Genomic DNA, 57,671 nt, shown 5'->3' with positions numbered 1-57,671 from the left:
CATAGACGGCGATGCATCTCGCGCTTAGTTTTTACTCTGGGCTGCGTGACCTGATCAATAATTTGCGGTCCAATAATATTCGGTTTTTCACCTAATAATGCGCCTACCCACTTAACCATATCAGCACCATTAGCATTAACACCGGCCGCCGGTGAATAACGGTAATAATCATCACTGACCGCTACACTGCGCCACTTATTTTTGGCAATTGCGACGTGTGGCTTAGCCCAAGAGGAAGAGGCCTCCAGCCCTTTTCGTCCTACACTTGAGCCTTTCATATTAAGCGGTAGCAACACTTCATCTTCTAATTGTTGTCGGTAAGTCGTATTGTTTTCTTCAAAATATTCTTCTATCACACCAAACAGTGTATTTTGGTAGGTGTAACATTCACCGGGTGTACACAAAGGCTTTAGCGCAGTTAACATGTTTAGCACACGTTTTACCGGATAATTAGCTTCAATTAGGTTGTCATAGGCATTCGGTGAAAAGCCACTAGATTGACCAATCACATGGGCTAACTGCAGATTTTTAGTGTTCTCAAACGTAAACTCATTGGTCATATTTGTCACTGGGGTTTGCCAACTAAGCTTGTTTTCTTCGACCATCTTCGCCATTAAGATAGAAGTAAACGTTTTAGATACTGAGGCTAAACGAAACACGGTATCAGGCGTGATAGCCGAGCCGTTACTCGCTGTTTTGCCCGACACCACCATTTTTGCTGGTTTACCCTCTTCAATCAAAGCAAACAAATATCCAGGTACTCGTTGCTTTGCTGTCTTGCCCTTCACGCGTTTTGCAAAGTCATCAAGCCACTCTTCGCCCCACGCTTGTGAAGAAATAAGGCTAGAAAAAACCATACTCAGCAATAAAAAATATTTAAACACGTGAAATGGTTAGCTCCAAAATGGCGATAAAAAACATAGTAACTTCCTTTTACTGACTAAAGGTAAAATGGCCGCGTATTATCAGCTGTATTAGCCTAAGAATTCAACAAGCAATTGCGCCCCCCTATGTGAGCGACTATTTTGCTTTGAGTTCCGCTTTGAACGCATAATAATGGCTCAGCGGATTATTATTAGTCCATGACTTAACACATTCGGTTCACTCATGCTTACGACACAACATTTTCAACAAGCTAGATTATCCCGAGATCCGCGGTTCGATGGGCGTTTTTTTATTGCGGTCAAATCAACCGGAATATTTTGTCGTCCCATTTGCCCGGCCAAACTTCCGTTAGAAGAAAATGTCGAGTACTTCACATTAGCACAACAGGCAATGCTTGCTGGGTATCGTCCCTGCTTACGTTGTCGGCCTGATAGTGCACCTCATTCACATGCATGGAATGGTGTCGATACCACAGTAACCCGCGCCATGGGATTGCTCAGCGAAAACCTGCATCTCAATATGAGCCAAATTGCTGCAAAACTCGGAATAAGCGATCGCTACATGCGCCAATTATTTATACGCCATATCGGGCTCAGCCCGAAGCAATATCAGCTATATGAACAAATATTGTTTGCCAAGCAGCTACTCCAGCACACACAACTTCCGGTTGATCATGTTGCCGACGCTGCGGGGTTCAGTGACACCAGACGTTTACAATACAACATGCAACGTGTAATGCGTCGCACACCGAGGGAATTGCGTATAAAACCTGCTGATTTATTGCAACCCATTGTTATTCCACTTGCTTATCGGCCACCTTACAATTGGCCCCAATTGCGCGATTTTCTGGCTCGTCGGGCAATAAAAGATTGCGAATGGGTGGATGACACCAGCTATTCTCGCAGTGTAGTACTCAATGGCAGTCATGGATATTTTCACGCACAACATCAAGCTCATAAGCATCGCTTTATCGTGACCTTGCGTCTAGATAATTTGTACCAACTCAAGCCTGCGTTGCATAATATACGGCGAATTTTGGATTTAGATGCCGATAGCGTGACCATAGATAAGCAGCTTATGCAAAGTGGCTTGCGTAAAGAGCATACCACTCCCGGGATACGGATCCCTGGTATTTGGGATACCTTTGAAGCAGGCTGCCGAGCTATTTTAGGGCAACAAATCTCCGTTACAGCGGCCATTAACCTGGCAGCAAAACTGGTGTCAGAGCTCGGTCAACCTATTCCTAATACCCGGGATAAAAGCCCGCTAATCAGTCGTTATTTTCCTACTGCCGAAGCCGTCGCTAATTGCGATCTTAGCTTTTTGGGTATGCCAAATAGCCGCCGAGAAACCCTTCGTCGATTTGCCGCATTTTATCAGCAACAACCTGATGCGCCTCCTGATGATTGGCTATCACTAAAAGGTATTGGTCCGTGGACAGTAGCTTATGCTAATTTGCGAGGACAATCTCAGGCCGACATTTGGTTAAACAGCGATTTAGTGATTAAAAAACAATTGCTATTACATAGTATTGAAGCCGATAAAGCCTGTCCTTGGCGCAGCTATTTAACGTTTACCTTATGGAGTCTTGCCTGATGACAACCCCCGCAGATTGTAATCAATCATATGACTATTTATCGACCGCTACGGGGCTATTAAAAATAACGGCAAATGATTTAGGCATCAGCGCAATTACTTACGTTGAGCAACAAGATCAACCGCCAAGTAGTCACCCTTTATTGCGCAAGGCCAAGCAACAACTCATCGAATACTTTAACAACGAACGCGAAGTATTCGACTTACCCCTAGCCGCCAAAGGAACGGTATTTCAGCGTAAAGTTTGGCAGTTGCTACGCGATATTCCCTATGGGCAAACCTGCAGTTATGGCGATATTGCTAAGCGCTTAGACAACCCTAAAGCAGTCCGAGCAGTTGGCAGTGCTAATGGTAGAAATCCCATATCAATTATCGTTCCTTGTCATAGAGTAATCGGCGCTAACGGCACCCTTACCGGATACGCCGGCGGTTTGAAACGCAAAGCCTATTTACTGCAATTGGAAAACTCACTATTTAGTGCTCATCAAGCAAAATAAGAGAAATAAGGAACATTTATGCAAGCGCGTCATTTTGTTGAGCTCATTTTTCTTGCGGGTATCTGGGGTGCGGCTTTTATTTTCACTCGAACTGCAACGCCTGAGTTTGGGCCAATTAGCCTAATCACTATGCGTGCAGGCGTGGCCTGTCTTATCTTGCTACCCTTTATCTGCAATCGCGTTGCTTTAACCCAAATAAGCAAACATTGGCGAGGGATCCTTGTCGTCGGGCTAACCAACACTGCTATCCCCTTTTGTCTTTTCAGTTATAGCCTATTGCACATTGGTGCAGGGTACGCTTCTGTTATGAATGCCACTGCCCCTATGTTCGGTGCACTTATCGGCCTATTATGGTTAAAGCAGCGCATATCCGGATTTGCCGTTCTGGGCTTAGTTATTGGCTTTTTGGGGGTTGCCATACTTAGTGCGGCTCAAGCGGCTGCATTCAACGCGCTCGCCGTATTGCCCACACTTGCCACGCTTGGTGCCACGGCCTTGTATGGCTACGCAGGCTGCTTTACCAAGCAGTATTTAAGTGATGTAAGCCCGATGGCATTGGCCGCTGGTAGTTTATTTGCTGCGACTTTATGTTTACTGCCTTTGAATATTTGGTTTATGCCCACTTCTGTACCCTCGTCCAGCAGCTGGATCGATGCCATTGCCTTGGGGAGTTTATGTACTGCCTTAGCCTATTTATTATATTTTCGTTTAATCGCCAATGTAGGGCCAAGCAATGCTTTAATGGTTGCATACTTGATCCCAGCATTTGGCATTATGTGGGGAATTGTTTTATTAGATGAAACGTTCACGACGTTAATGTGGGCTGGAGTGGTTTTGGTTATAACTGGCGTGGTGTTAGCCACTGGAATCGTCGAAAGGCGCAGGTTAAAAATTAAACCTGCCCTTTAAGTGCTTATAGGGCTTGATTTAATGCTCGGCGATAAGCTGTAAACGCACCACATTTCGTCCTTCACGCTTAGCGGCAAAAAGCGCGTCATCCGCAGCCGCAATCACTTCATTAATGGTCCGCGGAATAGCAGTAAACGAAACACCAAAGCTCGCAGTCATTTGAATGGACATACTGCCTGTGGTAATCGTCATATTGGCTAGGCGATTACGCACCGTTTCTGCCACATCAACCGCTTCATGAGGTCCAGTGTTCGGTAATAATAATAAAAATTCCTCGCCGCCCCAACGCCCAAGTATATCTTGCTTTCTTAACTCTAATTGCAACATTGAAGCAATCTGGCGTAAAACGATATCACCCGCTTTGCGCCCATGTGTTTCATTGATTGATTTAAAATTGTCTAGGTTAATTAACACCAAGCTCACAGATGATTTTTCATACATAAAACCATCAAACATAAGCGACATACTTGCGCGGTTAGGCAGTTCTGTTAACACGTCAATCTGACGCGTTTTTTGCATGTCTTTTTTGAAGTAATACAATAAATTGTAAATAATCAAAAACAAGCCAAAAATAAGCACTAACAAGGTGACAATGCTAAAAATAAAGCCACGGCTAATCTCAGTTTGACGAGATTCAAGGGGCGTCATCAAATATAACGTCCAGTCAAACGGTTGAATGTTCAATTCTGCGATCAAAAAATCATAACCGTTGATTTTCACCAATAGGTTATTTAACGAGCCCTGCTGCTCTTCCTCTGACAAGTCTTTGAACCATGGTAAATTGGTTAAATTAGTAAACTCTGAATTCGCGGCGACCAATTTGGGATCCGATGACAAGGTAATATTTCTGTCTTGATCGGCAAAAATAAAGTCGTAACCATAGGTTTCTTTATAACGCGCAAAAATATCTAAAAAACTACGCAGGCTTTTGCCCACACCGAAAAAACCAAGAAAATGTTGGTTCTCGTCAAACACTTTTAAATCAATATAGAAGTGGGTGTCTTCCCATTTACCGATATCGGCGATTTCATTCTGTGCTGAATCTTTGTATTTGAAATACCAACTAACGTTACCTTCTAATAGCTCTGTCGTGGTGCCATCAGAATAATACTGCCGTCGACTCTTTTCGCTAGCAATAAAAAAATTCATACCAAATTCACGCTGCAATCGTTTAAGACTGTCGAAAACGGCCTGTTCATCAATAGACGGCGCTCCCATTAAATCTTGTAATTCTTTTGCTTTTACCAGCGTTTCAGAAATGTGTAGTGGTTTCATCAATTGCTGAACAATAAGCTCTAATGCAGGAGAGTGAGACTGTTGCTGAGCACGACTTTGCTCTGCAACGATTTTAGATACGCTAAAGTGTACCAAAGTGACTATGGATACCGCGACAACGACGAAGAGCAGTAAGATACTGCGATGTAAGGTCCGAAAAATATTCACAAACTACCCTGTATAAAATAAACTGAAAAAAGGCTTAACTGCTTATTAGTGCACCCAGTTATTCATTAACCCTAGTATCACTAATTTATTGCTCACGTTAAACCAAAGACCTTTTTTTAACTAAATTATTTCATGAAAAACAATATATATACTAAGTTTTACATATTGTTCGCCACATAATCTGCTGATAAAACGGTTAGGTCGGTAAATTTACCTTAATAACTCTATTATAAGCAAGCGACCAAGATTAAGACATTGTACTTTGGTTGCAAAATTATTGTTTGATTGCATCCAATAATAAATTATTTTACGTCGTTTACATGATAAAAGATCGAGCACTGGTAGTTTTTCCCCGCATCAGTAAAATACCCCCCACTTCATTAGATTCAGGATACTTCATGTCATTTTCAGTGGTAATACTCGCAGCAGGCAAAGGGACGCGTATGAAGTCTTCAATGCCTAAAGTTTTACATCCAATTGGTGCCAAGCCAATGGTTCAACGAATTATTGATACAGTAAATCAGTTGGGTGCTAATTCTATCAACTTGGTCTATGGCCATCAGGCTGAGCAATTACAATCTGCCCTTGGGCACAACGCGCTAAACTGGTGTTTACAAGCAGAGCAACTAGGGACCGGCCACGCGGTGCAACAAGCAGTACCCTATATCAATGATAACGAAGATGTACTTATCTTGGTCGGAGACGCGCCGCTTATAAAGGCAAATACTCTGCATAATTTATTACAAACGAAAGCCCAGGCCGATGTCGCACTGCTGACGGTTAACGTTTCTGACCCGACTGGTATGGGCCGTATTATTCGTCAAGGCGAACAAGTGACGGCGATCGTTGAACATAAAGACGCCAGTGATGCTCAGCGTCAGATCAATGAGATTAATACCGGTATGATGGTATTAAATGGTAAAGATTTAAAACGCTGGTTATCTAATTTAAACAGCAACAATGCGCAAGGTGAATTTTATTTAACCGACGTGATTGAAATGGCTGCCAATGAAGGCAAAATCATTAAAGCAGCGCAACCTACTAGTGAAGTTGAAGTTGAAGGCATTAATAATCGTAAGCAACTTGCAGCCATTGAACGCGCCTTTCAATTTGAACAAGCCGAAGAACTCATGATGCAAGGTGTCAGTTTACTCGACCCCCGTCGTTTTGATTTACGTGGTGATATTATTGTCGGACAAGACATTGTCATTGACGTCAATGTGGTAATCGAAGGCACGGTGAAAATTGGTTCTAATGTCACAATAGGTCCTAACTGTATTCTAAAAGACTGTGAAATTGCCGATGGTGCAACAATCGAAGCTAACAGCATGTTAGACCAAGCAGTGGTGGGTGAAAATTGCTCTGTAGGGCCTTATGCTCGTCTGCGTCCGGGTACAATTATGCATGAGAATGCTCGCGTCGGTAATTTCGTTGAAATGAAAAAAACCACATTGGGTAAAGGCTCTAAAGCTAATCACTTGTCATACTTAGGCGATGCTACAGTAGGGATTGGTGCCAACATCGGGGCAGGCACAATTACCTGTAACTACGATGGTGTAAATAAATCGAAAACAATTATCGGTGATGGTGCGTTTATTGGCTCGAATAGCGCGTTAGTAGCGCCAGTTCAGATTGGTAATCAGGCAACCGTTGGTGCAGGTTCAGTGATAACCAAAACAGTGGCCGATGAAGAATTAGCGATCGCCCGAGCGAAGCAACGTAATATTAGCGGGTGGCAACGTCCAACCAAGCCTTAATGGTTATTGACGCTTAATCCACTGCTGATAGCAACAAAAACCAAACGACAAACAAGGCTCTGCTTGTATCAATAGAGCCTTCTTCATTTCCGGTTTAGCAAACACTATTTCTTTCGCATAATAAAGGCTGGCGTAACACGTTGGTAAGGCATTTATTCCACTAACCGCTCACCTAAACACGCTGTAATGTAACCTCGTAACATCCAATACCATACACATACGGTATCTTTAGCTACTAACGAAGTATTTGTTTTAATAGAGACAAAATAATCCCTTTATCTTTCGTTTTGAAAGATATATATTTCGAATTATGCAAAAACGAAATACTCAACAGCGCCGCCGCGCAATTATCGACCGCCTACATGAGCACCGTGAAGTCATGGTCGACGAGCTGGCAAAGCTACTTGCGACGTCTGAAGTTACGATCCGTAAAGATCTGACCGAGCTCGAAAATAATGGTTTGCTACTGCGTAAATTTGGTGGTGCGGTGCCCTTACCTCAAGGCTCGTCTGAACTTTCCAGCGAAAAGCTTTCAGCACGTAAAATTGCTATAGCGAAAGTCGCGGCAACCCTTATCAAAGATCATAACCGTATTATTATTGATAGTGGTAGCACAACAGCTGCGCTAATCCCTGAACTTGCCAGTAAAATTGGTTTAGTCGTTATGACAAACTCGTTACATGTGGCGAACTCGTTGTTAGAAAGCGAGAATGAACCGAAAGTGTTAATGACCGGTGGCACTTGGGATCCACAGTCACATGCGTTTCAAGGAAAAATGGCAGAGCAAGTATTACGCGCCTACAATTTTGATCAAACATTTATAGGCGCCGCGGGGTTGGACCTGCAAAAAGGCACAACCACCTTTAATGAACTGACTCAATTGAGTCAAGTGATGGCTGAAGTATCTAATGATGTAATTGTGTTGGCTGAATCAGAAAAGTTACAACGTAAAATACCCAATGTTGAATTGCCATGGCTGGCAATATCAATACTGGTTACTGATGATTTGATCGCTGACAGCGATAAAAAACATATTGAAAAACAGGGCGTGAAGGTGATTTGCGCACAAACTAAAAGAATTGGAGCATAACCTATGTGTGGGATAGTCGGCGCGATTGCAGAACGTAACGTAGTAGAAATATTGCTAGAGGGCCTAAAACGTTTGGAATACCGTGGATACGACTCTGCTGGTGTTGCCTTGCTCGATTCCGAAGGCAATCTAACCCGTACTCGACGCACAGGTAAAGTTAAAGAATTAGCTGATGCTTTGCACAATAATCCCGTCAAAGGCAGCGTGGGTATTGCCCACACACGCTGGGCAACACACGGTGGGGTAACCGAAGCTAATGCCCATCCACATTTTTCCAGCGAGCGTGTCGCCGTTGTGCATAATGGCATTATTGAAAACTACCAACATTTACGTGCTGAACTATCAGCTAAAGGCTATGGTTTCACATCTGACACGGACACTGAATCCATCGCTCATCAAGTTCATTATGAATTAGATCAAGGCGCAGATTTATTACAAGCGGTGCAAACCGCGGTGAGTAAATTCAAAGGCGCATACGGCACAGTAATTATTGATAAGCATGAACCTGATCGCATGATCGTTGCACGCTCTGGTAGTCCGCTGGTTATCGGTTTTGGTATCGGGGAAAACTTTATTGCTTCAGACCAAATGGCACTCTTACCCGTCACGCGTCGTTTTATGTATCTTGAAGAAGGCGATGTAGCAGAAGTGACACGCACCAGCGTGACCGTATATGACCAAAGTGGCCAAATCGCCGAACGCGATATCGTCGAATCTGATATCGAGCACGATGCTGGCGACAAAGCCGGTTATCGCCACTACATGCTCAAAGAAATTCATGAGCAACCGACAGTAGTACGTAACTGCTTACAAGGCCGTTTAGGTGAACACGACATCAGCCCGAATATTTTTGGCCAAGGAGCTGATGAAGTTCTAGCGAATATTAAGCACGTGCAAATCGTCGCGTGTGGCACCAGCTATCACTCAGGCATGACGGCCAAATATTGGTTAGAGCAATATGCCAACGTATCATGTAACGTTGAAATTGCGTCTGAATTCCGTTATCGCAAATCTTTTGTTCACCCAAATAGCTTGTTGGTTACCATATCTCAATCGGGTGAGACAGCCGATACTTTGGCCGCTTTGCGCTTAGCAAAAAGCTTAGGTTATACCTCGAGCTTAGCGATTTGTAATGTACCTGGCTCATCATTGGTACGCGAATCCGACCTTGCTTTTATGACATTGGCAGGCGCCGAGATTGGCGTTGCATCAACGAAAGCGTTCACCACTCAGCTCACCGGCTTCTTAATGCTGACATTAGCCTTAGGTAAGCATAACGGTATGAGCGACGTGGACCACAAAGCGATTGTTGATGGGTTACACAGCCTACCAAGCAAATTAGAGGAAACCTTAAGTCTGACACAAGGCATTAAAGACCTAGCTGAAGAGTTCGCAGACAAGCAACACAGTTTGTTCTTAGGCCGTGGCGACCAATACCCTATCGCAATGGAAGGTGCCTTAAAACTTAAAGAGATTTCCTATATTCACGCCGAAGCGTATGCGTCAGGTGAGCTGAAACATGGTCCGTTAGCGCTGATTGATGATGAAATGCCCGTCATCGTGGTTGCCCCGAATAACGAGTTACTCGAAAAGCTAAAATCTAACGTGGAAGAAGTGCGTGCCCGCGGCGGCATCATGTATGTGTTTGCCGATAAAGAAGCCCACTTCAAAAGCGATAAAACCATGCGTGTAATCAACGTACCCCATTGCGCCGCGGCGATAGCGCCGATTATTTACACCCTGCCATTACAGCTACTGTCATACTACGTAGCCATCATCAAAGGCACAGATGTAGATCAACCTCGGAATTTAGCCAAGTCGGTCACTGTCGAGTAAGACATTGATTTTAAATAATTTTTTTGCGTTCTAATTAAAGTTTGAAACTGGGTTAGGCTAAAATTGCTTGCCCAGTGAATAGCGATCCAACCGACGAAGCTCCCCTTAGTAATTGGTACGCTCATCCATTGGGGGTAGCTTTATGTGAATTACTCAGGACTTAATCTTATCGACGGTTCTGTGCCAGAATTGGACTCTCATTATTCAGTCAATACAAGCACAAATATACCAAAACGTTCATACTGGTGTAGCTAAAAGACTTTCACAACGATTGTGTGAAATTAGTGCAAAAAACCAAACTCATTGGTTTTAAATTGACCCTGACCCCAGTTTTACAGATCCAACTTTATTTATCTCGGACATCTGTGTGCACTTTAATTAATGTTTAAAACCGGATCGAATGAGCTGGTTTTAAAGTAACATATGAATATTCATATGTATTTAACTGTGATTTTAGGCCGATAGGATATAATCACTCCACCTTTTTCAACGTAAATGCGCCGCGAATATCCCCTACATTAAAACCCAATGCTTCATCGTAAGGATACAAACTATTGATTTTTTCCTTTAACGTGGGTGACACACTGTTACCGTGACAATTTAAACACAGCCCGCCAGTAGGTATCGCTTTCATATAGCGAAAAACAGTTTGCCCGTTATCTTGCACCGTGGAAAAGGTATCGATATTGCCTACTGCTTCGCCCGCTTCTTTTCGTTGCTCGAAGCGTTGTAGATTGGCTAACTCCCAATTATCAGGGCTATTATGGGCATTTCTGACTTTCAATGATGTACGCTGCACATCCCAACCTGACTGCTTTGAAAGATTAGATGAAATAGCTGGAGCCTCTAGATGACAGACACCCAGCGCATTTATCAGTCCCCCTTTTTCAATCGCTGCTGACAACGTACTTTTAAGCGTTTCACTGAATTCTTTAATCAGTAAACGCGCTTCTTTCATTTCGCTTTCATTGGCCTGAGTTGCTGCACTGATAAAAAGTGGAAAGGCGAGAATACCGAGAAAGCCGATTAATTTAGTCATGTTATTTCCTCTTATTATGAGCAAGTTTAACTCTGCAATTTAGGGTAAACGTACGTTAAGCATATCATTCTGTACACAACCGTAAGCTTAGATTAAAATCCTTAAACGAGTTTGATTTAAAACAACTTTCGAGAGCGATAGCAAGCAAAGAAAAGAAAGTCAGTTTACTATTTCCACATTAGTCCATCGACGAAAAGACAATGCAATGCGTGTTCATTGATACTACACCTTTAAGTGAAAGCGGTCGGATAGGCTGTATAATACTTAAGGAGCTATTGAGAATAATGCTTTGGTCTATGACTGACTTGCTGTCAGTTCTTTTGTCATACACTAAGACTCTTTAGTCAATTATCAGCTATGGAAAGTCCGGTCCATTTCAAAGCGTCTTAACGAGGTGAAACAACCATGTTTAGAAAAAGCGTTTTGGGCTAACGCCTATACGCGCTTTAAACACTCTGGAGAAACTAGCTGTTTCAGCATACCCCACTTGTCTAGCTATCTCTTCGACCGAAAGACCGCTTTTTAGTAACAATTGAGCTCTTTCCATCTTTGAAGAGAGTAATAACTCCCGAAAGCTCGTTCCTTCTTTTGACAAATTTCTTCTGAGTTGGCGACTGCTAATATTTAAACTGTGAGCTACTTGCTCAAAATTTATCGACAAACCGTATTCTTCTATTAAATCGATGACACGCCCAAGAAAGGTTTGTGAACGCTCGTGTTTTGCCAGAACTTCGTCACAATACCGTTCGCTGGCCAAGCGAATTTTTCTATTGGGTTGTGGTAACGCCCGCTGTTGTATCTCAGTGTCGAAAGAAATTTGATTATAGGGTGCATCAAAGCAAATATTGGCCCCAAAATATGCATCATAGGCCTTAGTGGGTCTGGTTGACCTCATCGAGATTGATCTGACAGACACTGGCGCTTGTAAAAGGCTGGAAAATAATGACATACAAGCAGCTAATCCCCTCTCCTGGCAAAATCGCTGACAGTCTTCTGGAACATAACTGTCATTGACTCTAATACAAAAATCCTGCTCGGTCGATGCCAATTCGTAGCGACTGAATGACAGGCCAAACCAGCGATAACGTTCAGTAAGCTGTAGCGCTTGTTCCAAAGTTTCACAGGCTGCCATTGCTTGACCAAGCACACCCATAGCCGAGGTATTATAGTGGCGGGCAACTATAAGACCGAGTTCTTCATCCGTACCGCGAAATCTTTGGATGTTACGGATTAGTGTCAATTCTTGCCACGACTGTATGCTGGCTAATGGCTCGTCTAGAGAAGAGGGGTCGATGGCGGTCCCGACTAGGCAGTCCGACAAGTTCATTCCAAATTCCAAGCCTGTTTTTATCAAAATCGATACACCAGTGGTGTCTCTTAATCCTTGCCAATCAATCACACTAGCCAGCCCTATAACGGTAAACGGTGAAATGGAAGCCGTTAAACTAGCGATCTTGTCCGAAACTGTCAAATTTCGGCCATTTCCACACTGGCGTCTGTGTATTTTTTGTTCAAGACTAAGCATCTATAACAACCTTTCTGGAGCTTATTCCTTATGATTATCGCACCCAATGCAGCAACCAACAGACCATCGGCTCAATATAAACACATTGATGTTCGCCCCTTGACGGGGGCTTTGGGTGCAGAAATTTTTAACGTAAACGTTACGCAGTTAAGTACGTCCGAAATAGCGGAAATAAAACAGGCACTATCTGATCACTTAGTCGTATTTTTCAGGGATCAGGAATTGAGTATTGAAGATCAAGAAACCTTCACCTTACATTTTGGCGATTACGGAATAGACCCATTTGTGCCGGGTTTAGAAGACCACCCGCATGTATTGCGGCTTGTTAAGGAGGCAGATGAATCTACCGGTTACGTTTTTGGTGGGGCTTGGCATAGTGACTGGTCGTTTCAAGAAGCCCCTCCTTCGTACACAATTTTATATGGTTACGATATTCCGCCTTATGGTGGAGATACGATGTTTGCTAACCTCTACCAAGCGTATGAAATGTTATCACCAGAGATGCGGCGCGTATGCGAGTTACTGCAAGTGACTCATAGCGCTCGCCAAGGTTATGCTCCGAGTATGGCGGGTGTTCACGACTTGTACGAAAATATGGAAGTCATTGCCAGTGAAGAAGCATTGAACATTAATGTTCATCCCATGGTGTGCCGTCATCCTGTGACAGGTCGTAAACTGTTGTTCTTAACCGGCGTATACAGTATTGGTATTGAAGGAATGCATCAAGATGAGGCCGACACCTTACTCAATTTTCTAAAACAACAGATAGAACACCCAGTTAATACCTGCCGCTTTAGGTGGCAAAAAGGGTCTATTGCTATGTGGGATAACCGCTGTGCACTGCACCTTCCCATGGGTGACTACCACGGTATGCGCCGGGAAATGTATCGGACGACCGTAGCCGGCAGCGTCCCCAAAAAGTAAAAATGGTAAACTGGGTAAACTGGGGTCAGGGTCAACTTAAAACTTTAAACTGGGGGCAGGGTCAACTTTTAATTTTTTTAAGCCTGTGAACAGGCTTAAAAAATGATATGCGCAGCTAGCGCAATAATAGGAAGAGTGACAAGGGTGCGAAGGATAAAAATAACGAATAGTTCAGCAAAATTAACAGGGATTTTGCTGCCTATGAGTAATGCGCCTACTTCACTCATATAAATCAGCTGACAAACAGACAATGTCGCGATAACAAATCTGGTGAGATCAGACTCAATTGAACTTGCTAAAATTGATGGAATAAACATGTCGGCAAATCCTACCACAATGGTTTTTGACGCCTCGCTTGCTTCTGGGATATGTAATAGTTCGAGTAACGGTATAAATGGCATGCCTAAGTAATTAAAAAGAGACGTGTGCTCCGCCAGTATCAGCGCAATAGTACCAATAGCCATCACCACTGGGATCACGCCGAATATCATATCGACAACATTTTTCAGCCCTTCCACCAATACCTGTTTTACCCCGCCAGACTGAGCTGCTCGGGTGAGTGCCTGCTCAATTCCCCATGAAAAAACATGGTGTTCTTTAGGCACGCTTTCATCATCAGCATGCCTTGGTGATTGGTCGATATAATGGTCTTTCTTCCAACATAGTGGGGGCAGTTTTGGCACAATAATAGCGGCAACAACGCCAGCAAAAATGACCGTTAGGTAAAAAGGGATAAATAAGTGTTCTAATTTGACCTGAGTAATCACCACTAAACTAAATGTAATGGAAACCGCCGAAAAAGTGGTACCGATGACCGCGGCTTCTCGCTCAGTATAAAATCGTGACTCATATTGTTTTGTGGTCATTAAAATGCCTACACTTCCGTCCCCTAACCATGACGCCAAACAGTCAATTGCACTTCGTCCTGGTAAGTTAAATATCGGGCGCATAATTTTGGTCATTAATGTGCCGCAAAATTCGAGAAGCCCAAAATTAAGCAGTAGTGGCAGTAACATTCCCGCGAATAAAAACACTGAAAACAACACAGGTATTAAATCATTTAGTACTAAGCCACCTGTATCGCTTGACGTGATAATCGTTGGTCCCACTTGAAGGTAGGTTAAGACGATAAACACAGCACCAAGCACCCGCATAAGTAACCAAAAAGACGTGACCGTCAGCAATGCATTTAAAAATGCGCTTTGTTGTATGAATTTAGGTTTAGTTAACGACACCATACTTGAAGCGATGGCCATGAAAACCACAATGATTGTCATAATAAGTTGAATGCTCCAACCCATTTCGGCTTGCAATACTTTTGCAGCAACAGCAATGGGTATGGTAATGGCACCTTCAATACTAATGGGCGTCATAAACAGTAATAAGCCAATAAGGGAAGGAAGGATAAAGGTGAGCAGTGTTTTCAGATTATGTTGCTTGTTCAATTTTTTTACTTCAAGGCTTCTAAGGTGGGAATCACCTTTTTGGTCGATGGGATTCATCCTGTTCTTTGGCGACAAATTTGTCTTAACAGTATTGCTTGGAAAGCAAGATTAACTGCTAATTTCAACTATGTAAAATGTTTACGTGTGCAGTCTTAAAGACCTTGGGAGTAAAGCATATTTTCTGACCAGATAAAGGTCTTTAGCTAGGTGTTAGTGAATAAGGGATATCACTTTCGTTTACGTTTTAACTCAACCCTATGAATGACTGAGCAATTTTTATTAATGCTTTTTCTTTTTTAGGACTAAATAAAATATTGTATTTATTGCTTTGAAAAACTTAAAAAGCCCACCACTAAGTAAAGAAAAAGTCAGCGAACCATCACACTTTTGAGCGCCGAGGGCAAGATGGATTTTAGTTAACCACACACTTTGCGCATATAGACCTTTCAAAGAGAGTTTAACGCCTTTTATTTACACAAAAAGTTGCTATTTAGACTTAACAAACAGGCTGTAACTTACTGTAAAACCTTGCAATAAGTGTTAGGTGAAAAATCGATAACAAAAGCTGTTGTCACTTGGCCTATCACCTTGTTAGCATAGCGCCGATCTATCCCTAATTTGTGTCTTTAGCGACTATATATATCGCTATCATAAGGAGTGAACTTGAATAAAAGTATGCTAACCAATGCTGTTGCCTTGATATTACTGATACTCGGCCTAGTGTTAGAAAATTCGATTGTTACCACTGTGGGCATATTCGCCTTGTCCGGTGCGATCACAAACTGGCTCGCCATATACATGTTATTTGAAAGAGTTCCGCTACTTTATGGCTCAGGTGTAATTCCATTGCGCTTTGAGGATTTTAAAGCCGGAATACGTGATTTGATGATGACGCAATTTTTCACTGAGCAAAATATTGCCCGTTTCCTGAGCAGCGACAACCAACAACTTAAACTGGACTTAACGCCGGTGCTTGACAAGGTCGACTTAGAGCCAACCTTTGACTCTTTGGTAGAGGTTATTAACGCGTCTTCTTTTGGCAGTATGTTGGGTATGTTTGGCGGGGCTGAAGCGCTTACTCCACTGAAACAACCTTTCGTGGCAAAAATGAAAGAGTCATTAATTGGTATTAGCCAAGATGAGCATTTTTTAAACCTGTTAAGTAATCAACTTGAACAGCCCGATGTGATGAATGACGTACAACAAAAAATAGAGTCTATTGTCGAGCAACGCTTAAACGAACTGACCCCAAAAATGGTCAAAGACATCATTCAAGCCATGATCAAAAAGCACTTAGGTTGGTTGGTCGTATGGGGCGGTGTGTTCGGTGGTCTCATCGGATTAATCACTATTTTACTGGTCGCTTAACACTCATTGTCTGCGTTTTTTGCCACAATTTTGCCACAAATAGCGTTAACCAATTTGTGGCTTTTCTTAGTTATATCTTAGTGCTAGCCGATGATTCGTTAGCGCTGGGGTATTTAATTTCCCACTTAGATTTTATGCATCCTCTCTTTACTGCAGCATTGATATAAGACGGTGATAATAGGCATATGAGTAAGCAGTTCTATATCATTCTCGTCTTAGGCAAAAAATAGTTAAATTAATCCCCACCGAAACTTGTAAATAATTCTCATTTAGATTAAATTGATCCTGCCTGTTTGATACTGAGTTTCACTGGTCCTGGCTTGGTGTCGCATCCATGGCAGATATTTCAAAAGAAATATCTGCCTTTTTCCTTATTTCTACCAAAATCCCCCGAAGTTAGAATAATTTACGCCACAATTATTGATATTTAGTCATCCGAGGAGTACGGTTCAATATCGGTATTTCGAGGCAAATGAACTGCCCGAAGCTGAATTATTTTACGCTGAAGTGGATGACATGGAATGAAGTATCTTGCTAGTGGTAGAATGGCCAATGCTGTTTTTATATTGACCTTTTTAGTTGGAAGTATCATTGCACTCCAACTTTTTAATACAGGTGTGTCAGCTTATCGTGACCAAGAACTTGGTCATGCCCAACATCATCTTCAACAATTTGTTGCCCGCTACGATATTGCATTGCAACAAACGATTTCCCGCAGTAGCAAACTAGCCCAAGCGCTTAGTACCAATACGACGCCGTCCGAATCTGAGTTAAGAAATTTTATTCAGCTGGTATACCCGAAGCCCCAAGACGTTGGCGATATTTATATGCTTAGCGTTGCAAAGGCGAATGATATTCAAATCCCCCGCTTTCATTTTTCACCTGAAATCGGTCTGTCATTACCAGGCTCAACCGCTGGCGACTACATTACCCCTTTTTTAGACCTAGCACGGGTGGGTAACGACATAATCGTCTCTCCTATTATTCTTTCACCAATGAGCCAGAGAAAACTACCTATATTCGTTATTGTTCAGCCTTTAGCTCGCTCAGCTAACCAGAATGAAAGAGCATATTTGATTACAACGCACCGCGTTGCGTCTCTAACGCAAGCATTGCCTGAAGAACTTAATAATGAAAATTACGCTTATGTTTTAGAAGATCATGAGCACAACCACTATGCTTATCCCGATGATAAAATGCTGGCAGATATTCCGATCAATAAAACTCAGCAGTCGGGTATTTCAAACCTAAATGTCCCCCTTAACATTCTTGGTCAACAGTGGCAGCTTTGGGTTTATCCGCCAAGTTCTAAGTTACAACCTGTTGATTGGTTTCATTATATTTATTTGACGCTGGCCATTTTAGGTTGCTTGCTTGTAAGCTTTTTATTGCGCTCAGGTTTGATCCGTCATAGGCAATTACATCAACTTTTTTTGCAACAAGCAGAAGACTTGGCCAACAAACAGGAAGCGCTTAGCAGCACTCAAGCAGCCTTGCTTGATAGCCAAAAAACCGCAGAACGAGCGCTAGGGGGTAAAACCCAGTTTATGACCACTTTAGGTCACCAAATACGTACGCCAGTAAACGGTATTATCGGTATGACTGATCTGTGTATGCAGACAGAACTATCCCTTAAGCAACAGGATTACTTACGTAAAATCAACGCATCTGCTCAACATTTGAATGCAGTACTGGGTGATTTATCAGATTACGCGCTACTTGAGTCAGGTGAGTTACAATTAGTCGAGCGCCCATTTTCACTGCATGAAGTCGTTGATGGCTTGTACGCGATGCTGTCTAAAGAAGCACAAGACAAAGGTTTAGCATTTAATATTACTGTTCCTCACACCGTGCATTGCGATCTGATAGGCGACAGCAGACGACTCAGTGAAATCATGCTCAATTTGTGCCTCAACGCGATTGAACACACCAATAGTGGGCATATTCATCTGCTCATGAGTGCTGAGGAAGACCAGCCTATGCTGTCAATTAACAGCGAATACCAACTCACGTTTATGGTGACCGACACAGGTTCAGGCATCGATAATGAGGACATATCAAGACTGTTCAATAATGGTCAGCCTCTAAGGAAACAAAAAAATGTTAATGGTGGATTAGGGCTGTCGATTAGCCAAGCATTATGCAAGCTGATGGGAGGGGAAATCACCGTAAGTAGTCAGTTAGGTATCGGCAGCTGCTTTAAAGCCCAAGTGAAATTGAAGTTAAACAATCTTATTATCACCGCACCAGATGCCCCTAAAATATTATCAAAACCTCAACGGGTTATGGTCATTGACGATAACCCTATTTCTCTCACAATGCTCGAAAACGCACTTAGTAGCATGGGGGCAGCTGTTGACGGCTATCATTTTGCCAATGATGCCCTTGATGCATTAATTGAAGAACAACAGCCAGACGTTATATTACTCGATTGGGTGATGCCCCAAATGGGCGGGCTGGCATTCTTGACTCGTTTGCAACACTTAGAAAAAAAGATCACCAGTCGAATATTGGTTTTAACTGCTTACGATGGCAAAAGCATTGCCCGTATGACTCAGCACTTCACCGTTGAACGTATTCTTAGCAAACCCTGCCGAAATGAAGAGTTGTTTCATATTATCGAGGGCAATGACACGATCCCCATGACCAACATCCTAGAACCCACATTAGATGGCTTGGTGGTAATAGTCGCCGAAGATAACATGATCAACCAAGAAATTATTTGCGAACTGTTAACGCAAGAAGGGGCAACAGTGATCCCGGCCAATGACGGACAACACTGTATTGATGAATTACAGCGGGCGGATCATGTTGATATCATTTTAATGGATATCAATATGCCAATTATGAATGGATTAGACGCGTTAAAAGTTATTCGCCAAGATCTCGCCATGAAGAATCTGCCTATTGTTGCCTTAACTGCGAATGTTCTTGAGCAAGATAAACAGAAGTATTTACAGCAGGGCATGAACGAACATTTGGGCAAGCCTTACGATAGAGACCAAATTGTTGAGTGCATTTTACGCCTAACCCACAGAGACTAATGATAAACAGCTCGTTACGACTAGTTACGGGTCTGTTTAGCCATTTCAATAAATGCGTTCTGGTAATCAGGCCTAGCTTCACCAGCCCTAAAACCCACATGAATATCTTTAAAAATACCCTGTTGGCCTAACCTCACCGGTACGATTGGTAAGTCTTTTTGGTGTTGCTCCACCAGCCATTTAGGCAAAGCAGAAACACCGCGACCTGCACTGACCATTTGCAGCATGATTTCTGTCGTTTCAATGGTTCGATGCCTTTTGACTCCAGCACCTGCTGGGGTTAAAAACTGACTGAAAATATCTAATCGACTCGCTTCCACTGGGTAAGTAATCAGCACTTCGTTATTCAAATCTTGTGGCTTAGCAAAACGTTGCTTTGCTAAAGTGTGTTCTTGAGCTACCACCAAAACATGTTCATAGTTAAATACGGGAAGGTACTCTAAGCCCTTTTGAAATAATGGGTCAGGGGTGATTAGCATATCAATATCATAACCAAGTAAAGCCCCGAGACCACCAAACTGAAAGGCTTGACGTACGTCCACGTCCACATCAGGGTACTGATTAAGAAATGGCGCGACGACTTTTAGCAACCACTGATAGCACGGATGACACTCCATACCGATCCGCAGCGAGCCTCGTTGCCCTTGAGCAATTTGTTTAATCAACTGCTCACTGTGCTCAAATTGCGGTAATACGCGATTAGCTAAGTTTAACAAGCCCAGCCCCGCCTGCGTTAAGCGTAATCGACGACCATCTTTTTGCCATACCGGTGCCCCCAAATGCGCTTCAAGTTTTTTAATGCCATGACTCAGGGCAGATTGGGTGAGATACAAAGCATTCGCTGCCTCGGTTAGGGTGCCATATTTATCTACTGCATAAATAATGGCTAAGTGATGTCGTTCAAGCATTGGTCTATTAACCTATGAGTAAAATTCATGGAAAACTAAAATATACCATTATTTTTATTAGGTTCTTATGACTATATCCGTTTATCGCACCTCAAATAGAGCGATGGAGGGCTAACTGCATAACTTAGGATTGCTGTATATCACAAAGCAATGCGAGAAAAAATTTTCGCTCGACGTTTATCGGCAAAACGATATTGGTTAGGTTAAAACAAAAAAGCAAGAAATTGCCCTTAGAAGAGCTCGAAACCGGGCTTGCGTATAAATACTATCTTACTTTTTTAATTTTCAACGCGCGTTTAACCTTGCCTTTAACAAATCGCCAGGGTGTTTGTGGTCCTTTAGGGACACATAAGCGTAAATGCGCATAATCTTCATCATTAAGCTGGACTTCACCGCCATGGGCGAGCAACAAAGAATGCGGCTGAATGTCAATTAACCGCTCAACTGAATGGCCATATAAGTCGGGGAAAAAAACCGGGAAGGGAGGGATAAAGCGTTTTTTTACTTTTACCACTAAATCAGCAACATACATTCGACGACTAGGCATATGCATAATAGATAAGTCCCGGTCAGTATGCCCTGGCGTTTCAAAAACACACCATTCGTCAAACCCTGGGATAACTTGCTCATCGGTTAATGTTATATCAGGCTTAAGTGTTTTAGCGTACCACAAACTTTTGCGTTCACGCCCCAGTCGCCCTGCGACCCAGCGTGCCAACGTAATATCCGTTAAGTACATTAACCATCCACTGACCCCTTTGTACCAAGAGTGCTGTGCATCTGCTGATACAATTTGACACCCAGTCAAGCGTCGCAATTCATGCGCAGCGCCAGCATGATCAGGATGCATATGAGTCACCATTACGGTTTTTAAATCAGTAAAAGGACGGTTCAGCTCATCGACAATAAACGCTTTTAGGGTATCTACATCAGCACGAGTACATCCATCAAGCAGCATCAAGCCGTTTGGATACTCGACTAAATAAATAGACTGAATATAGCCTGGTAAGTGATGTAACTTCATATATACAGCTGCTCTTATTAACTAGGTTTTATACCACTGCACCATACGTTGCCAACCCTCTACATCATACTTTTTGTTTTAAATAGTTAAGCAAAAAAAATCAATATAGGAATGTATCAGTTTTAGCGGCAACAGAACTTGGCTTTATAATGTTGTATTTCCTTGGGTATTGCACGAAACCTGAAGATCATAATTGAATAAGAGGTTGCTATGCAAAAATCGTTTTAGCACAATGTTGCTCGCTATTTTTTAGCCTATAACACGCAACAATATCGTATCGTTAATAAAACCCCATCGACCTGAAATTGCAAGGAATGTACTGTGACCAAATCTGAATCAGCCAGCTCATTATATGTCATCGTGGGCTCAAAAAACCCTGTAAAGGTTAACGCTGCGAAAAATGCTATCGCTATGCTCTACCCAGAACGCAATGTGGTCTGTCACGGTATGCACGCCCCTTCAAACGTGGCAGAACAACCCATGACCAGTGAAGAAACGCGTATCGGTGCAATCAACCGAGTTAAATTTTGTCAGGAAAATGCCGAAGCCGATTTTTACATAGCAATGGAGGGCGGTGTGGATAAGTTCGAATATGGCCCAGCTACATTTGCCTATATTGTTATAGCGAATCATGAACGTCAATCAATTGGGCGTGGCGCGATTATGCCCATTCCTGAATTGGTTTATCAGGCTTTGGCTGGTGGGCAAGAATTAGGGCCATTAATGGACAAACTCTTTAACACGCAAAATATCAAACAAAAAGGGGGAGCAATTGGCTTACTGACCAATGGCAATGCGACCCGAGAAGGTAATTATACTCACGCGATAGTGCTGGCTATGGCACCTTTTTTACACCCAGAGTTATATCCTGTTTTGACTCAGAGCAACAACGCTAATTGATATCCCCTAGAAGGTAAGGGTTACGCGCACACCAAGATGTTCGCCGTCTGCAGTTAGTCGATTTTCAATTTGAATATCTGCCCCATGGAACTGGGCAATAACTTTAGCCATATATAATCCTAGACCAAGATGGGGTTGCGCAGAGCCATGCTCACTTCGCACTGAAACCATTGAGTCGAACAACTTGTCTTGCATATCATGTGGTAAAGGTGGACCGTCATTATCGATCGAGAGCAAATGATGATTGCCACTTTGCTCGAAGGTAACCTTTATGACTGTATGGATTGGGCTAAATTCCAGCGCATTAGCGATTATTTTATCCAGCATTTGTCCAAACAAGTCTGGCGAACCCGAAAGCATGGTGCCTTCATGTTGATTAATAAAGGTAAATTCATGGCTGGAATACGTCATTCGATAACCCGCCACATACCCTTCTAGCAGCGCAGTTATATCAAACTCTTCACGTTCACTGCTTTGAATTGCCTGTTCTAGGCGAGTTGCCTCGCTCATATTGTTTAAGATCGTACTCAGGCGTTTTATACCCAGTTGCGCCCGATCAATATATTGTGCATCTTCTGAGCTTTGCTCACTAAGCTGTAAATTCTCCAGGGACGATTTAACAATCGCCACTGGCGTACGTAATTCGTGAGACAAGCGTGCCGACATGTTTTGTAAATAGGCGTTATATTGTCCTAATTTCTCCAGTACGATATTAAACGTGGTGGCCAAGTCGCCAATTTCATCTCGCGCATTGGCATTAGGGATCGTTGCCACTATCTTGCCGTTACTATCGATAGCCGCTTCGGTTTGGTTTCTTAGCTTACGAATACGAAATGACATACGTGACGCAAACAAAAATAAGGCTAAGGTGCCCAGTCCCATCACAGCTAAAATCACATGAAAAAGTTTTTCTAGCGCACGGTTTCTCAGGGTCCGTATACCATTCGTCGTTTGCTCAACAACCACCGCACCCATTACTTTTTCATCAATATATATAGGGTGCGCAGCAGATAGTATCACCGCTTTATTGTCTGGACTTAAACGCCACAACGAAGCAGGGGTGCCCGCCAATGCGTCATTAATATCTTGGCCCTGCAGCGCATAAGCATCTTGCAAGTCATCAATGAAATCTGCTGGAGGCTTAGTTAAAATTTGGTAGTAAATAGGCAGTAACCAATCACGTTCTATTTTTTGCCACCATTCAGTGGCATCTGAGTTTTCAGCCGCGTAAGCCGTCGCGCTCAATCCTACAGATTTATGGATACTTCCCGAGCGCGCTAATACTCGTTTATGTTTATCAATCACCCATACCCGCGCATTGGAATACTTAAGGCCTTTGATAATTTTTTCTATTTCTGGTGATGGCACCAACACGGTGCCAAGAGCATCAACTTTGTTCGGATTAGCAGTACCAATGCGATAACGCATTCTGCGCGTAACGGGATCATCCACATCGGTTATGGCAAAAGCAATTTTACTGCTCATCATGCCGAGTGGAAAACGTAGTTCAATATTGTAGCCTTGCTCTGTATTCAGCCAGCGCCCTTGAATTTGGGTTTCTAGCGCCACTGGTCGCATAGAGTCCAACGGCTCCGATAGTAAATAAGCATTCACCCACCCGGCTTCCTGCGGCGCAACCACATAGCGTTTGAAGCTTCCGTCTGGCGCTGTCATCGCTATTTGCAGGTAGTCATTACGATCAACTCGTAAACTATCCCTATTACGCAACAGCACTGTCTCGTCGGTTACTTCAAACATGGCGTATAAATACAAACCGAACTGCCCGACCATATGCCTAAAGTGAAAACTATCAGGCTGATATTCATGGTCGAAATTCAATAAGTGAGCTTGCCCATACTCAATACTCAAGTGTTGATAGTCGAGCCAGTCATCCAAATTACCGTCCAGACGAATGGGATCGTGAATTTTATGCGCGTAAAGGTCAGTGCCAGGTTTCACATCCGTTAAGTAAGCACTTTGCGTATCGAACAAAGAAGGACGTTCGTGAAGCGCGGTTGCCACCGCTCGAGCAGTACCGACCATGGTTTGCTCTTGCCCTATGCGCAGGTAACTTTCTAACTCCCACACGAATTTATATCCCAGCCAGGGAATAGCAAATAAAAATAACGATAGAGCCAGTAACTTTACGCGGATACCAAAACGCAGACGAAATGGTCGTCTTATTGGAGATTTATTTACTGGATGACTGGATGAGCTGGGCATAGTAGATTATTTTTCAACTCCATTTTTCCAGCGATAACCCATGCCGTAAACCGTTTCGATACGATCAAATTCGCTATCCGCTTGCTGAAATTTCTTACGAATACGTTTGATATGAGAGGTAATAGTACTGTCGTCAACCACCATCTTAGATTCATCCATCAATTGTTGGCGACTCTTTACATGTCCAGCATATTTAGCAATAGCATGCAGCATCCAAAACTCGGTCACTGTCAGTTCTATACCCTGCTCTTTCCAACTAACTGTCATGCGTTTACTGTCAATACTCAACGCACCTGTCTGAATTACGTCTTCGGATAGTTGAGGCTGATTCAGCAAAGACACTCGGCGAAACAATGCCGCAATACGCGCCAGTAAGTGAGGTAGGCTAATATCTTTGGTCAAGTAATCGTCTGCGCCCATTCGTAAACCGCAAATAATGTCGTAGTCGTTATCTCGGGCGGTGAAAAATATGATTGGCAACGTTTTAGATAAACTGCGCAACTGCTGGCATACCATAAAACCGCCATCTATTTCATCCTGTAGGCCAATATCGATGATCGCTAAGTCAGGTAGGCGCTGGGCAAAGCCTTGCTCTGCTTGTTGCCTATTTGGATAACAAATAACGTCGTAACCTTGCTTTTTTAGCGCCCCTGCGTAATTTTCCCGAATAGCGAGATCATCTTCTACTAGCGCAATACGTTGGGACATAACTACTCTCATTGGAATTTGTGCGCTCACTATATCCTAAAATACCGGCAGTTTTGACGTACCACAGCAAATTCCATTTTTTCGCCACAATTGCCCCACAGATTGCCATTTTTCACCCACTAATTAGCCCCAAAGTCCCTGTGTAATAGCGCTAACAAATAACTGTTCACACAATTTGGAGTTTGCCATGAAATATGCAGCCATCGCGTTAACCCTATCACTCATTATCAACCAAGCAATTTCACCACTTGCTTTAGCTAACACGAGCGCGGCGCCCGCTTTAAAAAAGCAAAACACGCAAAACGACGCACTGGGATTTGGTTCAGGTGCATTATTAGGTACGGCCATCGCTGGCCCCGCCGGCGCAGTGGTGGGAGCGATATTTGGTTTATTTATTGCCAATGATGTTAATAACGACAAAGCGCTTGCTCGTTCAGAAGCTGCCTTAGTGAATAAAGAACAACAATTACTCGCCTTGCAGTCAGCGAATAGTCGGATGCACCAGCAAAGCATGGCACAATTGGCTAGCTTAGAGACAATAGAGACTAAGGGAATTGACAATGTAACGAGTATGTCATCGATTGAAACCAGCATTCAATTTCGCACTGGCTCTTATCTAATAGAACCTCACTACCAACGCCAATTAAACTTGTTCGCCCAGTGGCTGCGCCAGTCGCCTGAATTACACGCTACATTAGCGGGATACGCTGATGAACGAGGTAATTCACATTTCAATCAGGCGCTTTCACAACAACGCGCTATCAGTGTAAAAAAATATCTTATTAATCAAAACGTCAATTCTAGCCAACTGCGCACCGAATCGTTTGGTGAGACCCAAGAGTTGGCTGTAAAAGATGATCTGGAAGGATTATTTTTCGCTCGTAAAGTAACGGTTTCCATCGGTAACGCCCCATCAACGTCAATCATGACGGCTGCAACCCAATAATATAGTCAAATCAAACGGAGAACAGGAATGTCCCTTTTACTCAAACTTAGCGGTTTATTGCTGGTGATTTGCACAGTAGGTGTATTGCACAGTGCCGCGTCCCAGTACTTGATTCAACCAGAGCGCAATGGAGACATTATGCACAAAGAACAGCAAAGCCCAGTCAAATACCGCCAAGTAGTCGCAGATAAACAAATACCGCAAAACGTATATGTTGACAGCATTAATGATGTTGCACAAGGCAGCCTATTTTATACCCGCCACGAGCCACCAAATGAGCAAAATAATATGCAAAGCGAAAGCGGCGTTCTTGAACACAAGCGCCGTTATCAGTTGAGTCCTCTATTAAGTACAGAGGTAAAAATTAGCGTGACAGGCATGATTGCCCGCACCCAAGTCACCCAGCGTTTTCATAATCCAAGTCAGAATTGGGTGAACGGTATTTATGCCTTTCCGCTACCTGAAAATGCTGCGGTAGATCATCTCAGCATGACCATAGGTGAGCGAGTCATTAGCGGAAAAATCATGCCTAAGGAGCAAGCTAAAGCACATTTTGAAAAAGCCCAAAGCCAAGGCAGAAAAGCCAGTTTAATCGAACAACGCCGTCCTAACTTATTCACCAATGCGATAGCCAATATAGGCCCACTGGAATCGTTGAGTATCACCATTGAATATCAACAAGTCGTAGGCTTTGATGAGCAAACTTTTAGCTTGCGCTTTCCTATGACGATAACCCCTCGCTACTCCCCCACTACCCGCAATGCCCAAACTAAAAGTATCGTGGCAAATGTGAACGACCAAGGCTGGGCTTCAAGTACTGCAGCCTTAAGCCAACAAATAAAACCTGTTGCTGAAAGCACTAACCCCATTCGTATTAGCGTGGATCTAGACAGCGGCTTTTTACTCAATGCTAATGATATTGTCAGTGAGCACCACAAGGTAACCATATCGCCAAAAAATGAAGACACGAGCAGTGATGAAATAAAGCGCTTCTATATCAGTTTTACTAAGGATCAACCGGCTAATCAGGATTTCAGTTTAACGTGGCGTCCCGCTGCAAGTGATTTACCCAGTGCCGCACATTTTAGTGAAACCCAAGCTAGTGAAACCCAAGCTAGTGAAACCCAAGGTGGGTATCGGTACGGCCTTGTAATGTTGACACCTCCGTTGCAAGACCCACATAACAACCAACGCATGCCAAGAGACGTTATTCTTTTGCTCGACACATCAGGCTCTATGGCTGGCGAGTCAATCATACAAGCCAAACAAGCGGTCGCATTCGCCTTAAACCAGTTACATACCGACGATCGGGTAAATATTATTGAGTTTAATGACCAACCAAGACCCCTATGGGATCACGCAATGCCAGCCAGTGCCGGGAATATTCAGCGCGCTAAAAACTGGGTATCTGGATTAATTGCCGATGGCGGTACCGAAATGGCTTCCGCTTTAACGCTCGCTTTACACACTAAAACGGCAACAAATAACGAAGGCACTTCACCTACTAACTCGGCGCTGCGCCAAGTCGTTTTTATCACCGATGGCAGTGTTAGCAACGAAGATGCATTAATGAGTCTTATTGAAAACGAGCTGAATAACAGCCGACTGTTCACGGTGGGTATTGGCTCTGCGCCCAACAGCTACTTTATGACTCAAGCAGCACAAGCGGGTCGCGGCACGTTCACTTACATAGGCGATGTAAATCAAGTTCAGCAAAAAATGCGTAAACTCTTTACTAAACTCACCACTCCCGTGATGCAAGATATCCATATCGACTTTGTCAGAGATACAGAGTTTTACCCGAGTGTCATTCCAGATTTATATGCTAATCAGCCAGTTGTTATTCATTATAGGGTGCCGGTGCTTCACAGCGAAAACGACGCAACTGTGCAACAACCCGACAATGCTATAAAAGTAACGGGACGACAATCGGCGCTGCCATGGTCAGTACGTATGCCACTGAGCCCCACACCACAACGTGCAGGCTTAGGCGTGGCGTGGGCACGCCAGAAAATCACTCAATTAAGCAATACTTTACGCAGAGAAACAGACCAAGACATGCGTCAAAAGTGGCAAGACAGCATCACTCAGCTTGCCCTAAAACATCATATTGTTAGCCAGTTCACTAGCTTAGTTGCTATTGATGAGAAAATATCCAAGCCCACCAATGAAACCAGCAAAGACCAGCCTGTTCATCACAACATATCAGCAGGCTCCACTATGTTGGCAGGAAACCTACCGCAAACGGCCAGTAATATGCCGTTGCAAATAACTTTAGGGCTATTGCTTATCGGGGGAGCCCTGTGCGCTCGTTCGAAAAAGGTAGTATAAAAAAAGAGCAGCCAGCCCGCTGGTTGCGCATAAAAACTGCGCGCTTTCGGGCTGTTACGCTTATCTGCTTAATCAGTGGCGGATTGTTATTTTCTCATGGCATATACATGTGGGCCAAAGCACAATTAGCTCAAGTATTAATTGCTCAGGCTTGGCAAAATGCTTTACAGGTCACCGCGTTTGCAGCAAGTAAACCACGCATAATGTTAAACACTGTTAAGCAAAATCAAAACATTAAACCATGGCCTTGGGCAGACACCTACCCTGTGGCTAAATTACAATTCGCCCAGCAATCATTATATGTATTGGCTGGGGCGTCAGGACGTACAATGGCATTTGGTCCAGGGCATATGAGCGCAACGCCACTGCCGTTCGAAGGCGGTAATAGTGTAATAACAGGTCACAGAGATACCCACTTTTCGGCGCTTCAGTACCTCAATAATGGGGATTTAATTGAGGTAGAAACGCAGAAAGGAAAAGGGCAATATCGGGTGACAAAAAAATTTATTGTGGATCAGAGTCAAACCCAAATAATCGAATCTCAAAATCAAGATCAACTCACTCTAATAACTTGTTATCCATTTAATTCGATATTACCGCAGCCGACCTTACGTTTTGTCGTTAGCGCACAACGCGTGATAATGGCTAAGAATAGTAATGTGATCTACGCCGCTAAGTAAATAATATGAACAGGGAGTGTCTAACCGAGATAGCTACGCACTATTTATAATCCAACCCCGCCTAATTGCATTGAATTTTCGCTTGCAGAAACCAGAAACTAATAACATCTTTGATTAGTGAAACCAGCTCAATGTAGTTATTAGGTTTTGTTAAATACGCATTACACCCAATCATGTGGCACTCGTTAATATCGACTTCAGAGTCCGAAGTAGTGAACATAATCACTGGAATGTGTTTCAAGGTGGGGTTTTGCTTAATTTCAGCTAAAGACTCTCTACCTGATTTGCGTGGCATATTTAAATCTAACAAGATAATACTAGGTAAAACTTTAGCATTATTTAAAAAGTCGATCAGTTCTTCGCCATCATCCACAAAACGGAGCTTATCTAAAACAATTCCATTATCTAAAAACGCATCTTGAATTAACTCTTGGTCATCTACGTCATCATCAGCAACCAATATGTAACTGACAGCTCTGCTCTTTTTGGCAATATAACTGGCATCTTTGTCCACAATAAACACAACCTTTTTGAGTTTAGGGTTTCAGTGACTCAACCGTCGAAGAACGCCTAAAAATACCAATATTAATATATGCAAATGCACCGTATTTATAATAAAAAATTATGGCGCACCCATTGCTTGCTGGAAGGAGCGAAGTCAACAACTAACCGTGGATATTACCACAAGAAATAACGCTAAGATAAGGACAAAATGTATTGTTATGCTACTACTGATATTCTAACTGGCAGCGTGACGAAAAACGAAGTGCCAACGCTGGCCTTTGACTCGGCCCAAATTTTACCACTGTGACGATTGACAATTTTTTTGCAAATGGCTAGTCCAAGACCCGTGCCCGTATATTCAGATTTAGCATGCAGGCGCTCGAATAGATCGAATATTTTATGTGCGTGCTCTTTGTCAAACCCAATACCATTGTCATTAAATTCTATTGTCACAAAGTCAGTGTCTCGGCTTATCAATCGAATGTATAAAGACGTTTGCACATCATCCTTTGTGAACTTCATCGCATTTTGAATAATGTTTTGCGCAACCCTATGAAGCTGATTTTTGTCGCCAAAGACCATACCGATTTTCTCTTTAAATATGGTTGCCTGCTGTTCAGAAATCAATACCTCTAAATCAGTAATGACATCATCGAGTATGTCGTCGAAGTTAACGCCCTCAAACTCGTCATTCGAGCGATGGATCCTAGAAAAACTCAATACACCTTTTATAAGGGACTGCATACGTTCTGCTGAACTCATCATCTTTGAAAGATAAGCATGGCCCTTTTCACTCAAGGTCATTTCTGTTTGTTGAATACGCCCACCAAAGGACTGAATTTTGCGCAGCGGTTCCTGTAAGTCATGGGACGCTACAAAAGCAAATCGCTCTAACTCTCGGTTTGATTCTTCGGACTTCGTTAATGCTTCGACCAGTTCATTTTGAACTTTTTGCTTATCCGCAATTTCTGTTTTCAGCTCCTCGGTACGCATATCGACCTTATGCTCTAACGCCTCGTTCAACAACTCAAGCCGTTCAGATTTAGACAAGACGTAATTAACGATTGTGTCTCGAAACTTTAGCGCACTAGATAACTCAATCGCTTCCCAGGCAAGAGATTGATTTTTAACGTTTTCACGCCATAACCTAAATGAGCTTCGCGGCATCAAGCGGTGACTACCGTCATCTAAAAATTCAATAACTTTTTCCGGCTTTCCCCCCCAATCTTTGGTCTGTTCTACTTCTTGACGAAACCAAATTACAAACAAATTACTGACAGACGAGACTGATAAAATAAAGACACCACTGGAGATATCGCTAATATCTAAAAAGTCGCTATTTTCTTTGCCTAAATTTTTGCTGTAATAAATATTGTCCTCTGCGAGTTTGTTGGATACGGCCCAATTAAACAACGCCTCAATTCTTAGTGGCGCAGGAGTCTTACCGAAGCGCTCTATATTCTCCTCTAATCGCCAAGCCACGCCAGATGCATTCATCATCTGCATAAGATTATCTGATTCTTCACGTAGGCCGTCTGTGAAAAAAATACGTTCTGCCATCTTGGCGGTGATCGACGCATTGAGTGACTTCACAGCGGAATCTCGGTGCTCAGCCTCGGCCTGAACTTTTAATGAAATTAAGTAGGACAACATAAGCCCCATATACAAGGCTACTTCTCGGGTTTCAAATGGCACTATGTGAGGGGAGTAATGATGGCAAGCAATCAATCCCCAGAGCTTGCCCGACACCACTATGCTGATCGACATTGAGGCTCGCACCCCCATGTTGCGCAAATACTGACAGTGAATCGGAGACACACTACGTAAAACAACTTTACTCAGGTCAATCGGACGGTCATTGGGATAAAGCATTGATTGCTGAGCATCGACATTCGCCAATAAACGAATAGGGTTTTTTACGTACAATTCTCGTGCCTGCTTAGGAATATCAGACTCAGGGAAATGCTGCTTCAAAAAGGAATTAAGTTCACTTTTTTTAGCTTCAGCAATAACTTCGCCATTGTAATCAGCGTCGAATTTGTAAAGCATTACCCGATCAAATCCCGTTACTTTACGGATTTCGTTCACTGAATAAGCAAACACGCTGTTTAGATCTTGGGTATTAACCAAATCGTCTAACGATAAGTTAATAAGATTTTTCACTGGATTGAATGAGCTAGCACCGACCGTTAGCTTTTGTTCTAATTCAACCAGTAAAAAAGTATCATTTAAGCTTAAAATTGCATTGAAGACATGCTCGCCATGCTCGAGACTTTTTGCTGTTACTTGTTGTGGATTAACGTCGTGAAAGCCTTTGCTAAAGTCCAACTCTGTTACCAGCCCAGCAAAATCGTTATCAAGCAGTTTGGTTAAGGATAAGCCAATGAGTTCATCGATAGGGCGAGCCATAAGATCCGCAAGGTTTTGGCTGCCATACCGTAAGACCAAGGTGTCTGCTTCGAAAACCATCAAATAACCGTGAGGTTGAATAGAGCCAGGAATATGAATGGGCTCCTTGTGGCAATTGTCTAATGTCACATCAAACGGTTCGTTCATGTATTCAGCCCCTCTAAGCAATCATGGATTGACTGAAACGCAAGTTCAGCTCCTGCTTTTATCTCGTCATAATCATCAGGATTATGCTCGTAGTATTTTTGTAATACTGCCAAGAACTCGTGCCAATTGGCCATTCTTTTAATTCCGTAACTAGCAAAGAATGCAACACCGTGCTGGGCGTCTAACCACGAATGGCGCGTTAACCGAGCTTGGATGTGTTCACCGCCTAGTGTGGCGCCTTCAATGACGTAAAGTAACCCCATAGCTTGCGCCGGTGACGATAAATTCAAAGTCATCTTGCTTAGGTGCTTGCCTTCGACCTGTGTGATAAGGGGCTTCAAATGGGCAATATCGTTTTCCAGCCAACGCAACTTGCCCCTATTAACATAGGCCCTCTGGGATACTGAATAATTGTTGACGGCTTGTTCCATCTCCTTATAAGCATTATGCATGCGCAATAATACGTGATAATAGGTTCGCGCATTCAAGTCGCGATGAAACAAAATTCTCGATAATTTCCCTTCAACTTCCCTGTGTAAACCAGCCGTGCTCGTCTTGAGAAAAAGCCCAATCGACATTGGCTTAATATTGCTATTGGTCATACTAGATTTTACTTTATTCCCTTTTCACTGCATTAAAACATGGGGCAGAGATAGCGTCTTTGTGTTGTGTTGTGTCGTGTCGTTTCTTTCATTGCTTATCAAGCTGTCCCTTTTTGGGCGCCTCATATGACGAGCACTAATCATTTAAATTTGTAACCTGCTCATTACCCTCGACCATTTGTTGCTTGGTTAGATCTTTCAACTTGCTTAACATTTTGGCATCAAATTACCCCTTAAACAACCAATGATAGGTTGCAAATCTTGTCGTTACTGTTACGTTTAACGCAGTATTTAAGCGGTGTGGTGGGCATCATTGAAAAACCTTACCTTGGTCTCTAATTTGCAAATTGGGCCATTTGTAAACCGTATTGCTCTATGTATTCTAGCCATAAAAAGGCGTGTCATAAGCGCATAAACATGAGTCTAAGCAGCAATGTTTGCTGTGATCTCTGTGCTTCATTCTGACTGTTCTAACACATCTATATACCAATCCTGGATTGACAGCATCGTAGAATCCAATATTCTATCGGCGATTTTTTAGCAAAATTCGTGAGTCCATGAACGCTTTATCCTTGCAGGCCCAATTTATCCGTATTCGCTCGAACAAACTGTTCGAGATTTTTGTGATTTCTGTGATCGTGTTTTCCGCTCTATTGGTTGGCGCGAAAACCTATGAAATGTCGCCCACGATGCACAATATTACTCAGTTTTTAGACTGGTTTATCAGCGCGTTCTTTCTCACTGAAATCACCATTCGGTTTTTAGCCGAAGAGCGTAAAAGAAACTTTTTTAAGAACTTCTGGAATATATTCGACACACTGATTGTTATCGTCAGCCTGATCCCGGCAGAAGATGCAGATTTAGCCGTTATCGCTCGTCTAGTGAGAGTGTTCCGGGTATTACGGATGATTTCTATCATTCCTGAGCTACGCATATTATTAGTGTCGTTAGTCAAAGCGCTGCCTCAGCTTGGCTACGTTATGCTATTGATGTTTATAATTTTTTATATATATGCAGCGGTTGGCAGTACCCTTTTCGGAACAATTAATTCAACGCTATGGGGAGATATCACTATTTCCTTATTAACCTTGTTTAGAGTCATGACCTTTGAAGACTGGACAGACGTCATGTACGAAACAATGGAGGTTTATCCCCTAAGCTGGATTTTCTATCTCACCTTTATATTCTTTACTGCATTTGCTTTTTTAAATATGGTGATTGGGATCGTGGTTAACGTTATGGAGCAAGAGAACGAACTGGCCCGCAAAGAAAAAGCGGCACTTGAAGCGGCAGAACATGAGCAAGAACATGAGGAAGAGCCAACTCTTAGCGATATACTGATCCATATTAAAGGGTTGCAGCGACAAGTCGAACAACTATCATCACAGACCACTAAGCAAAATAGAGATTAAAATTATGCATATCGTATGTCCCCAATGCTATGCCATTAACAATGTACCTGACAGCAAAGATCACACTGATGCGAAGTGCGGTAAGTGTCAGCATAAGCTACATACGTATCAGCCTTGTCAATTAACTCAAGGGCAATTTTATCGCTATATCGAGCGCAATGAACTACCGGTTTTAGTGGATTTTTGGGCCAGTTGGTGTGGTCCGTGCAAAGTAATGGCGCCCGTTTTTGCGAAACTAGCAGGGATAACGGAAGGTATTTTATTTGCTCAGTTAAATACCGAGCAAGCCCAACAAATCAGTACTGAGGCCGGTATTCGCAGCATTCCTACTTTGATTCTATTCCATCAAGGCAAAGAAGTAGACCGTGTATCTGGTGCGTTATCTGAGCCGCAATTAAAACAATGGATTATGCAGGCCATGCAGAAATGTTAAACCCCGTTCTATAAAACAACGATACTCAAATAAAAAGCCCTTAAATCGTGTTATTTAAGGGCTTTTTTATACGAGCAATAGCGCTAAACTTTTAGTTGTTTTCTATCAAATATCGCAGACGTTGGTCGTTACTGCGTTGTAACACTCATTAGCTTACTGAGCATATTTCGTTTTCAATTGCGCCAAACGCCTAATACCGGCTTCGCTTTTCATTTCTCTTTGGCTAAGTTTGCGTTTTCCTAGCATCGTTTTATCCGCCAGAAACAATGCCTCTACGTAGTTAAGATAAATTTCTTCGTTGCCCATATCATCATTCACTACTGCCTCATATTGTTTAACGGCTTTGGCGTAGTCTTTTTTCGCAACTAAGACCTGAGCCAAAGTGTCTACGGCAGCAGCATTATCGGGGCGCTCCTTAACGGCATTTTCAGCGTACTCCTGAGCTTTATCTAACTTGCCGCTTTGTAGAAACAAATAGGCCAAGTTATTGAGTGCTACAAAATTATTCGGGTTCTGTTTTAATAAGGTTTGGTAGCTGGCAACAGCTTGACTGTCTCCACTGCTTATTTGACGTTCAGCCAGCATCATCAATGCGGCACCATCGTTAGGTGTGCGTTTTAAGTGCTGTTGAATAGCAGTTAACGCGTCATCCTTTTTATTAAGACGCTCTAACGTAAACACCCATAACACTAAATTACGCCCATTCGGTAAACCTATATAAGCGGCATGAGCATTGGGTTCAGCTTGATCAAACTGCCCATCTACAATTTGTAAACGTGCCAAAAAACCTTTTACTATCGGCATGGACTTTAATTCTTCAGGAATCGCTTCATAGGCTTTCCGAGCGGCATCCATTTCTTTGTTCATCAACAAAAAATGGGTCTGTAGTAACTGCATTTGTGTATCGTTACGTACAGCTAAGAAACCATTTGTTAGTTCAACACCCTCGGCATACTTCCCCGTGTTGTCTAGTAATAATAATTTACCCACCACAGCTTGTTTATCGTTAGGTGCTTTGCTTAACCACAAGTCGTAATGAGCTTGTGCGCCAGCCATATCGCCAGAGCGAATAAGCGCCTGACCTTTACCTTGCCAATAAGCTGGTGGTAGTGACGCTTCTTGATCAAATTGGGTGAATTGCTCAAGCGCTAGGTCGTACTTCCCTTCTAGTAATAGTATTCGCGCATACAACATACTCACTTCTTGGTTATCAGGCGCCTTATCGCGTGCGGTCTTTATAAGTGCAACACCTTTATCAGCGTCGCCTTGTTGTTTATTCACTAAATAAGCCGTCGCCAGAGCGGGGGTATAATTAGGATAACGCTTAATTAGTTCAGCTAACGCATTTTGTGCACCGCTATAATCCTTTTCAGCGATATAAATATTAACCAGACCTAACGCTGCGCCTTGATGCTCAGGCGTAATGCGCAATACATGCTGAAATTCAACCTTAGCTTTATCAAACTCTTGTTGTTTAGAGTAGATTTCACCCGCAAGTAAATAGGCACTCATGTCGTTAGCATCTTCTTCTTTCCATTGCTGGGCTAGTTCTAATGCTTTGTCGAACTGTTTGGTCGTCACATACGCAGTCGCAAGTGTTTTCTTCGCACTTTCCAACTCTGGTGATTTCTCTAATGCCTCTTCTAAATCTACAATACCGTCGAGATTATTGAGTGACAGTTTGAGTAAACCTAAACGGGTCAAATCTTCTGCTGTCGTGCTGATACTCGATGATTTATCGACTAACTGCTGGGCTTCCTTTACATTTCCTTGGCGTAATAGCTCATAGCTCGCTTTTGAAAATAACTGGGCATCTTGCTCACTAACATCTTCAATGCGTCCAAGTACATCACTCGCTTCTGTTGTCAAACCAAGTTGTAACTGGCTTGCTGCCAGCAAACGCAACCCAGGGTGATTATCAGGCAAACTACTGGCCACCAACGAAAGGTGACGCTGGGCGGATTCAAAGTCTTTTTGTTGATAAGCGGCATAACCGGCAATTAAACGTAATGCAGGATCATTGATACCATTTTGTATTCCCAATTCAGCATATTTCTGTGCCTCTGAGTAATCTTTTTCAGCAATACGAGCGGCCGCTTTAAGCTGATTCAATAGACCATTTTTTGCGTTTACTGCTAATAATTTATCTACATAGGGCTCAGCTTTAGCTGTTTCACCTAAATCTACCCATAGTTTGGCCAACACGAATGTCGTCTGAATGTCGTCTGGATATAAAGATACATAGTGATCAAACACTAGGGCAGCGGCTTTTGGGTCGCCCGCACTCAAATGCAACTGCGCAGCCAATTTAAGGACTTCTGGATGATCTGGGCTGCCATCCTTAATTTCGCTAATACTTTGCAAAGCAAGTGGGTAATCTTTATCTAACACTTCACCGTAAACTTTACTTAGGGCTTTAAATACGGAATCAGTCTGAAGTTGCTGTTGGTCAGCGATAATAGCGCGCGCATCATCAGGCTTGTTTAAGCGCACCAAGGAAACGATTTTGAAGTATCCAATTTCTGCTTTGTCGTCAACACTCAAGTTGACGTTTTTGTCTTCCATTTCACTTATTGCTGCATATGCGCCGGTACGCTGATACGCACGTGTGAGTAATGGCAAAACCTTAGCACCGTCGTAACCGTATTCTAACGCCCGATTCAGTTCTTTTTCCGCACTCTCAAATTGCTTTTCTGCGATATACAATTTGCCTAACTCGAAGCGCGCTTCAGGAGATTTAGGTGCCATTTGCACCGCCGTTTTCAACGAGATAATAGCTGAGGCATTATCATTATTAGCAATAAATTCTTGAGCCGCTTGAATATGTTCTTCACTGGTTTGCTGGCCACAACTGATCAACATCCCTAGTGATAGTGCGATAATTGTTTTTCTCATATTTTTCATCTTCCCTATCCTATGCTCTGCGCTTAGCCGTCATCAATTGAGTTTAGCCCTCAGATGTAATCAACTGTTGGCAAACTATACTGCAACGTTGCAACTATTTTAGCCGAAAAAATGGCGCTGTTACGATTCATCTTACTCGAACACGCGAGGCAGATAAAAGGCTAATTGTTATCGATATTTGCTAGTTTTGTTTTACCAAAATTGAGTAAGTCTTCCCATTAAATTTCAAATGGGTTATTTTTTTGACCTACAAATAAATTACCATGTAAATAGCTAAACTCAAATTCGTATGGGTTTTAGTAAATTTCCATGGCAACTTGTTGCATTTTTAAAGGTTATTTTTCATTACATTAACGCATTGATAACAACTTAACGAGAGATCTTAAATTAATACAGATAAGTTCAAATAAAACGCGGCCTAACGTGGTGTATAGAGACGATTTCTCATATAATACTTCTTTTGTGTATCCACGCTGGTTTCGTTTTAGAATTTGACTGTGAAATCTAAGTTAATCCTGCGTGTTTCTAACTAGGGATAATTAATGACTGACACTGTCGAATTGACTTTTAAAGACCTCAACCTACCTGCAGAACTTCTTCAAGCTTTAGAAAAAGTAGGTTATGAAAAACCAACCCCAATCCAAGCCGAATGTATTCCGCTTATCATGGAAGGTCACGACCTTTTAGGTACAGCACAAACAGGTACGGGTAAAACAGCCGCATTTGCATTGCCAATGTTAGCTAACATTGACCCAAACAACAGCAACACCCAATTATTGGTTTTAGCACCCACTCGCGAACTTGCGATTCAGGTAGCTGAAGCGTTCCAAGTGTATGCTAGCTTCTCGCGTAAAATTAACGTATTGCCTATCTATGGTGGCTCTTCGTACGACAACCAAATTCGTCAACTAAGACGTGGTGCTCAAGTCGTAGTAGGTACACCTGGTCGTGTTATTGACCATATCAAAAAAGGTACGCTTAAATTAGATAACTTGAAGTTCTTAGTACTTGATGAAGCCGATGAGATGTTACGTATGGGCTTTATCGATGACGTTGAATGGATTTTAAGCCACGCTCCTGACAAGCGCCAAACGGCTTTGTTCTCAGCGACGATGCCTGATCCAATCCGTAAAATAACCAAACGTTATTTGAATGATCCGAAGCAAGTTAAAATCGAATCTAAAGTCACTACTGCTAGCACTATTACCCAGCGCTATTGTCAGGTTGCCGGTCATCATAAACTTGAAGCCCTTACCCGTATAATGGAAGTAGAGCAGTTTGATGGCGTGATTATATTTGTGCGCACCAAAACTGCGACAATGGAACTTGCTGAAAAATTGTCAGCCCGCGGATATGCTGTTGAGCCACTAAACGGTGATATTCCACAGAATTCTCGTGAACGCACAGTTGAACGTTTGAAGAATGGCAAAATTGATATTCTGGTTGCAACTGATGTTGTTGCCCGTGGACTTGATGTTGAACGTGTAAGCCACGTTATTAACTATGACGTTCCATATGATACTGAATCTTATGTTCACCGTATCGGTCGTACTGGTCGTGCTGGTCGTAAGGGTGATGCAATATTGTTTATTTCACACCGTGAAAAACGCATGTTGTTTTCAATTGAACGCGCTACTCGCCAATCAATTGAGCCTATGCCCATCCCGTCAATTTCACAGTTAAATGAAACGCGCTTAAGCCGTTTCAAAAACAGTGTTATCGAAGCGATCAGTGACAGCAGCATTGAGACATTGATCCCAATCGTTGAGTCTATTCAAAAAGAAACAGAAGCATCACCAGAAGTGATTATGGCTGCATTAGCTAAAATCGCGCAAGGTGACGAGCCCCTGATCCTTAAAGAAGGTGATCGCCCAGATTTAAACTCTGCACCACCTCGTGGTGAAAGAAATGAACGTGGCGGCCGCGATGATCGCGGTGGACGTGAACGTGGCGGACAACGTGGCGGTGAGCGCGGCGGTGAAAGACCTCAACGTGCACGCAAGAGCAGCACACCTGAAGAAGGTATGCAGCGCTACCGCATCGAAGTCGGCCATTCTCACGGTGCTAAGCCAGGTAACATTGTGGGTGCGATTGCTAACGAAGCGAATATCAGCAGCAAAAACATTGGCGCTATCGAAATTTACGATAACTTCAGTACTGTTGATTTACCCAAAAGCATGCCTCGTGCGACGCAAGAAACACTACAGAAAACCCGAGTTGCTGGTCAACGCTTGAATATGCGTGAGTGGTCAGATCAACCTCCACGTCGTAAAGCTAAACCTGAATAAGGTTAACCAATAGCACCGTCTTTATTTGCTACGCACTTATAGACAGCAAGGTGAAAATTTAGAAGAGGCCCAAGGGCCTCTTTTTTGTGCCTGCTATTTCATCTGCGCGGACTCAATATGTCAATCTTCCAGCAAACGCGAACTTTAGCCCTGGGAAGTGCTATTAAACACGCAATATTAATAACTAAAAAGAATATGCATTCAGCTTTCAATACTTTATTTAAATAACAAGAACACGCAAAATAGCCCTATATACTTTGTGCAAAGAGCAGTAACCGTTACCCATGCAATATTTCCCTATTTTCGTTGATACCACAGAACTTAACTGCCTCGTTGTTGGTGCTGGTGAAGTGGCTGCCCGTAAAGTTGAACTGTTACTGAAAACCTCAGCGACAATTATGGTTGTTGCACCTTGGGCATGTGACACAGTCAATCGCTTGGCTAATGAAGGGAAAATCACCTTGCACACTCGTGGCTATGAAGCCGACGATTTAGTCGCCAAGCAATTAGTATTTGTCGCGACCGACGATAGCGCGTTAAACGTAGCGATTCATCAGCAAGCTAAAGCCCTAAACATTCTCGTTAATGTGGTAGATAACACCCCTCTTTGTCAGTTTATTACACCGTCAATTGTTGACCGTTCGCCAATTATTATCGCCATGAGCAGCGGTGGCGTAGCGCCCGTATTACTGCGTTATTTACGCCAGAAGCTAGAGTCCGTGATTCCTCAAAAAGTGAGTTTACTCGGACAATTTTCTGAAAAATTTCGTGATGCAGTCAAAGCCCGATTCGATTCTGTCACCAAGCGTCGATATTTTTGGGAAGACGTGCTTGATGGCGATGTTGCAGAACAAGTATTACAAGGCAATCAAAGTAAAGCAGAGCAAATGATGAACGAAAAACTCGCCCTAGATGAGCACGACTCAGGCAAAGGTGAAGTGTATTTAGTTGGTGCGGGGCCTGGTGATCCTGATTTATTGACCTTTCGAGCGCTACGTTTAATGCAAAAAGCTGACGTGGTCGTTTATGACCGACTCGTATCAAAAGAAATACTTGAGCTGGTGCGCCGTGACGCAGAGAAAATTTATGTAGGCAAAGCACGCAGCTTGCACACTGTACCCCAAGACGAAATCAATCAATTATTAGCTGACTTGGCCTTAGCCGGTAACCGCGTAGTGCGTCTAAAAGGGGGAGACCCATTTATCTTTGGACGGGGCGGTGAAGAAATAGAAACTTTAGTTGAAAAAGGCGTTAGCTTTCAAGTGGTTCCCGGTATTACAGCTGCGAGTGGTGCAGCAAGTTATGCTGGCATTCCACTGACGCACAGGGATCATGCTAAGTCAGTGGTTTTTGCCACAGGCCACTTACGGGATAACAGTATCGATTTGAATTGGCCTATGCTGGCTCAGCCAGAACAAACCACCGTCTTCTATATGGGCCTGACTGGCCTGCCAGTAATTTGTGAAAAGCTAATTGAGCACGGTTTGCCTGAGACCACCGAAATTGCCTTAGTGCAGTCAGCGACTACCCCAGAGCAAAAAGTAGTAACGGGTAATTTACGTGACATTCAACAAAGAGTTGCTGAAGCAGGCATTAAACCACCCGCGCTTATTATAGTCGGCTCGGTGGTCAGCTTACGGGATAAACTAAATTGGTTTAAACAAAACGCTTAATTTGTCCAAGCTGCAATATTAAACTTTCTTAGCCAGAAAAATAGTGTGCTTGCTTCCTTTGCCGGGGCGAGCACGGACAACACGAGTATCCACTTTAAAGCCTATTTTTTTAAGACGCACTTCAAACAAATAGTCTGGTCCTGCCGACCAGATTGCCAACATCGCTTGGTCATTCATTACCTGATAGATTTCTTTTAACCCCACCACTGAATAAATCCAATTATTATCAGAGTGGGTCAATCCCTCTGGGCCGTTATCCACGTCCAGTAATATGGCATCATAGGTAGGTTTTTGCGTATTAAGCAGTTGCTTCACATCGCCAACACGTACTGTCGTTCTGGGGTCTTGCAGAGGATTACCAGCACAGTTCCCCAATGGACCTTGATTCCACTTAACCACTTCTGGTATGAGCTCAGCCACGGTAACCTGGGACGTTTCATCAACGGCTTTTAATGCTGACGAGAGTGTGTAACCCATACCAAGGCCACCGACCAATACGTGGGCATTTTTACGATTTTTAAGATGAGAACACCCCAACTCTGAAAGGACCTTTTCCGAGTTATAAACGCGGCTGTTCATTAACTCGCCACGTATACCGGACAAGCGAATAGAAAATTCTTTATCTCGCTGAGAAAACTTCAGCTCGCCGCCATTGTTAGGAATAGCAGCAGTATCAAGAAGGGTCCAAGGGATCATATAACGTGCCTAATGGGATAAGGGGCTTTTTATGGAGGCGCATTTTATCACAATTCGCCACAGGTGCCCTAGCTTATAGGCAACCCACATAAACTAAGCGCTTTTCTACCAATAGCGCTCTTGGGTTATTTGTCCCGGTGAACGGCGTAAATGCTTTTTCAGCCCCATATCTTTTAACACTGACATTGCCTCTTCAATCATCTGCGGGTTGCCACACAGCATCACCTGACTTTGAGTCGCATTAAGCACCTGACCTGCTTGTTCAATAATATCGCCAGAGCGCAGTAAGTCTGGAATACGCCCCTGTAATACACCGTCAATTTTCTCGCGACTTACAATCGGCACATAACTAAATTGCGTGGGATGCTCACCTGCGCATTTCGCAATAAATTTCTCATATGCTAAATCTTCAGCATAACGCGCAGCATAGACTAAAATAACCTGTTTATAGCGCTGCCAAATCTCACTGCCGGCCAGTATAGATAAGAACGGCCCTACCCCAGTTCCTGTGGCAATAAGCCATACATCATGACTATCAGGGACTTCACTTAAGGTTAAAAAACCGGTGGCCGGAGCCATCACTTTTAACGCGTCTCCTTCACGCAAGTCATGCAATTTAGGCGACAATACACCTTCAGCTACTGGCACAGCCATAATTTCAAGTTCGCTGTTTTGTGGATGGCTGACCAATGAATAAGGCCGAGACACGACGTTTCCGTTTTGCTCTAGTCCTACTTTGGTAAATTGCCCTGGGGTATATTGAGGAAATTCATTACATTGAAAACGAAGACTAAACAGATGATCGTTCCAATCTATACGTTGGGTCACTTTTGCATCTAACCACTGGGCCATACATCCTCCAATTACTGGATTAAATCATCATGCTCTGATGATTCATCATAACGAACTCGAAAATTATTTCATTCTTAGTCTTTGCCGTAATCAAAAAAAGCCCCTTTAGCAGAATTACTAATAGGGGCCTTATATGTTTCTATTTAATAGCTACTTTATCGAAAAATATAACGTATACCTTAGGATAAACTCATTTAGACGTATCGCTTAGTCACCGAAATTCATCATAAACTCCACGCCATAAAAACGTGGTGGTCCGGCTACAAACGTCGGATTACCAAATCCGCCACCGGTATTTCCCGCATCAACTAGATACTCTTTATCCAGTAAATTACTGGCAAACAGACTAACCGACCATTTCTCGTCAGTCCCTGCGATGCCAATACGAGCACTCACCAGACTGACGGCATCTTCGCTGATGTCCAGACCTGAGATAGGTGCATTGGCTGGTTCGAAGAACACATCTGAACGATAGCTATACACAAGTGAACTGGTCAGGTTGTAATCTTGTGCTAGCTCAGTGGAATAAAACATACCAATGCTTGCAGTCCATTCAGGTTGTAATCTAAAGCGATTACCTGCCAAGTTGCCGTTTGTACTGTCATCATCAATGGTGGCATCAAGATAGGCAAAATTGGCGAACACTTCGAAATCTGCTCCTAATAGCGCGCGCACTTCAGCTTCAACTCCCAAGTTTGTCGCTGATCCAGCATCCGCTGCATAAGCGACTCCGTCATCATCAAGCAGAGTGACCTGAAAGTTTGAATAATCCTGATAAAAAACGGAGGCATTGTAGTTAACTGATTTATTAAAAGCCTGACCTTTAATGCCGGTTTCGTAGTTCCAAATGATCTCTGCTGGTATTTCACTGACTGACTTTTTGCCCAGACCATCCTCGCCGCGAACAGATGTCACGCTGAGCACATCTGAACGACGACCTTTTGATATAGTTGCGTACATATTGATTTGTTCATTAATCACGTACAACATATTAAAACGTGGTAACCAGTCATCGTAGTCCGCTTGTGCACGGAATATTTCACCATTGGTACTCACCGTAAATAACTCGCTTCCAGTTAACACACTTGCAGGTGCATCTGAGCGGTAACCGCTGCTTTTATCCTCACGCACATAACGCAAACCTGTTGTCAGCTCTAATGCGTCATTTAATGCGTAGGTAACATCAACGAAAGCTGAATAAGCGTCTGTATCACCGTAATTTTCAAACTCGAAGCTGTAAGGCAGTAAATCAAAGGCCCCTTGCGTTAAAATTGGGGTAAGTACCGGTACTGAACCATCACTGGCAACACATGGCTGACCAAGGTCTGAGAGCGCCCCTAAACAATTTAGAAAAATTGACTCTTCGGTGCTAAAAGGAACAGCCTGACTACCGTCTTCAGTAAAATAGCTCACACCCGCAATCGTTGTTAACTTATCACTTTGGTGAATTAATCTAAATTCTTGGCTGAATTGATCGCCATTAGCATCTTCGGCAAACTCTAAAAACCACGCTTGCGTGCCATCGGCATCAAACACTTCTAATGAATCAAAACGACGCCCAGCTGTGATTGAAGTAAATGTCAGTGCGCTAGTGATATCCCAATTAACCGTTAGGTTTAGATCTTCAACTGTGCGCTCTACGCCTAAGTCTTGGCGACCAAAAACGTCTTCAGACTCAGGACTGCCTGACATTTCAACAAATGAGAATGGGCTGGTATTGCCACCAGTAGGCGCGTATAGGCCATTTTTGAATGAGGTACCCGTGTCATCATTTTTTTCGTAGGTGTAAACCAAGTCAACAATAACATCGTCATTAGGGGTAAAGCGAAGTGACGGGCGAAATGAGGTTCGATCGATGCCGTGCATATCTTCTTGATCAAAACCGTCAGAAGTTTGTGAGCCTGCTTCACCGGCAATATTGCGGATGAAACCATCACGTTGACGATAACTAAACGCTAGTCGCCCTTGCACTTGACTATTGCCGCCAGTGACAAACCCATTTAAGCCTTCAGCAGAGTAGTTGCCTAAATTACCCTTTAGCTGAGCAGCAAATTCTTCTTGAGGCTTACGGGTGATAACACTGAGTGCCCCAACTGATGCAGCGGTACCAAACAATGTTGCCTGCGGCCCTTTAACGACTTCGACACGTTCAATGTCGAATAACTCAAAATATGAACCGCGAGAACGGGAAACATCCGCACCATTATAATAAATAGACACACGTGGCGCAGCTTGTGACGAACCACTATCAGAAGTAATACCACGAATAACAAAGCCTGGATTGTTTGGACTTTGCTCTTGAATAACTAAGCCTGGGGTAATTTCTGACAAGGTATCTAGCTCAGCTACACCCAAACGCTCTAAAAAAGCACCATCGTAGGCACTGATGCTAACAGGTACGTCTTGAATAGACTGATCACGCTTCTGGGCAGTAACAGTAATTTGTTCAATTTGATTATTTCGCTGCTCTTGTGCGTAGGCATGAGTGCCCATAACTACAGCAACCAACAATGATAATTTACTGACGGTAAAAATAGATGGTTTTATGGTTTTCATGTGTGTTCCATTTATGAGTGGCTGGGAATAAAGCGCAGCAAAGGTACTCAGTAAATGCGAAACGTAGATGACTGTTTAATGACAAATATATGACATTGTTATTTAGGCCAACTAATTAAAAACATTACATTTTTTCAATTTATCAGACATTATAACCGTAACTAATAACAGATTAAAAAAGCCGATGGTTTAATTCCATCGGCTAATGATTAAAACAACGGATAGCTAGTGTCGCCTTTAATGACCGATACGCTACGTTATATTATTTACCCAAGGTAAATTTGGTGTCTTGGTCGCGCATAAAATACAGCACAAAACATGCTGCCCACATTGGCCATGCAGCAAAGAACAATAGGTTGTTAAAAGCATCAAGATATTGTGCGAAAGCAGACAATGTGGAGCCACCATGCATCAAAAAGATTAGCCCGTACGTAAAACGTTTTTTAATGCCGGCAACAAATGCCAACACTAATAAAAGCTGTAATGCGCCCATAAGATAAGCGACGGTTTCGCCCAATCCAGGCATTGAATAGAACTTCTCGAAAATAGCGATGCTATGACCTGGGTTCACAAATTTGTCTAGTGTCCAAACAAACATGACAATGAACACCCCAAGACGTAAGGCTAATAAAGACCACTGCAGACGGGTGCGCACATCACTCGATATCGTTTCACTCATTTTGATTCCTTGATTTACTATTTTGCAGTTTAATAAGAGTAAACTGGCCGTAAAATCGGCTTTATTAAATAAAAAGTACCACGTCAGCTTTTGCATTCACGTTAGGCTATTATCACTACTAAATCGTAGATACATGACCAGACCGAAATACGCAGAGTTTCTTACAGCGAATGAGTAGGTTTTTAATGTAACGCGACGAATAGCTATCTGGTATCGCTGAATGACATAACGGTGGTAAGAATAAAACTAAAAGCAGTTTAATAGCGTATGCAGCTGCACCATGCCCACAACTTAAATGAAACGACTTTATGACACGCCACCCCATTAACACTATGAAAGGTTTTATCTTTGATTTAGACGGTACGCTTGTCACCTCTAACCTTGACTTTAGGTACCTGCGGACGCTATTGGACTGTCCAATAGATCAAGACATCTTACATTTTATTGCCGATTTGCCATCACCTGAACAAGAACATGCTAATAAAATTGTTTTAGATTATGAGCTTAAAGATGCCCGCAATAGTTTATGGATCGAGGGCGCTAAGCAGCTCATTTATGCCTTACATCAGAAACAGTTTCCCATTGCAATTGTGACGCGCAACAGTAAACAAGCAACAGCGTTGAAACTCGCGAACAACCACGTGCTGTTCGACGTAATATTAACCAGAGAAGATGCCCCGCCAAAGCCCGATCCTAGCGCTTTGCTGCGTATAGCTGAACATTGGCAAATTCCAGCGCCACAATTGGCTTACGTAGGAGATTACTTATACGACATACAGGCTGCAAAAAACGCCGGTATGCTAGCTTGCCTATATGCACCGAACGAAGCACCAGATTATGCACGGGAGGCTGATTGGATATTTAATCACTTTACGCAATTAAAAGATCTTATCAGTACAGTTCGCGAGCCCCTCGCAACAAGTGAGGCAAATAGGCTCGATTAAGTTACAAACAATGAAATATGTTAGCGACCTTGCGCGCTTCTTGTTCTGTATTGTATATATGCCACGATAATCTAATGCTATTTTCTCGACGGTCAAAATAAACATTAGACTGTGTTAATTCGTTGGCTAGGCGATCAAGTAGGTTATTATTTAATGCTAAGCAAAGTGTGCCACCCGATTCTTCAAGTTTAATCGTGTTCGTCAAATAGGTCGCCGTGCTATTGAGCACAATGCTCTGCAATTTTTTACTATGAGCGTAGATGTTTGATACGCCTATTTTACGTATCTGTTGAATCCCCACCACCGCGCTGGCGTAGGGCAAAATACTGGGGGTACCACCCCAAAAACGTTTAGCCCCTTTTGCATAGGCAAAATGTTCAATATCAAACTCGAATGGATTTTCGTGTGAGAACCAACCAATATTCTTAGGCCACAGTTCATCTACGTGAGCGGGGTTAATCCATATAAAGCCAGCACCTGGTCCACCACATAACCACTTCACACATGAGCCTACCACCACATCCGCTTGCCAATCTTGCAGATCAATCGGAATAATTCCAGCTGACTGGGCAATATCAACAACAACGCGGACTTTTTTGGCGCGGCATAATTTACTGATTTCAACGATCTTCGACAATTCGCCACTATTGGAATGCACATGAGTAATAACAGCAACTGCCACATCGTCGGTCATGTGCACTTGCCACGCGTCTAAATCATTGGGAGCAATGTCTTTATCAATTAATTTAAGCGTGAAGCCATACTTTTCTAACCCTTGTACTGCAAAACCAAGAGAAGGAAATGCTGTGGCATGCATCAAAACCGTTCGCTTTGATTTATTAGGCTGTTGCCCTAGAGACTGCAAATACTGACTTAGCGCGCTTGAAATACTTAATTGTGGGCAAAAATCGGCTTCGTTAGCGTTAAAAATCATCCCTAATTCGTGGCAAAATTGCTCTATAATGCTCAACCACTCAGGCCAGGCGTCTCCGCCTTTTTGTTGCCAAGGCGTAAAATAACTCTTGGCTACAACACTGCTGGTTTGCATCGGTAAACAACCTACCGAGTGACTAAGTAAATACATACCTTTGGGCACAGAAAAAAGAGGCACTTCGTTATGCATATTACTGTTCCTCTTGGCTCACTGCTTGATGAAATGGGCAGCCTGACGAAGCATTTAGATTATCACTGGAGCCACTAATAGAGTCACGCACCTCACCATAGACTTGCCCCCAAGTATTGGTCATTTGGCTACGAATATTCCACAATTGCGGAAAGAAACGATGCTTAGCGCCGTTTTCTAGTATGGTCACCGCTCGCCCTTTTAATGACTTGGCTTCAAGCCCAATAGAGCGCTGAATTAAAAATAGATGTAAGCTGCGAAATTTTTGTAGCTGTTCGTCAAATTCTGCCAGGCACTCAGCCAACATGTAGCTATCATCGTGACTATACTGACTATCGTAAACTTGCTCGATAGATTTATTACGCCCTGCTAAATACTGTGCTTCAAAGACCTGCCAAATATCTTGTGGCATTTTTAACAACGTGCGAAAACCCGGTGACTCTTGACCACTACCATTACCGAGTTGCAGTCTAATTTGCTGATACTCCTTAGGTGACATGGTCTCTAGCAAATCGAGTTGTTGGCTCATCATGCGTTGAATAAACGAGACGCGCCTCATTAACGATACTACTCGCAAGGTATTTTCTTGCTGCATATATTCCAGTACATCAACCAAGGTGTAGATCATAAGCTTCATCCACAACTCTTCCACTTGATGCACAATTTGAAACTGCAATTCATCACCATTACACAACTCAGTTAATGGCTTCTGAGCACTGAGCAATTGCTGACAATTCAAGTAATTGCCGTAATCAAGTATCTCGGGGTTATTTAGTAGCGAATGGTATTTTTGGCGGAAATTTGATTCTGCTGCGTTGGGTATTTTCATTCATCATACTCGGTTTGATTGTTCCGCGTTTTACGCGGTTAATATCAACTATGCTAGAACATTCGCCTTTGAACATTGTTCTATTTATACTGCTTTAATGTGTTTTTTTAGAACATCGTTCCGGAATATAATTAAATGAAAAAACAGATATTAGATAACAGTGCCAAAAAGATAGTCACTGCCTTAGAGCAAGACGCACGAATGTCGTTCGCGGCCTTAGGGGAAACAATTGGTATGAGTAAAACCCCCTGTTGGAACAAAGTGCAGCAATTACAATCAGCTGGGGTAATAGAGGGCTATAGTGCGCAACTCAATCCGAAAGCGCTGGGGTTGACCATTCGCGCTCTGGTCCATGTGGTGGTCGACTTTGAGCATTATCAAGCCTTTGAACAGGCGATAATTGCCCATAAAGCCGTGCGCTCATGCCACGCTGTAACGGGTGATTCAGATTATGTTCTAGAAATACTTGCCTGCGATATCGAGGCATTCGACGAACTGCTTCGCGCGCAACTAAGCCGTCTGCCAGGCGTGCAGCGCTTTAACACTGCCATTTCCACCCGCATGGTTAAAAACAATGGACCTTATGCTGCCATGTTGCCTTAACAGGCACGCTGGTTTATAAAATCGGCGTTAGTCGCCCATACCGAAAGACTCTACAAACGCCTCAACAAAGCGTTGAGGGGATTGGGTATCCATATTGAAATACAAACTCGGCTCAATAAGCTCAATTTCAATCACAACGTATTCATCTTGATAGCGCAATAAATCAATACGCGCATATAATGCGTCGTCTGGCATAGCAGCCATAGTATGGCGCGCCTGAGTCAACATCTCTTCATCTGGCTCAACAGTTTGCATACTGCCACCGTGTTCCTCTTGCACCCTAAAATCTCCCTGCTGGGGGGATTTTAAAATGGTATGGCTGTAATGCCCATTAAAGTAAAATAACGAGTACTCACCTTGGGTTACCACGGCTTCAATAAAGGGCTGTACCATAAGAGCCCGATCGGTAAAGACCGATTTTAAGTCTTTTGCTTGGGCAAGCAATTGTTCGCGATCAAGCATGTAGGTGTAATCTGCATTAGCGCTTACCGTCGGTTTAACCACCAATCGCTCACAACTAAAATGCTCAAAACCTGCGCTGACTGCTGACAAGTCAAACGTTTCCAGCCAGAGAGTCGGTACAATACTGATCCCTTGACTAGCAATATCTTTTAAATATTCTTTGCTTATATTCCACGTCAGTAATCGCAAGCTATTAGCAAGTACTGCTGTCGACTCGTCGATACGCCGCAGGCATTGCATAAAGCCTTTGGCATGCTGTTGATAGTCCCAAGTGCTGCGCACAACTACTACGTCGTATGTGTTCCAATCCACATTTTTGTTATGCCAAGAAACCGTCTCGACTAACCAACCGACTTGCTTCAAAGGCTCATACAGCAACTCATCATAAACAAAGTAACCTTCAAGGTTATCGGTAGATAAAAAAGCACAGCGTTTCATAGGTTAATTGACCTTCACGTAAATAATAGGTTCTTATCGTGTTGGCTTGATTCATCTCTCAAGTACACCGATAAGGCTCAAAACAGATTTTTGGCTACATGGAAAAGCTCAGCCGTTTTTAAAGTAATACCTGAATAACTTTAGGTATCGTACTTGGCTCACTAACACTGACGGTTTTATGTCGATTTAGCTGTCCTTTGAGAATCGTGACCTTGGACTTTGCCACTGCGCATTGTTTGGCGAGATATTTGATTAAATGGGCATTGGCTTTGCCATCGATAGGCGGCGCCGTAATGGCAACTTTAAGTTCATCCCCATGCAAACCTATAATTTCATCTCGAGAGGCTTTGGGTTGTAAATATACACGTAACTGCAAGTTACCATCGGCTAACACGGCTGCCTTGGCTGCTGATTTTGACGTGCTGTTAGGTACGAGTGGAATTGTCACTGTTTATCCTTGGGATGACGTTTAGAAGCAGTCGTCATATGACGGCGATGACGCCTCTGTTCGCGTTTGATTTGTTGGCGTTTTCGATCTTTCATTACCGCGTATACGATACCAACCAGCATACCCACAAATACCACAACCAACGCAATACCAATCCACTGGCAGAGCACTGGATAAGCACAAGGTAAACCAATTTGAATGGCTGAATCTTCCATATGTACACTTTAACATGCAAATTAAGAACGAAAATAGACGAGGGTCAAGATTATGCTCGCATACTGCGAGCATCTAGGAGTGTTGTGTCATCAATAATCGATGCATGGCAAGTCTAGAAGGGGTTTTGACTATATCCCTGAGCCGCAAAAATAGCGTGGGCAGTCATCGCAGATAGTGCCATATCTACTCCTTCAATCATGTCTTGATTAGTTATGTTATTAAATGCAGCAGATTGCCCACATAAGACTAGCTTAACGTTATTTTTCAGCAATTTAGAAATTAGCTCATGGCTAGGGTTTTCTTTGCCATATTTAGCCTTGTACGCCTTGGCATTTAACATTTCATTGCTAGCACTACCATGCACAACTATCGCTAAATGAATATCTTTAGCTGGCACACCATTTGCCGCATGCATATTAAGAAAACGCGCCACGGAATCAAAACTGCGATTAAGTGTGCCATCTTTACCGGCTTGACTTACATCGAATACGACTTTGAGAACGGCGCCTTTCTCAAGCATCATGTCTTGCTGCACCGGCGCATGTTTGCCATAGCCAAATATAACCGGACCATCAGCAAATTCTGCCGCCATAACCTTACTTCCCATCGTGCTAAGCAGTATTAAAAAACTCACCAACGTTAATATTTTCATTTTTATTTCCTTTGCTATTTTTCTCATGCTTGCTGCATGTTAGTGCGCTAAATCAGCTTCTCGAATCACTTTAAAGTCTGAATCCATTTTCCACTTCGGCCAGTCTCTTGAATTAGCAAGTGTTTCGGTAATGTCGACCATTAATTCAATATCCTGTTCGACACCGCCTAGCGACCAATCAGCTGAAAAATCATCTTCGGCCTTGTGATATCGATGGGCAATATAATCAGGATCCGTATCGCCCAAGCTCATAAATAACAAACTTGGCACACCGCGTTTCGCCATTGAGAAATGATCAGAGCGGAAAAATAAACCATTTTGTGGACGCGGATCTAACTTCACCTGGCGATGTTGCACCTTAGCAGCCCGCACAAGGTAATCTTCCATTTCAGATAAACCGTCACCGTATTGCAGAATATAATCCACTTTATCTAGCACGTTCATGCCATCAATATTAACCAGAGCCACCATATTTTTGGTAGGGATAATTTCACCTTTTGAAAATTGTTCAGAGCCAATTAAGCCGGTTTCTTCCGCAGTGAAATTAATAAATAAAATCGAACGTTCAAATGGCTTCACTTTGTGTTTCGCCATTAAAACACGTGCCATCTCCAACGTACCACCAACACCAGAGGCATTATCTACAGCCCCGTTATAAATGATGTCGCCGCTTGGAGTGTGCTTAGTACCAAAATGATCCCAGTGAGCCCCTACCAATACATATTCATCTGGGTATTTACTACCTTCTATTTTCGCCACAACATTGTGTGATGTTGCGCGACTGATAGTATTTTTTAGCGTTAGGTTTGCACTTTGCTGCAGAGTAACAGGGGTAAAATCAGCTTGCAGTGCTTGTTTTTTAAGTTGCTGATAATTAAGACCTGATTGTTTGAATATTTGCTCGGTCGCGGCCAATTGCAACCAACCCATAATAGGTAACTTCGATTTATTTTGCTGACTGTCTACCAATGTATATTTGCTACCCGTGTTCGAGCTTTCTACCACACTCCATGGATAAGCCGCCGCTGCAGTTTCGTGCACGATCAACACGGCTTTCGCCCCTTGACGAGCAGCTTCTTCATATTTGTACGTCCAGCGACCGTAATAGGTCATTGCGTTACCGGTAAATAATGTAGCATCTTGCGTTGCAAACCCTGGGTCATTCACCAATACAATAACTGTTTTACCTGATACATCGATATCAGCGTAGTCATTCCATTGATATTCAGGGGCATTAATGCCGTAACCAACAAACACCAAGGATGAATCATCGAGTGTTATTTGTGGACTGATTTGCTCTGTACGAGCGGTAAAGTCACTGCCCGAGACAAAAGATAAATCGCCAATTTGCAATGTCATGTCTTGATTTGGCGTAATTTGCGCCATGGGTACGGCTTGTAAATACCGGTTTAAAGACGACACTGGGCCATTATTTGGGTTAGCGCCTTGCAATCCCATGGCTTGATATTGCTCAGCCAAATAATTTATCGTTAGCTGCTCTCCTTCGGTCAAAGGCCCTCGCCCTTGAAACGTGTCCGATGCTAACGTTTCAATATGCTTAGCGACACTAGGCAGGTTGACGACAGATGTTTTCTGTTCTGCACTGGTGGGCATGCCGCTTAATGCCAAGACAAGTAATGCAATGGATTTAACATAATTGTAAAATTGATAAGGTAGATTTGAACTAAACATAATAGGGTCTCGGTATAAAGTTAGTAACTCACTATGGAAACTTTCTTAGTTTCGCATACTTAAGACGTTAATTTCACTCAATTTTACGCTTAGTTACGAGACTATATGTCAGCAAAAAAACCAATAAGAGAATAGGAAAAATAACGGTTAATCGATATACTCACGTCTGTTTACAATTGGATACACTCACTGAGTGATACGTTCGATTACTATGTACGTATAACAACCAAATATAATAATAATTAAACACACAAATAAGGTTTTCCCCCCTAATGAACAATAGATGGAAGAAAGTTCTATTCCCCGCTCTTGCTCTTGTCGCCGGTTTTGGCACCATGACATTGATTGAAGTTAGTGCATCAGAAGATGAGAAAAAAGAGATAGTCGATACACGCCCGACCGTTACGGTTGAAACTGCTCACGCTGAAGACTATCAAGTTGTTATTGCCAACTACGGTGAAGTACAACCCCTTGAACGCACAATGATTTCATCGCAAGTATCTGGTGAAGTCGTCAGTTGGCATGCTAATTTTGTTGCTGGTGGCTTAGTATTGCGTGGCAGCACCTTATTTAGCATTGAGAAAGACACATATGAAGCTGCTCTTCTACAAGCCCAAGCCAACGTTAGCTTAGCCCAAGCACAACTAATAGAAGAAAAAGCCCGAGGCGATGTAGCCAAGCAAGAAGCCAAAAGCATTCCTAACAGTCAAGTTTCTGATCTGTATTTGCGCAAACCACAGTTACTCAGTGCTGAAGCAAACTTAAAGTCAGCTCAAGCAGGTTTAAAAATCGCTCAGCGCGACTTAGATAACTGTGCGGTCATAGCGCCATATGATGCCCTAGTCGTTAGCCGTAATATTGGCGTTGGTCAATTTATAGTCCAAGGCACCACAGTAGGTGAAATTTATAGTGTCGAAGCAGCAGAAGTTATCTTTCCTATTGCCGGTTTTGATCGTGAGTTTTTACCTGACAATTTAGCCGATAAAGAAGCACAAATTACCACCAATGGTTATAACCCCATTAAGCGTACAGGCCTTATTTCTCGGGATTTAGGCGTGGTTGATCAAGCCACTCGTATGAGTCAATTGGTGGTACGTGTTAATGACCCTTACAGCTTAAAGAGTAATTTACCCGCCCTTAAATTTGGTAATTACGTACAAGTGAGCTTTTCTGGTCGCACCCTTGACCACATATATCGCTTACCTCAAGCATTGGTCAATAACCAAACTGTATGGGTGATGGATAAAGACAGCAAATTACAGCCCAAAAAAGTCGAAATATTACGTGAAGAAGGTGAATTTTTACTGATCAGTAAAGGCATCTCCGACAATGACAACATCGTCACTACGCTACCTGAGTATCCGCAAATGGGTATGGAAGTGAAAGTGGTGAACGTTGCGGTTGCTAATGAGCCTCTAGCTCAGCAAGCGAACTAGGAGTCGACATGTCAACTGAAGATGAAACACCACGTCCGCACGTGCCACACGAAGAACCAAATCTAGAAAACGGTAAAGTGCCCAAGCAAACGGGGCTTATTGCGTTTTTCACTAACAACTCGGTGGCCGCTAATTTAATGATGATTTTTATCATCATCATGGGCCTGTTTAGTTATTTTACTATTCAACGCCAAATGTTTCCGAACATTGAAATTAATTATATTAATATCAATGCTGTATACCGTGGTGCCTCTCCCCAAGAAATTGAAGAAAGTATTCTGATTAAAATTGAGGAGTCATTAAAAGACATTACAGAGATTAAAAAAGCCACATCCAGAGCTTTTCGTGGCTCGGGACGAGTCACCCTCGAGATCCAAAAAGACAAGAAGCTCACGGATGTACTCGACAAGGTCAAAGCACGTGTTGACAGTATTGCTACATTTCCAGCTGAGATGGAGCCACCGGATATTTCGCAAATAGAATTCCAGCAAGACGTCATTGAAATGTCTTTAGTAGGTGATTTGCCGATTACCCAGTTAAAACCTATAGCCAAGAAAATAGAAGATGAGCTATTACAGTTGTCAAATATTTCATTGGTCAGCGTGGATGCCCCAGAAGACGAAATATCCGTTGAAATCAAACCTGATATTCTACGCAAGTACAATTTAACCCTAACTGACGTATCTCAGGCTATTCGTAATTATTCCGCTAATATTTCCGCTGGTGAGTTACGTACTGATTCAGGCATAGTCGCCGTGCGCGTTGAAAACCAGTTATATAACGGTGACGAGTTCCGCCATATTCCTGTCAAAATAAGTGAGTCAGGGGCCAAAGTTTTATTAGGCGACGTAGCGATCATTGAAGACGGTTTCGTCGAAGGTCAGCGATATTATAAATACTCAGGCGTAAACGCTATTTATATGTCGGTTAAGGCAACAAAAGACCAGAGCACTATTCCCGTATCAAAAACGGTCAAAGACTATATTGAGATGCGCAACAAAACATTGCCCACAGGTCTTCAACTGAAAGTACTGGTCGACATGACATACTACCTAAACAGCCGCTTAGACATGATGCTCAAAAATCTAGTTCAAGGCGCGTTTTTGGTTGCCTTGATGCTAACGATATTTTTGCGCTTTAGATTGGCTTTCTGGGTAATGCTTGGTTTACCCGTGTGTTTCTTAGGCGCGATTATGATGATGCCAATATTTGGCGTCACCATTAATATTTTGTCTTTGTTCGCATTTATTATGGTGCTGGGGATAGTGGTGGACGACGCCATTGTCATCGGCGAGAGTGCTTACAGCGAAATAGAAGAATCAGGCGGCGGTGCCGAAAGCGTTATCCGCGGTGCCAAACGGGTAGCAACGCCTGCTACGTTTGGAGTGCTGACTACGATTGCAGTATTTGCTCCAGCGTTATTTTCGACCGGCCCAGAGGGTCAATTTTTCTATGTAATTGCCTGCGTCGTTATCTTGTGTCTAGTGTTTAGCTTAATTGAATCAAAACTGATTTTACCGGCGCATTTAGCTCACATGAAATTCACCCCGATTAAAGAACATAGTTGGCGAGCCCGTTTTAATAAGCGCTTCTTCGGCTTTGTAAACGGCAAATATAAGCGTTTCGTTGAAAAATGTACCGAATGGCGCTGGTTTGTGTTCTGTATTTTTATCGCGGTATTAATGATCAGTTGGGGTCTGGTATCAGCTAATTATGTACGCATGATCCCCTCCCCTAAAGTGCCTCATGATTTCCCAGGTATCACTTTTGAGATGAACGAAAACGTGTCTGACGAAGCGGTCATCAATGCACTAATTTCTATTGAAAGTATGGTACTTGACGTAGACAAGCAGATTGTTGACGAATTCGGTAGCACCATGATGCGCGATATCATGGTGTTCAACCGCGGACGTACAGAGGGCCGAGTACAAGTACCTTTAGTGGACGAAGATGATCGTCATTTTGACGCATTTGAATTAGCCAGACGTTGGCGCGAACAGTTACCTGATATTCCTGGAATGAAGTCGATTACCATTATCGATGACATCAATGGAGGTGGAAACGATGACGGTGAATTTGGCTTTATGCTATTTGGCAGTGATATCAATACCCTTAATGCCGCAGGCCGTGAATTTATCTCGATGTTGCAGCAAACCAACGGCCTATTTGATATTAGCTCTACGATCGATCCCGCAAGTAAAGAAATACAAATGGAGCTACTCCCCGTCGCTTATGATTTAGGTTTGAATTTAGCCGAAATCGCACGCCAAGTAGGTGCAAGTTTCTACGGTGGTGAAGCCCAACGAGTGATTCGTGGTGGCGATGAAGTGCGCGTTATGGTGCGCTACCCCAAAGTTACCCGTGAACGTTTTGCAGAGCTAAAATACGCTGTGATTACGACCCCAACAGGTAAAGAGGTCATGCTTGGGGACGTCGTTAGCTTAACGGAGAAACCGGGCATTAACTATATTCGCCGAGAAGGCGGTTACCGTAGCGTATATGTGTTTGGTTCAATTGACGAAGAAGAAGTGGAACCGAATGCGGTTATCGAAAAGGTTGAAAAGGAATTACTCCCTCAACTTAAAGATAAATTCC

General features: G+C 43.0%; 45 protein-coding genes (2 of these 45 cut by a window edge). 21 read left to right on the top strand and 24 right to left on the bottom strand.

Annotation, left to right across the window (positions count from 1 at the left end; translation table 11 throughout):
* A protein-coding gene (locus GQS54_RS00655) for a serine hydrolase domain-containing protein (protein WP_166422084.1) crosses the window boundary here: on the bottom strand, positions 1-884 show its 5' portion. It extends 262 nt beyond the left edge of the window; 884 of the gene's 1,146 nt are visible here — the first part of the coding sequence; the start codon lies at positions 882-884; the stop codon falls past the left edge of the window.
* Positions 885-1,107: 223 nt separating this feature from the next.
* Here GQS54_RS00655 and GQS54_RS00650 point away from each other — a divergent pair, with 223 nt between their 5' ends.
* The 3 genes from GQS54_RS00650 to GQS54_RS00640 are packed head-to-tail and all read left to right on the top strand — an operon-like array spanning position 1,108 to position 3,887.
* Positions 1,108-2,481, top strand: a complete 1,374-nt coding sequence (locus GQS54_RS00650; protein WP_166422083.1) for an AlkA N-terminal domain-containing protein — start codon at positions 1,108-1,110, stop codon at positions 2,479-2,481.
* Entirely contained in the window at positions 2,481-2,978 is a 498-nt protein-coding gene (locus GQS54_RS00645; protein WP_166422082.1) for a methylated-DNA--[protein]-cysteine S-methyltransferase, read from the top strand. The genes GQS54_RS00650 and GQS54_RS00645 overlap by 1 nt, the downstream gene beginning before the upstream one ends.
* Positions 2,979-2,996: 18 nt before the next feature.
* Positions 2,997-3,887 (top strand): DMT family transporter, encoded by an 891-nt coding sequence (locus tag GQS54_RS00640; protein ID WP_166422081.1) that lies wholly within the window; start codon positions 2,997-2,999, stop codon positions 3,885-3,887.
* An 18-nt stretch (positions 3,888-3,905) separates the two neighbouring features.
* Here the strand turns inward: GQS54_RS00640 and GQS54_RS00635 are convergent, their stop codons facing one another.
* Complete coding sequence (locus GQS54_RS00635; RefSeq protein ID WP_166422080.1) at positions 3,906-5,330, bottom strand: sensor domain-containing diguanylate cyclase; 1,425 nt, start codon at positions 5,328-5,330, stop codon at positions 3,906-3,908.
* A 398-nt stretch (positions 5,331-5,728) separates the two neighbouring features.
* Here GQS54_RS00635 and glmU point away from each other — a divergent pair, with 398 nt between their 5' ends.
* The 3 genes from glmU to glmS all read left to right on the top strand — a co-directional run bounded on the left by glmU (position 5,729) and on the right by glmS (position 10,013).
* Entirely contained in the window at positions 5,729-7,087 is a 1,359-nt protein-coding gene (gene glmU / locus GQS54_RS00630) for a bifunctional UDP-N-acetylglucosamine diphosphorylase/glucosamine-1-phosphate N-acetyltransferase GlmU (protein ID WP_166422079.1), read from the top strand.
* A 310-nt stretch (positions 7,088-7,397) separates the two neighbouring features.
* Complete coding sequence (locus GQS54_RS00625) at positions 7,398-8,177, top strand: DeoR/GlpR family DNA-binding transcription regulator (RefSeq protein WP_166422078.1); 780 nt, start codon at positions 7,398-7,400, stop codon at positions 8,175-8,177.
* Positions 8,178-8,180: 3 nt separating this feature from the next.
* The gene (gene glmS, locus GQS54_RS00620) at positions 8,181-10,013 is read left to right on the top strand and encodes a glutamine--fructose-6-phosphate transaminase (isomerizing) (protein ID WP_166422077.1); all 1,833 of its coding nucleotides are present in this window, start codon (positions 8,181-8,183) and stop codon (positions 10,011-10,013) included.
* A 472-nt stretch (positions 10,014-10,485) separates the two neighbouring features.
* On the opposite strand, the gene GQS54_RS00615 is transcribed toward glmS, so the two are convergent.
* The gene (locus GQS54_RS00615; RefSeq protein ID WP_166422076.1) at positions 10,486-11,052 is read right to left on the bottom strand and encodes a DUF3365 domain-containing protein; all 567 of its coding nucleotides are present in this window, start codon (positions 11,050-11,052) and stop codon (positions 10,486-10,488) included.
* A 409-nt stretch (positions 11,053-11,461) separates the two neighbouring features.
* Complete coding sequence (locus GQS54_RS00610; protein ID WP_166422075.1) at positions 11,462-12,523, bottom strand: AraC family transcriptional regulator; 1,062 nt, start codon at positions 12,521-12,523, stop codon at positions 11,462-11,464.
* Between the two features lie 84 nt (positions 12,524-12,607).
* On the opposite strand from GQS54_RS00610, the gene GQS54_RS00605 reads away from it, so the two are divergent.
* Positions 12,608-13,501, top strand: a complete 894-nt coding sequence (locus GQS54_RS00605) for a TauD/TfdA family dioxygenase (RefSeq protein WP_166422074.1) — start codon at positions 12,608-12,610, stop codon at positions 13,499-13,501.
* Positions 13,502-13,596: 95 nt separating this feature from the next.
* On the opposite strand, the gene GQS54_RS00600 is transcribed toward GQS54_RS00605, so the two are convergent.
* Positions 13,597-15,003 (bottom strand): YjiH family protein, encoded by a 1,407-nt coding sequence (locus tag GQS54_RS00600; RefSeq protein WP_166422073.1) that lies wholly within the window; start codon positions 15,001-15,003, stop codon positions 13,597-13,599.
* A 606-nt stretch (positions 15,004-15,609) separates the two neighbouring features.
* Here GQS54_RS00600 and GQS54_RS00595 point away from each other — a divergent pair.
* Positions 15,610-16,314: a DUF445 family protein gene (locus GQS54_RS00595; RefSeq protein ID WP_166422072.1), complete on the top strand. Its 705-nt coding sequence runs from the start codon at positions 15,610-15,612 to the stop codon at positions 16,312-16,314.
* A gap of 521 nt (positions 16,315-16,835) precedes the next feature.
* Complete coding sequence (locus GQS54_RS00590) at positions 16,836-19,358, top strand: response regulator (RefSeq protein ID WP_166422071.1); 2,523 nt, start codon at positions 16,836-16,838, stop codon at positions 19,356-19,358.
* A 20-nt stretch (positions 19,359-19,378) separates the two neighbouring features.
* Here the strand turns inward: GQS54_RS00590 and GQS54_RS00585 are convergent, their stop codons facing one another.
* Both GQS54_RS00585 and GQS54_RS00580 read right to left on the bottom strand, forming a co-directional pair.
* Complete coding sequence (locus GQS54_RS00585) at positions 19,379-20,266, bottom strand: LysR family transcriptional regulator (RefSeq protein WP_166422070.1); 888 nt, start codon at positions 20,264-20,266, stop codon at positions 19,379-19,381.
* A gap of 265 nt (positions 20,267-20,531) precedes the next feature.
* Positions 20,532-21,290, bottom strand: a complete 759-nt coding sequence (locus GQS54_RS00580; RefSeq protein WP_166422069.1) for an MBL fold metallo-hydrolase — start codon at positions 21,288-21,290, stop codon at positions 20,532-20,534.
* 321 nt (positions 21,291-21,611) lie between these two features.
* Between GQS54_RS00580 and yjjX the strand changes: the two genes are divergently transcribed.
* Positions 21,612-22,190 carry an inosine/xanthosine triphosphatase gene (gene yjjX / locus GQS54_RS00575; protein ID WP_166422068.1) on the top strand — a complete coding sequence of 193 codons (579 nt, stop codon included), beginning with the start codon at positions 21,612-21,614 and terminating at the stop codon, positions 22,188-22,190.
* 6 nt (positions 22,191-22,196) lie between these two features.
* On the opposite strand, the gene pdsS is transcribed toward yjjX, so the two are convergent.
* Both pdsS and pdsR read right to left on the bottom strand, forming a co-directional pair.
* The gene (pdsS, locus tag GQS54_RS00570) at positions 22,197-24,413 is read right to left on the bottom strand and encodes a proteobacterial dedicated sortase system histidine kinase (RefSeq protein WP_166422067.1); all 2,217 of its coding nucleotides are present in this window, start codon (positions 24,411-24,413) and stop codon (positions 22,197-22,199) included.
* A gap of 6 nt (positions 24,414-24,419) precedes the next feature.
* Positions 24,420-25,121 carry a proteobacterial dedicated sortase system response regulator gene (gene pdsR / locus GQS54_RS00565; protein WP_166422066.1) on the bottom strand — a complete coding sequence of 234 codons (702 nt, stop codon included), beginning with the start codon at positions 25,119-25,121 and terminating at the stop codon, positions 24,420-24,422.
* Positions 25,122-25,308: 187 nt separating this feature from the next.
* Between pdsR and pdsO the strand changes: the two genes are divergently transcribed.
* Genes pdsO through GQS54_RS00550 form a run of 3 tightly spaced genes read left to right on the top strand, consistent with a single transcriptional unit; the run spans position 25,309 to position 29,078 of the window.
* Positions 25,309-26,067, top strand: a complete 759-nt coding sequence (pdsO, locus tag GQS54_RS00560) for a sortase-associated OmpA-like protein PdsO (RefSeq protein WP_166422065.1) — start codon at positions 25,309-25,311, stop codon at positions 26,065-26,067.
* A 27-nt stretch (positions 26,068-26,094) separates the two neighbouring features.
* Entirely contained in the window at positions 26,095-28,398 is a 2,304-nt protein-coding gene (locus tag GQS54_RS00555) for a marine proteobacterial sortase target protein (RefSeq protein WP_166422064.1), read from the top strand.
* Entirely contained in the window at positions 28,371-29,078 is a 708-nt protein-coding gene (locus GQS54_RS00550) for a class GN sortase (protein ID WP_166422063.1), read from the top strand. The genes GQS54_RS00555 and GQS54_RS00550 overlap by 28 nt, the downstream gene beginning before the upstream one ends.
* A 61-nt stretch (positions 29,079-29,139) precedes the next feature.
* Here the strand turns inward: GQS54_RS00550 and GQS54_RS00545 are convergent, their stop codons facing one another.
* From GQS54_RS00545 to GQS54_RS00535, 3 genes are all read right to left on the bottom strand, one after another.
* Positions 29,140-29,592, bottom strand: coding sequence for a response regulator (locus GQS54_RS00545; RefSeq protein ID WP_166422062.1), 453 nt, complete (start codon positions 29,590-29,592; stop codon positions 29,140-29,142).
* A gap of 206 nt (positions 29,593-29,798) precedes the next feature.
* Positions 29,799-32,138: an ATP-binding protein gene (locus GQS54_RS00540; protein ID WP_166422061.1), complete on the bottom strand. Its 2,340-nt coding sequence runs from the start codon at positions 32,136-32,138 to the stop codon at positions 29,799-29,801.
* Positions 32,135-32,740, bottom strand: coding sequence for a biliverdin-producing heme oxygenase (locus GQS54_RS00535; protein WP_166422060.1), 606 nt, complete (start codon positions 32,738-32,740; stop codon positions 32,135-32,137). Before GQS54_RS00535 ends, GQS54_RS00540 begins: the two co-directional genes overlap by 4 nt.
* 557 nt (positions 32,741-33,297) lie before the next feature.
* Between GQS54_RS00535 and GQS54_RS00530 the strand changes: the two genes are divergently transcribed.
* Positions 33,298-34,152 (top strand): ion transporter, encoded by an 855-nt coding sequence (locus tag GQS54_RS00530; RefSeq protein ID WP_166422059.1) that lies wholly within the window; start codon positions 33,298-33,300, stop codon positions 34,150-34,152.
* Between the two features lie 4 nt (positions 34,153-34,156).
* Entirely contained in the window at positions 34,157-34,585 is a 429-nt protein-coding gene (gene trxC / locus GQS54_RS00525; RefSeq protein WP_166422058.1) for a thioredoxin TrxC, read from the top strand.
* A 153-nt stretch (positions 34,586-34,738) separates the two neighbouring features.
* On the opposite strand, the gene prsT is transcribed toward trxC, so the two are convergent.
* Positions 34,739-37,480 (bottom strand): XrtA/PEP-CTERM system TPR-repeat protein PrsT, encoded by a 2,742-nt coding sequence (gene prsT / locus GQS54_RS00520; protein WP_166422057.1) that lies wholly within the window; start codon positions 37,478-37,480, stop codon positions 34,739-34,741.
* 551 nt (positions 37,481-38,031) lie between these two features.
* On the opposite strand from prsT, the gene GQS54_RS00515 reads away from it, so the two are divergent.
* Both GQS54_RS00515 and cysG read left to right on the top strand, forming a co-directional pair.
* Positions 38,032-39,777: a DEAD/DEAH box helicase gene (locus GQS54_RS00515; protein WP_166422056.1), complete on the top strand. Its 1,746-nt coding sequence runs from the start codon at positions 38,032-38,034 to the stop codon at positions 39,775-39,777.
* Between the two features lie 284 nt (positions 39,778-40,061).
* Positions 40,062-41,450, top strand: coding sequence for a siroheme synthase CysG (cysG, locus tag GQS54_RS00510; RefSeq protein ID WP_166422055.1), 1,389 nt, complete (start codon positions 40,062-40,064; stop codon positions 41,448-41,450).
* Between the two features lie 18 nt (positions 41,451-41,468).
* Here cysG and GQS54_RS00505 read toward each other — a convergent pair whose 3' ends face one another.
* The 4 genes from GQS54_RS00505 to GQS54_RS00490 all read right to left on the bottom strand — a co-directional run bounded on the left by GQS54_RS00505 (position 41,469) and on the right by GQS54_RS00490 (position 46,233).
* Positions 41,469-42,146: a hypothetical protein gene (locus tag GQS54_RS00505; RefSeq protein ID WP_166422054.1), complete on the bottom strand. Its 678-nt coding sequence runs from the start codon at positions 42,144-42,146 to the stop codon at positions 41,469-41,471.
* A 105-nt stretch (positions 42,147-42,251) separates the two neighbouring features.
* On the bottom strand, positions 42,252-42,998 hold the full coding sequence (locus tag GQS54_RS00500; RefSeq protein WP_166422053.1) for a ferredoxin--NADP reductase: 747 nt from the start codon (positions 42,996-42,998) through the stop codon (positions 42,252-42,254).
* Between the two features lie 207 nt (positions 42,999-43,205).
* Positions 43,206-45,554, bottom strand: coding sequence for a TonB-dependent receptor (locus tag GQS54_RS00495; protein WP_166422052.1), 2,349 nt, complete (start codon positions 45,552-45,554; stop codon positions 43,206-43,208).
* 262 nt (positions 45,555-45,816) lie between these two features.
* Positions 45,817-46,233 carry a hypothetical protein gene (locus GQS54_RS00490; RefSeq protein WP_166422051.1) on the bottom strand — a complete coding sequence of 139 codons (417 nt, stop codon included), beginning with the start codon at positions 46,231-46,233 and terminating at the stop codon, positions 45,817-45,819.
* A gap of 308 nt (positions 46,234-46,541) precedes the next feature.
* Here GQS54_RS00490 and GQS54_RS00485 point away from each other — a divergent pair, with 308 nt between their 5' ends.
* Complete coding sequence (locus GQS54_RS00485) at positions 46,542-47,177, top strand: HAD family hydrolase (protein ID WP_166422050.1); 636 nt, start codon at positions 46,542-46,544, stop codon at positions 47,175-47,177.
* A 1-nt stretch (position 47,178) separates the two neighbouring features.
* On the opposite strand, the gene GQS54_RS00480 is transcribed toward GQS54_RS00485, so the two are convergent.
* Both GQS54_RS00480 and GQS54_RS00475 read right to left on the bottom strand, forming a co-directional pair.
* Positions 47,179-48,300 (bottom strand): aminotransferase class V-fold PLP-dependent enzyme, encoded by a 1,122-nt coding sequence (locus GQS54_RS00480; protein WP_166422049.1) that lies wholly within the window; start codon positions 48,298-48,300, stop codon positions 47,179-47,181.
* Position 48,301: 1 nt separating this feature from the next.
* The gene (locus GQS54_RS00475; protein WP_166422048.1) at positions 48,302-49,129 is read right to left on the bottom strand and encodes a tryptophan 2,3-dioxygenase family protein; all 828 of its coding nucleotides are present in this window, start codon (positions 49,127-49,129) and stop codon (positions 48,302-48,304) included.
* A 135-nt stretch (positions 49,130-49,264) separates the two neighbouring features.
* Here GQS54_RS00475 and GQS54_RS00470 point away from each other — a divergent pair, with 135 nt between their 5' ends.
* Positions 49,265-49,732: an Lrp/AsnC family transcriptional regulator gene (locus tag GQS54_RS00470; protein WP_205967566.1), complete on the top strand. Its 468-nt coding sequence runs from the start codon at positions 49,265-49,267 to the stop codon at positions 49,730-49,732.
* A gap of 27 nt (positions 49,733-49,759) precedes the next feature.
* Here GQS54_RS00470 and GQS54_RS00465 read toward each other — a convergent pair whose 3' ends face one another.
* The 5 genes from GQS54_RS00465 to GQS54_RS00445 form a co-directional block, all read right to left on the bottom strand.
* Positions 49,760-50,632 carry a hypothetical protein gene (locus GQS54_RS00465; RefSeq protein WP_166422047.1) on the bottom strand — a complete coding sequence of 291 codons (873 nt, stop codon included), beginning with the start codon at positions 50,630-50,632 and terminating at the stop codon, positions 49,760-49,762.
* Between the two features lie 118 nt (positions 50,633-50,750).
* Positions 50,751-51,026: a DUF167 family protein YggU gene (gene yggU / locus GQS54_RS00460; RefSeq protein WP_166422416.1), complete on the bottom strand. Its 276-nt coding sequence runs from the start codon at positions 51,024-51,026 to the stop codon at positions 50,751-50,753.
* A 50-nt stretch (positions 51,027-51,076) separates the two neighbouring features.
* Positions 51,077-51,295 carry a hypothetical protein gene (locus GQS54_RS00455; RefSeq protein WP_166421977.1) on the bottom strand — a complete coding sequence of 73 codons (219 nt, stop codon included), beginning with the start codon at positions 51,293-51,295 and terminating at the stop codon, positions 51,077-51,079.
* 113 nt (positions 51,296-51,408) lie between these two features.
* Positions 51,409-51,948, bottom strand: coding sequence for a DsrE family protein (locus tag GQS54_RS00450; RefSeq protein WP_240919785.1), 540 nt, complete (start codon positions 51,946-51,948; stop codon positions 51,409-51,411).
* A 39-nt stretch (positions 51,949-51,987) separates the two neighbouring features.
* Positions 51,988-53,640, bottom strand: a complete 1,653-nt coding sequence (locus GQS54_RS00445; RefSeq protein ID WP_166422046.1) for a M28 family metallopeptidase — start codon at positions 53,638-53,640, stop codon at positions 51,988-51,990.
* Between the two features lie 272 nt (positions 53,641-53,912).
* Here GQS54_RS00445 and GQS54_RS00440 point away from each other — a divergent pair, with 272 nt between their 5' ends.
* Both GQS54_RS00440 and GQS54_RS00435 read left to right on the top strand, forming a co-directional pair.
* Positions 53,913-55,076 (top strand): efflux RND transporter periplasmic adaptor subunit, encoded by a 1,164-nt coding sequence (locus GQS54_RS00440; RefSeq protein ID WP_166422045.1) that lies wholly within the window; start codon positions 53,913-53,915, stop codon positions 55,074-55,076.
* 8 nt (positions 55,077-55,084) lie between these two features.
* Positions 55,085-57,671, top strand: the 5' portion of a protein-coding gene (locus tag GQS54_RS00435; protein WP_205967565.1) for an efflux RND transporter permease subunit. The gene runs 617 nt beyond the window's last position; 2,587 of the gene's 3,204 nt are visible here — the first part of the coding sequence; the start codon lies at positions 55,085-55,087; its stop codon lies beyond the right edge, outside the window.

The organism is Paraglaciecola sp. 20A4 (assembly GCF_011378905.1).
Classification (GTDB): domain Bacteria; phylum Pseudomonadota; class Gammaproteobacteria; order Enterobacterales; family Alteromonadaceae; genus Paraglaciecola.
This window is presented reverse-complemented; position numbering and strand designations above follow the sequence as displayed.

Coding starts and splice junctions, on each gene's coding strand:
- GQS54_RS00475 (WP_166422048.1), bottom strand. CDS start 49,129: ATGAAAATACCCAACGCAGCAGAATCAAATTTCCGCCAAAAATACCAT.
- GQS54_RS00505 (WP_166422054.1), bottom strand. CDS start 42,146: ATGATCCCTTGGACCCTTCTTGATACTGCTGCTATTCCTAACAATGGC.
- GQS54_RS00645 (WP_166422082.1), top strand. CDS start 2,481: ATGACAACCCCCGCAGATTGTAATCAATCATATGACTATTTATCGACC.
- GQS54_RS00490 (WP_166422051.1), bottom strand. CDS start 46,233: ATGAGTGAAACGATATCGAGTGATGTGCGCACCCGTCTGCAGTGGTCT.
- GQS54_RS00625 (WP_166422078.1), top strand. CDS start 7,398: ATGCAAAAACGAAATACTCAACAGCGCCGCCGCGCAATTATCGACCGC.
- prsT (WP_166422057.1), bottom strand. CDS start 37,480: ATGAGAAAAACAATTATCGCACTATCACTAGGGATGTTGATCAGTTGT.
- glmU (WP_166422079.1), top strand. CDS start 5,729: ATGTCATTTTCAGTGGTAATACTCGCAGCAGGCAAAGGGACGCGTATG.
- GQS54_RS00455 (WP_166421977.1), bottom strand. CDS start 51,295: ATGGAAGATTCAGCCATTCAAATTGGTTTACCTTGTGCTTATCCAGTG.
- cysG (WP_166422055.1), top strand. CDS start 40,062: ATGCAATATTTCCCTATTTTCGTTGATACCACAGAACTTAACTGCCTC.
- GQS54_RS00515 (WP_166422056.1), top strand. CDS start 38,032: ATGACTGACACTGTCGAATTGACTTTTAAAGACCTCAACCTACCTGCA.
- GQS54_RS00640 (WP_166422081.1), top strand. CDS start 2,997: ATGCAAGCGCGTCATTTTGTTGAGCTCATTTTTCTTGCGGGTATCTGG.
- GQS54_RS00600 (WP_166422073.1), bottom strand. CDS start 15,003: ATGAATCCCATCGACCAAAAAGGTGATTCCCACCTTAGAAGCCTTGAA.
- GQS54_RS00605 (WP_166422074.1), top strand. CDS start 12,608: ATGATTATCGCACCCAATGCAGCAACCAACAGACCATCGGCTCAATAT.
- trxC (WP_166422058.1), top strand. CDS start 34,157: ATGCATATCGTATGTCCCCAATGCTATGCCATTAACAATGTACCTGAC.
- GQS54_RS00530 (WP_166422059.1), top strand. CDS start 33,298: ATGAACGCTTTATCCTTGCAGGCCCAATTTATCCGTATTCGCTCGAAC.
- GQS54_RS00555 (WP_166422064.1), top strand. CDS start 26,095: ATGTCCCTTTTACTCAAACTTAGCGGTTTATTGCTGGTGATTTGCACA.
- GQS54_RS00535 (WP_166422060.1), bottom strand. CDS start 32,740: ATGACCAATAGCAATATTAAGCCAATGTCGATTGGGCTTTTTCTCAAG.
- GQS54_RS00465 (WP_166422047.1), bottom strand. CDS start 50,632: ATGAAACGCTGTGCTTTTTTATCTACCGATAACCTTGAAGGTTACTTT.
- GQS54_RS00590 (WP_166422071.1), top strand. CDS start 16,836: ATGAAGTATCTTGCTAGTGGTAGAATGGCCAATGCTGTTTTTATATTG.
- GQS54_RS00500 (WP_166422053.1), bottom strand. CDS start 42,998: ATGGCCCAGTGGTTAGATGCAAAAGTGACCCAACGTATAGATTGGAAC.
- GQS54_RS00470 (WP_205967566.1), top strand. CDS start 49,265: ATGAAAAAACAGATATTAGATAACAGTGCCAAAAAGATAGTCACTGCC.
- GQS54_RS00540 (WP_166422061.1), bottom strand. CDS start 32,138: ATGAACGAACCGTTTGATGTGACATTAGACAATTGCCACAAGGAGCCC.
- GQS54_RS00495 (WP_166422052.1), bottom strand. CDS start 45,554: ATGAAAACCATAAAACCATCTATTTTTACCGTCAGTAAATTATCATTG.
- GQS54_RS00580 (WP_166422069.1), bottom strand. CDS start 21,290: ATGAAGTTACATCACTTACCAGGCTATATTCAGTCTATTTATTTAGTC.
- GQS54_RS00445 (WP_166422046.1), bottom strand. CDS start 53,640: ATGTTTAGTTCAAATCTACCTTATCAATTTTACAATTATGTTAAATCC.
- GQS54_RS00450 (WP_240919785.1), bottom strand. CDS start 51,948: ATGAAAATATTAACGTTGGTGAGTTTTTTAATACTGCTTAGCACGATG.
- GQS54_RS00440 (WP_166422045.1), top strand. CDS start 53,913: ATGAACAATAGATGGAAGAAAGTTCTATTCCCCGCTCTTGCTCTTGTC.
- GQS54_RS00615 (WP_166422076.1), bottom strand. CDS start 11,052: ATGACTAAATTAATCGGCTTTCTCGGTATTCTCGCCTTTCCACTTTTT.
- GQS54_RS00650 (WP_166422083.1), top strand. CDS start 1,108: ATGCTTACGACACAACATTTTCAACAAGCTAGATTATCCCGAGATCCG.
- pdsO (WP_166422065.1), top strand. CDS start 25,309: ATGAAATATGCAGCCATCGCGTTAACCCTATCACTCATTATCAACCAA.
- GQS54_RS00480 (WP_166422049.1), bottom strand. CDS start 48,300: ATGCATAACGAAGTGCCTCTTTTTTCTGTGCCCAAAGGTATGTATTTA.
- pdsS (WP_166422067.1), bottom strand. CDS start 24,413: ATGCCCAGCTCATCCAGTCATCCAGTAAATAAATCTCCAATAAGACGA.
- pdsR (WP_166422066.1), bottom strand. CDS start 25,121: ATGTCCCAACGTATTGCGCTAGTAGAAGATGATCTCGCTATTCGGGAA.
- GQS54_RS00485 (WP_166422050.1), top strand. CDS start 46,542: ATGACACGCCACCCCATTAACACTATGAAAGGTTTTATCTTTGATTTA.
- GQS54_RS00585 (WP_166422070.1), bottom strand. CDS start 20,266: ATGCTTGAACGACATCACTTAGCCATTATTTATGCAGTAGATAAATAT.
- glmS (WP_166422077.1), top strand. CDS start 8,181: ATGTGTGGGATAGTCGGCGCGATTGCAGAACGTAACGTAGTAGAAATA.